We start from the raw sequence: 56,660 nt of genomic DNA, 5'->3' as shown, positions 1-56,660 counted from the left end.
CGGCACCGCAAAAAGTGCTGCAAGGAAGATCGAATTCATGTAGAGCGCCGTCGCCCGCGCCGTGCGCCCGCGGGCAAAGCCCTGCACGAAGGTGAGAGACGTGCCGGCGAAAAGGCCGTAATAGGAACCTTCCATGGCAGCCCCCACCAGCATGGCCGGCAGGGTCGTGACCGAAGCGATGATGTTGAAAGCAACGATCGCCGTCACCGCCGCGATGCTCAGAAGCAGCCGCGCGCTGATCCGGCGCATGATCCTCGGCGCGAGCAGGATAAGCAGGACTTCCATGGCGCATTTGACGCTGAGCGACAGGCCCGGCGCATAGTCCGGCAGGCCAACCTCACGCACCAGAAATACCGGCAGGGCCGAGGCGCAGAGAGCATGGGCGAAAGACATGCAGAAACTGGCCGTCGCCGCCATCAGCAGCGGCAGGTTGCGCCCCGCATCGGCTCCGCCCTCATCCCGCCGCTCCATCGGGCAGGTCTGCCCACGCGGCACGATGGCAAGCGCAAGCGCCCCCCAGATGGTCGCCATCAGCATCGCATTCACGAAGACGGCCTTTGCGCCGGCGAAATCGACGATCAGAAAGGCTGCGGCCGGCAGCAGCATCCAGGCCAGCGATACCATCATTCTGAGGAAGGCGTTATAAGCGGTGGTATCGAGCGCCTCCACCCGGCCGTGATACCGGCCATAACTGAAGACGAGGGTGGTGGCGGCGTTGGAAAGCCCCATGCCCGTCGCCGTTACCGCCACCAGCAGCGCCAGATGCCCGAAACTCGCGGCCGCCGCCGCCACGAAAGCACCTGCAATGGAGAGCATGAGCAGCGGCTTGATCCGCACGCCGGCATCCACCCGCTCGCCATAAAAACGGCTGGCGACGATCGAGGCCACCATCGCCGTCACGCTGTAGAGACCGAGCGTCGCCGGCGGATGGCCGAGCACCTGAATGATGTAAAAACCGATAAACGGCACGATGGCGGCATTGGTGCTGCCGGCGATGAAAACCAGCAACGCGATCAAATAGGCCTGACGGTCAAAAGCCCCCGGCGAAGTGCTTTTCTGTAGCATGGGAATCGACTGGAGACTGGCAAGCGGGAGTGGATTGGAACCCACCATCACACCAAAATGCTCTGCGGTTCAAGCCCGTTCGGAAAGCCGGATGCGGTTTCATTGCGGATGAAGACGAAACCGCTTCATTTACGCTGGGTGTGTCTATCGCCGTGGGGTGGACGCCCCCCAACCGCAAGCCCTTGTCGCTCAATTAAAAGTACCCGCCCGGGGAATGTTCTCGCCGCCGGGCAGGTTATGGATCGATATTGTGCCGGACTGTCGCCCCCGATGCGGCCGTCGCAAAGACGGGCGCTCCCTCTCCGGAAACGAAAATCCGTCGATCAGAACTTCACGCCGAGACCGACGCTGACGACATGTTCGCTGAGCTTTCCATCCGCGGAAATGCCCTGGACAGTGTAGGTTTCCTTGCCGAAATCGTTGTAACGATATTCGAGACGGCCGAATACGTTGTCAGTCAAGGCGTAGTCGATACCGGCGCCAATCGTCCAGCCATTCAGCATCTTGCTGGCATTGCCAAAGGGAGTCTTGATCTCGCTGTCCGTCGCGGTGTAACCACCGGCGGTGTAGATCAGGGCGCGGTCGACGGCATAGCCGGCACGCAGGCGCGCGGAACCGTTCAGGCCCGAGGACACCTTGCTGAGGTCGATCGTCTTGTTGCCCCATGCATAACCGAGATCACCCTCGACACCGAGAATGACGGATGGCGCGACTTCGGCATTGTAACCGGCAAAGCCCGCAAAACGAGCACCATAGAAACTATGCTTGTCGGTCTCACCGTCTTCAGTCGTTTTCAACCGGTTCCAGCCATAACCGCCCGAAACACCGGCGTAAAAACCGTCCCAGGAGAAGGCAGGCGCGGCATCGTCGACGACAGGCGCCGCCGGAACGTCGCTGACGGCATCTGCAGCAAAGGCTGCGCCGGAAAGAACGCCGAGCGCGGCGAGTGCGAGAAATGATTGTTTCAACATGAAATAGCTCCTTCAAAACTTCCTTACCCGCCAAAATGCGGGCCGCGAACATACCCGCCACCGAAATCACAATCACAAATGGCGAGCCGGGGGCACGTGTTAATTGAAGCACCCAAAAGTTAAAAGCAAGCAACAACGACAGAAAAAATGAAAGTACTGAAAATATAATCAGATTTTTACTTTATAAATTTATTTATTATCTAAATACAAATTAGAATTTATAAATATAACTATATTAGCATGCACCGATTTCCCCCAAAGTTGTCACGGATCGGCGAACACAACATGCTGATGGACCATCCTGAACAAAAAAAGAGGGCCGCAAGGCCCCCTTCCAGTCATGCGATGCGCCGTTTGTTCTTGCCGGAAATGCCATGCGTCAAACACACGCAACTCGAGGGTCATTGCCGGCTTATGCGCTGCGCATCGTCTGTGTCGAAAATCCCTGATGATTTTCGAGCTGTCCCGTTGGAGCGGGATGGAGAAAAGCCCGATGGTTTCGCCATCCCGTTCCAAATTTCAGTTAGTGCCGGCGCTTCTTGCCGCCGTCATTCTTGTTGTCGATGACATCGACTGACGTCTTGTTACCGTTCAGCAGGCCGTTCAGGATGCCGGTCTTGTTGCCGTTCAGAATCCCGTTATTGGACAGGATGCCGCTGACGCCGAGATCGATGCTCGGCGAGACGACGACAAGGGCGCCGCCCTTGTTGCTGTTGCCGGACAGGATGCCACCCAGAAGACCGCCCGCATTGGCCTGACCAACGGAAGCGACAGTAAGAATAGCGGCTACACAAGCGAACTTTGCAATCATTTCTCTCTCCTCTTTTGTTTGATCACGCCATCTGGCGTAACTGAACTGTATATTTAGAGGATTCTAATTCAAGCAAAGGCTAATATTACAATAAACAGTTAACTTTAATACTGGTGATTTTAATAGAATTTTACATATCTTCTTATGGAATCCGCTACCTCTATTCCGGTATTGGCGCACTGAATTTCGGTTACGAAAGTAAAACGGCGCGGGAGACTTTATTAACCATCCAAATATAAGATATTGCTTAATTAGCGACCGGAGATGCGAATGCGGCTGGGGGGATATATCGCGCTTGTTCTCGGCCTTGCCTGCCCCTGCGGCGCGTGGGCGGGTGAAAAAGCCGATGAGCACAATGTCACCTATAAGTCCGGCATTGCTTATGACACCAATTATTTCGCCGACACCAACAGGCTGAGCGCAATTTCGCTGCGTGCCGGCTTCGGGCTCAACGGCAAGGTCGTGCTTGATGATGCGGAGCTGCGTTATTCGCTCGAACACGAGGAGGTCCGCCTCCCCCGTTACCGCTTCGCCAATGAACACAACACCATCGCGGCGCTGGGACTGACGAAACGGTTTTCCGAAAAGCTGGAATGGGCCATCGAGCTGCGCGGCACCCGCAGCGATGCCGGCGACATCTTCCTGCATCTGCCCGAAGAAGACATTGGTTACCGGCAGCTCGATCACAAGCTGGAGGCCTCTTCCCAGCTCGGCATCCTTGCGCTCGGCGGCAAGAACACGCTGACGGCAAGCTTTGCCAGCCTGATGAAGGGCAAGGCGCGGTTCCGTCCGGCCTATTTCATGCCCACCCGGCTGGAGGCAAACGAGGCGCTTTTATCGCTGAAGGCCGAACATGCGCGGCCGCTGGCCGGCGGCGAGGCGGGCCTGACGCTTGCTTATGACCGTATCGTCGTTCCCGAGGGGCAGCAGGAGAAATATGAACGTTTCCCTGCCAATACGCTGCGCGGCTCGCTGGCCTATGGTTACAAGTTCTCCGATCGTTTCGCGGTTCTGGCCGAGGCGGGCTTCACATCCATTTCCGGTGATGAGATCAGCGACCAGGTAAAGCGTACCCGCCCCTATCTCCGGGCCGAAGCCGAGGTGAAGGCCACCGAGCGCATCGCCTTCGGCGTCGGCTATTCGCAGGACTATGCGCTTTTCGATCCGGATGATCCTATCGCCGAGTTTCACCGTCGCTGGCAACTCGTCGTGAAAAGCAGGCTCACCGAAAAGGTCGGGCTCGATCTTGCCCTGAACCGGGTCCACAAGGACTGGATCTATTATAATTACGATACCAGCGAGCGCAGGCTGGTCGCCACGCTGTCCTTCGATACCGGCAAGAACAGCAAGCTGGAGCTGGAGTTCAACCGCCTGCTACATGGCGAGCGCGAGACCGACCTCGCTTATAGCGGCTCCAGCATCACGTCGCGTTTCAGCGGCACCTTCTGAAATCCCTTGACGGCCCGCGCGAAGGATCAGACGCATCAGGTCGAAATTCGGTCCCAATTTCTGCTAGAGTCGGGTCTTCAAGATTCGAAGGCAGGACAGACCGGATAATGAACAGACGCTTTTTGCTCCTCGCGGCCGGCCTCGCCTGCGTTCCCGTCGCGGCGGCTGCGCATCCGCACATCTTTGCCGAAGCCCGCATGGAAATCGTCGAGGGGCCGAACGGCACCGTTCAGGAAGTGCGCAATATCTGGCGTTTCGACGAGATGTTTTCGGCAAGCGTGGTGATGGATTACGACAAGAACAGCGATCTGAAGCTGGACAAGGACGAGCTGGCCGAGATCGGCAATACGGTGCTGGAATCGCTCGCCGAATATTCCTATTACACCTTCATCACCGCCAATGGAAAACCGGTGGAGTTCTCCAAGCCCGACGCCATTCACGTGGACTACAAGGACCAGCAGATCCTGATGTTCTTCTCCGTGAAGCCGACCAAGCCGCTCGCCGTCAAGGGCAAGCTCAGCTTCGGCGCCTGGGATCCGACCATGTATACGGCGATCGATTTCGCCAAGGACAGCGATATCGCGACGCAGGGCAAGGATCTGAATGCCTGCAAGCATCATATCGTCCGCCCCGATCCCGACGAGGTAATCTCGCAGAACCAGGGTTCGCTGACCGACGCCTTTTTCAACGATCCGACCGGCACCGACATGACCAAGCTCTTCGCCACCCGGCTGGAGGTCTCATGCTGAGCCGCAGGGCACGCCTTGCCGCCGTCGCCATCGGCCTCATCGCCGTGGCCAGTGTCGCCCACGCGCAATCGCCGCTCGGCATCGGCTCGGCCGAGCCTTCCTTTTCCGTTGGTGGCCCCTTCGCACCGCTGATGCAATGGATCAACGTGCACCAGCAGATGTTTTACCGGGCGCTGACCGGTGCGCTGAAGGCCATGCGCGAGGATGGCTGGGCGCTCGGCTCGCTGATCGGCCTTTCCTTTGCCTATGGCGTTTTCCATGCCGCCGGTCCCGGCCACGGCAAGGCGGTCATTTCGTCCTACATGATCGCCAATGAAACGCAGCTGAAACGCGGCATTCTCATTTCCTTCGTCTCGGCCCTCATTCAGGGCTTGATGGCCATCGGCCTTGTTGGGGCGGCCTGGCTGGTGCTGCGCGGCACCTCCATCACCATGACCATGGCGACGCAGGCGATGGAGATCGCCAGCTTCGCCATGGTGGCGCTGTTCGGCGCCTGGCTCCTGGTGCGGAAGCTTTGGTCACTGCGCATCCGGCGGGAACCCGTCCCCGTCTTTGCCACGGCGGGTGAAGCCACGGCCGGCAGAACCACCGGCATGGGCACGGGGCTGCGCTTTCAGGGCAAGCCGGTTTTCGCGGATCATGAGCATAACGGCACCGGCGATCTCTGCAACGCCTGCGGAAAGTCCCATGCGCCGGACCCCATGCTGTTGAAGGGCAAGAACTTCAGCCTGCATGAAGCATGGTCGGCCATCATCGCGGTCGGCCTCAGGCCATGCTCGGGCGCGATCATCGTCATGAGCTTCGCGCTTCTGAACGGGCTTTATCTCGGCGGCGTGCTCTCCGTGCTCGCCATGTCGCTCGGCACCGCCATAACGGTGTCGGCCCTCGCCATCATGGCCGTCTCGGCCAAGGGGCTCGCCGTGCGTTTCGCCGGCCCCGGCAGCCGCAAGGCTGCCGGCATCAGCCACGCGATCGAAATCGCCGGCGCGCTTTTCGTGCTGATCATGGGACTGCTGCTGCTCGGCGCTTCGCTTCAGCTCTGATCATCGCGGCGGCGCTGGTAACGAGCGCGCAGCCAGAACAGCAGGAAGAAACACAGCACGGCAACCGAACCGAAGGCGGCGGCGAGCCACGGCGAATAATCACCCAGCCACAACATGATCTTCGGCATGACGAAGAACACGAGCCCGAAACCGACGATGATGAGGGCGGCGGCAATTGCCGGCGACCAGTCCTTTTTCCCCGATGTCGGTTTTTCAGGCATTGGCAAGCTCCGCGCGGATATCTTCAAGCTTGCGCTTCTGCGCCCCGTCGGCTGCAAAATTGTCAGGCGAAAGCCACGCTTCGAAGGCCTTGCCGATCAGCGGCCATTCGCCGTCGATCATCGAAAACCACGCCGTATCGCGGTTCTGGCCTTTCGAGATCATATGCTGACGGAAAACGCCCTCGAAGGTGAAGCCATAACGCTTCGCCGTGATCTTGGAGGGTTCGTTTTCATTGTGGCATTTCCACTCGTAACGGCGATACCCCAGATCCTCGAAAACATGTTTCGCCATCAGGTAATGCGCTTCAGTGGCAAGAGGCGAGCGCTTCATCTTCGCGCCATGGGCGACGGAGCCAACCTCGACCACGCCATTGGCCGGATCGGGCCGCATATAGCTCGCCATGCCGACGATATCGCCAGTGGCATTTTCCACGAAGACCAGCGTGACCCAGTTAAGCTTCTGCCCCGCGCCGATGAGCCAGTCGCCAAAGGCGTCGGCATCAGGGAAGGCGTTTTGCGGGAAATATTTGAGAAGCGCATTGGTGCCCTCGCCGCCAAGGGCTGACCAGAGCCTTGCGAGGTGTTTTTCGCGATCAAACGGCTCGGCCGTGACGTAACGGCCCTTCAGCACCACCGGCTGCGGCGGCGGACATCCCCTAAAATCACTCAGATCGCGCATTCTCTTCCCCATTTGCTGGGAGAAGGATTAGGGCAAGCGGGGCGGGATGACAACAGGGCATGTGGGGTGGGATGCGGTGGTCTCGGCGGGTGTGGCTCCCCCCCCCTCTGCCCTGCCGGGCATCTCCCCCACAAGGGGGGAGATCGACCTGCGGTAAAGCCTCGCCCATCTCAACGTTCGAGAAGGAAGTGGCGAAAGAGCGTCTTGCCGATCTCCCCACCTGTGGGGGAGATGCCCGGCAGGGCAGAGGGGGGTGAACCACACGCGCAAACCTTCGTGCCCAAGCCTAAAGCACTACCTCAAACCTTCGCAGCCACCACCGTCGCCTCGATATGGTCCACCAGCGCATCCGGCAACCCAAGCCGTCCGGCAAGAAGGTCGAGATACCCCCGCTCCGCCCGCGTATCGGCCTCGATGGCAAGGCGCGAGGCGGTGTAAAGCTCCACCTTCTGCTCCTCCGTGCGGGCGGCGGCCACCAGCGCGTCGATGTCGAGCGGATCGGCCAGTTCCTTTTCGAGGAACCGCTCCGCTTCGTCATCGATGCCGGAGACCTGCACCTTGTCCATGATATTGGCGCGCTCCTTCTCATCGATATGACCATCCGCCTTGGCGGCGGCGATCATCGCCTGGATGAGCTTCAGCGCAAAATCATTGGAAAGGGCCGGCGATTGCGGGTGGAAGGCGGAATCTGTGGGCGGGGCGAGAAGCTCCGGCTCGGGTTTCGGCGCAGCTTCCGGGGCCTGGCCAGACTTGTAATTCTTGTAGGCGAGATAGCCGAGGCCAGCGATGGCGGCGACACCGCCGATGGTGGCGACATTGCCGGCGAGCTTGCGGCCGGTCTTGGTGCCCAGAATTGCGGCGGCAAGGGCACCGGCCTTCAGGGGATTGTTCTTGGCGATATCGGCGGCCTGCCCGGCTCTGTCACGGACGCTTCCCGAAAGGCCCGGCACCTGAGAGCCGAGGAATTGTTCAAGAAGCTTCTTGGCGTCGAACATCAAAATCTCCTGTAAAGGTCAAATCTACAGGGGAGATAGGAAGTCGTGGGCCGAATACAAATGTCAAACCCGCTCACGCCTTCGTGAACGGGTTTGACGGGACGCAAATCAGGCGCGCAGTGCCGCGGCTTCGGCAGCAAGCTTGGTGATGCCCGCCCAGTCGCCGGTCGCCACCAGTTCGCGCGGGGCAACCCAGGAACCGCCGACGCAGACGACGTTCGGCAGGGAGAGATAATCATTGGCGTTCTTGAGCGACACGCTGCCGGTCGGGCAGAACATGGTGCCGGCGAGCGGTGAAGACAGCGCCTTGAGGTAAGGTGCGCCGCCAGCCTGTTCGGCCGGGAAGAACTTCAGCACTTTATAACCCTCGTCGCGCAGCGCCATGACTTCGCTGGCTGTGGCCGCACCCGGAAGCAGCGGCACCTTGGAACCGCGCGCGGCTTCCAGCACGCTTTTATTGATGCCGGGGCTGACGATGAAGGTGGAGCCGGCTTCGGCCGCCGCTTCGAAATCCCGGGCGTTGAGAATGGTGCCGGCGCCGACATGCGCGCCTTCCACTTCCGCCGCAACCGCGCGGATGGCGTCGAGCGCCGCCGGCGTGCGCATGGTGATCTCGATCGCCTTCAGGCCGCCTGCGACCAAAGCGCGCGCCAAATGCACGGCGGAAGCGGCGTCATCCACGATCAGCACCGGCACGACCGGCTGGAGCTTGAGGATGGAGAGCAGTTTTTCGGAGTCCTGGGCCAAGATGAGCCTCCTTGCGCGTTTGAAACGATTGAAATTCCGTCTACGGATTAGCCTGCCTCGGCTTTCATGTCGAGGCGCGCCAGCCGCATTTTTATCCAGATACTTCAATCAATTCGCTTCATCATAATGTCATAGTGCGATAATCTGCAGCACCAGTTCGCGGAGACAGCATGGCCAAGGAAATTGAACGGAAGTTTCTGGTTGCAGGCGGTGAATGGCGTAATGAGGTAACGCATAGCATGGCTTTCCGGCAGGCCTATGTCGCCTCGATGGAAAACCGTTCGGTTCGGGTGAGGATCGTCGACCAGCGTGACGCGACCCTGACCATCAAGATCGGCGCCAGCGCCCTTGTCCGCGACGAATATGAATATTCCATACCCCTCAAGGATGCCGAAGAGCTGATGGCAAGCGCGCCGGGCGTGGTGATCGAGAAAACCCGCCACACCGTCGATCACGGCGGTTTCACCTGGGAGGTGGATGTTTTCGAAGGGAAATATCACGGGCTGGTCGTGGCGGAAGTGGAAATGCATGACGAAAATGCCGATCCCGCTCTGCCGTCCTGGCTTGGCCGGGAAGTGACCGGAGACAAGCGCTTCTCCAACCAGTCGCTCGCCATGGACTGTCCGAACGGAGACCTGTCGGATGCCCTTCAGAATTGATCCGAAAAAGCCCTTCGACGACGAAATCCGTCGCGCCGGGCTGGAACTGATCGACGATACGATCACGATCCTGCGCGACCAGCAGTCGGGATCGCACGAGGCGGTACACGACGCCCGCAAGCGTTTCAAGCGGCTGCGCGCCCTCTACCGCCTGATCCGCGAGGCGGCGCCGGATTTCGGCCGCGAGGAAAATGCCCGTATTCGCGATATCGCCCGCTCCCTCGCCTTTGCGCGGGATGCGACGGCGCTGGTGGAGACGGCGGAATATCTCGAGACCTTCGCGCGCTCGGACGCGCAGGGCGAAGCGTTGCGATCGATCACCGCGATGCTGCGCAAGCGCCGCGACGACGCCATAGAACATGAGGCCGGCCTCGACGAGGCCATTGCCGCCGCCATCGCCGGCTGCGGGGAAGCGCGCAGGAAGCTCGAGGCCCTGTCGCTGCCGGATGAGTTGAAAGACACCGCCCGGCTGATAAGAACCGCCTGGGCGAAACAGCGAAAAAGGGCGCGCAAGGCGCTCACCGATTGCCACGAACAGGCCGACGTCGAACATTTCCACGAATTGCGCAAGGCCGGGCAGGCCTACTGGATGCATCTCGGCCTGATGCGCCGCCTCTGGCCTTCCGCCATGCGCGCCAAGCGGGCCGATACCAAGCGGCTGGTCGACATTCTTGGTCACGAGCACGATCTTTCGGTTCTCGCCGCCGTCGCCGACCGCGAGCCGGACCGTTTCGGCAATGGCGAGCGGCTGGCTCTGCTGCTCGACGCCATCATCCAGCGGCAGCAGGCGCTGCGCACGGAAGGGCTTGCGCTGGCAGGCGAGGTGTTTTCCGAATCCGCCCGCACCGAAAGCCGCATTATCGGCCTGCTGTGGCGGCGGGCGGCGAAGTAGCCCAAACTTCTCGTTCGGTGCTCACCACCTCCGTCATTCCGGCCTTGAGCCGGAATCCGGCCCGCCCAAGTCCTCGGGCTGAAAAGACTCTCTCCGCCGCGCAGACGCGCGTCGGCTGGAAGCCCCCAAACCCTCCCGATTTGACGATTTTCAAAATGACCGGACCCGTTGATAAATATTGCTTTGCGGCCGCCGTCGCTGTATTTCAGCGCCCATGACCGACACGACCATTCTCCCCCGCCCGGAAACCTCTGGTGATTTCCTTGTGGCCGCGCTTTATCATTTCGCCCGCCTGCCGCGGTTCGAGAGCCTGCGCGAGCCGTTGTTCGAGCTCTGCCAGAAGAACGGCGTCAAGGGCACGCTGCTGCTTGCCGCCGAAGGCATCAACGGCACCATTGCCGGGCCGGATGCGGGCATTCACGCCGTGCTCTCCTTCCTGCGCGCCCAGCCGGAATTTGCCGCGCTGGAGCACAAGGAAAGCCGTGCCTCGCACATGCCCTTCGTGCGGCTGAAGGTGAAGCTCAAGAAAGAGATCGTCACCATGGGCGTGCCTGATATCGATCCGAACCGCATCGTCGGCACCTATGTCGAGCCGCGCAACTGGAACGAGCTGATCTCCGACCCTGACACAATCGTCATCGACACCCGCAACGATTACGAGACCGCCATCGGCGTTTTCAAGGGCGCGGTCGATCCGAAGACCAAAACCTTCCGCGAGTTTCCCGACTGGGTGAAGAACAATCCCGGCCTGCACAACAAGCCGAAGATCGCCATGTATTGCACCGGCGGCATTCGCTGCGAAAAGGCCACCGCCTTCATGAAGGAGCAGGGTTTCGACGAGGTCTATCACCTCAAGGGCGGCATCCTGAAATATCTGGAAGAGGTGCCGGAAGAAGAAAGCCTGTGGGAAGGCGCCTGCTTCGTGTTCGACGAGCGTGTCTCCGTTGTCCACGGCCTTGCCGAAGGCGATCATGAGCTCTGCCACGCCTGCCGCAACCCGATCACGCCGGAAGTACGCCTGTCTCCGAAATTCGAGGAAGGCGTCTCCTGCCCGAGCTGCTACGACGACCGTAGCGAAGAAGACCGCCAGCGGTTCCGCGACCGGCAGCAGCAGATCGAACTGGCAAAGAAGCGCGGCGAACAGCATCTGGGACGGTAAACCGGGTCAGCATCAGAATGCACAGGAGCCGGGTTTCGATTGAGCGGGTGCCGCGTATTTCTTCTCCCCGCCGGGGAGAGTAAAATGGGCGGTACTCTCAGTTGATCAAGAATTGCTAAACGACATCGGTGCGCCTCTCACGCCCCCGCTCTCAGAGCAAATAACGGTGCATCCTGCCCATCCAGCATGTCGGTAATCTCCTCGGCTGCGACCGGCCTCGAAAACAGGTAACCCTGCAATTCATCACAGCCGCACAGATGCAGGATGGCCGCCTGCTCTTCCGTCTCCACGCCTTCGGCCGTGACCGGAATATCGAGCGACTTCGCCAGCGCCACGGTGGCCTGCAGCATTTCCAGCGACCGGCCGCCCTTATCGAGCGCCATGATCAATGAACGGTCGATCTTCATCCGGTCGAAACCGAAGCGGCGCAGATATCCGACACTGGCGAAGCCGGCGCCAAAATCGTCGAGCGCAATATGCAGGCCGAGCTGTTTCAGCTTGTCGATGGCCGCACTCGCCCGCTCCGGATGCTGGATGAAATAACCTTCTGTCATTTCCAGCCGCAGCCTTTCGGGCGGTGTCTGCGTCGCGTCAAGAATATCCGCTATATGGCCGGAGAAGGCCGGATTGCGGAACTGCACGGGAGAGATATTCACCGAGAGCTTGATGGACGGCCATTGCTGCGCCGTCTCGCAGGCCTTGTGCAGAACGAGCAGGCCGAGCCGGTCGATCAGCCCGCTGGTTTCGGCAGCGGCAATGAAGATATCCGGCGGCACGAAACCATATCCCGGCCTCTGCCAGCGGGCCAGCGCCTCCACCCCGGTAATGCAGCGCGTGGCGGCGCTGACGACCGGCTGATAAACCACCTGTATCTCGTCGTTCAGGATGGCGGAGCGAAGATCGGCTTCGAGCTGCAGCTTTTCCTCGCGCAGCGCATCCATCTTCAGTTCATAGGAAACGTAACGCCCGCGTCCGTTCTCCTTGGCCTGATACATGGCCATATCGGCACGCCGCAGCAATTCCTCGCCATTGATATCGCCGGCGCGGGAAACCGAGGTGCCGATGCTGCAGCCGATGCTCGCCACCCTTTCACCGATGCTGAAAGGCTCGGTAAAGAGTTCGAGAAGCGCCAGACACAGTTTTCGGCCTTCAGACCAGACGTCATTGCCCTGGATGGCAATGGCGAATTCGTCGCCGCCAAGCCGCGCCAGGACAGCGCCTTCCGGCACCAGCACCCTGAGCGCCGCCGCCACACCCTTGATCAGCCGGTCGCCGGCGGCATGGCCGTAGGAATCGTTGATTTCCTTGAAGCCATCGAGATCGAGATAGAGAAGCTTGATATCCGTCTTGTCGTGGCGGCCGTTGTCGACCATGCGGTTCAGTTTCGCAAAGAGACCCGCGCGGTTGCTGAGCCCGCTCAACCGGTCGCGCAGCGCCTCCTCCCGCGCTGCCGCCTCATCCGCTTTCAGCCGGTCCAGCGTGGCCGAACCGATGATGAGCAGCACGAGGAAAAACGTGCCGGCAATGCCAAGCGCGGTGAAGACCACCGGCCGCGCCTCATGAAAGCTGACATCCCCCGGAAGGTGCGAGCGCCAGACGAGCCGCGCCAGCACCTCGCCTAAGGGATTGACGATATCCACATGGTTGGCGGCAGGTCCGTCGCCATATTGCAGTTCCAGCCCCTCGATGACGTAGTTGCGGGCAAGCTTGTCCACCGTCGCCTGCTTAAGGTGACGGGCAAAAACCAGATAGCGCCGCTCCGCATCAACCGGCGGCAGCGCCCCGGATTTCAGCCGCACGAGCGCGACGCCGGCTGCAGCGATGCCATCGCCGGTTTTGACGAAACCCGTGACCTGCGAGGTGATACCGGGACGCATGGAACGCACGCGATCGATCATTTCCTTAAGGCCTTCGGCGAAATAGGCGTTTGGCCTCCATGTCGCCGGCTTGCCGTTCTGATAGGCCATGCGGACCCTGTCATCCTCGTCGATGATCACGGCCGTATCGAAAAGATCGTTATTGACCGTCATCTCGCCGTAATTGCTCGCCACCCAGTCAAAACGGTCGGGGGCATAGACATATTCGGCGGCATCATCCCAGGCGGCGTAATCATTCAGCGTTGCGCCGAGCTGTTCGCGAAAGGTGACGAGAGCACCCGCCGTCGTCTCGCGCGAACGGGCATTATCGAGCGAATTCGCCTTTTCACGCACCTGACTGAGGGCGGACAGGACCAGCGCGGTGACGATGAGAAGCACCAGCGCGAAGGTGGACAATACGACGCCCACGGCGGTTCTGCGCCCGACCGGCAAATAGTCCCCAATGTTGCGCGGCGCAATCCGCATAAAATCCCCTTCGAAAGCATCATCTTCCGAAGGAAACATTCAGAAGCCGTTAAACCGCATCGTGGCTCCGCCCCAAAAAAACACGGGTATAAAACGACAGTCCGGCAGCGACTCTGAAAAATTCTTCCCTGAAATGTCCCGGGCTTTTCATGGAACACGGATTTGCGCCCGCCCGGAAACAAAAAACCTCCCCCGCGAACGGGAGAGGTTGTCATTTTTTACAGTGCCGGAGCGGCTTACCAGGACGGGATGACCGTGCCGTTGTACTTTTCCAGAATGAAGGCCTTCACTTCCGGGCTCTGGTAGGATTCCACCAGCGTCTTCACCCAGGGCTTGTCCTTGTCCTGCGCACGAACGGCGATGACATTCGCGTAAGGGGACTTTTCGCTTTCGATGGCGATGGCGTCCTTCTTCGGGTTCAGGCCGGCTGCCGTCGCATAGTTGGTGTTGATGACCGAAGCGTCGGTGTCATCAAGCGAGCGCGGCAGCTGGGCGGCGTCAAGTTCGACGATCTGGATGTTCTTCGGGTTTTCGGTGATGTCGGCAGGCGTCACCTTCAGGCCGGCTTCTTCCTTCACCTTGAGGACGCCCTTGGAAGCGAGAACCAGCAGTGCGCGGCCGCCATTGGTCGGGTCGTTCGGAATGCCGACGGTTGCGCCGTCCTTCAGCTCGTCAAGGCTCTTCACCTTCTTCGAATAAACGCCCATCGGGGTGGTGATGGTGGTGCCGACGCTGACGAGATCGAACTTGCGGTCAGCGATCTGGTTGTCGAGGTAAGGCTGGTGCTGGAAGGAGTTGGCCTGCAGCTCGCCATCGGCCAGCGCCTGGTTCGGCACGACATAGTCGGAGAATTCGATGATATCGATGTCGAGGCCCTTGGCGGCCGCGATCTTCTTCACCTGCTCCATGATCTGCGCGTGCTCGGCGGGGGTGACGCCGATCTTGATGGTCTCGGCCAGCGCCTGACCGGCGGTGAAGAGAGCGGCGAGCGAAGCCGCGAGGATGAGTTTCTTCATGGGTGTCTCCTTGGGTTGTTATTATGAACGCAGTTAATTCTTGCGGGTCCGCTTGTCGAAGCTGCGCGCCAGCCTGTCGCCGGCGCTCTGCACCAGCTGCACCAGCACGATCAGCACCAGAACCACCGCCAGCATCACGTCGGGCATGAAGCGCTGGTAACCATAGCGGATGCCGAGGTCGCCCAGCCCGCCACCGCCGACCGCGCCAACCATGGCCGAATAACCGATGAGGCTGACCAGCGTGAGCGTGAGCGCCAGCGTGATGCCGGGCTTGGCCTCCGCCAGAAGCACCTTTGTGACGATCTGCAGCGGGGTGGCGCCCATGGCGCGGGCAGCCTCGATCAGACCCTTGTCCACCTCGCGGATCGCCGCTTCCACCAGCCTTGCGATGAAGGGCACGGTTGCGACCGTCAGCGGCACGATGGCGGCGCTGGTGCCGATCGACGTGCCGGCCACGAGGCGGGTGAAGGGAATGATCGCCACGACAAGAATGATGAAGGGTGTGGAGCGCGCCGCATTCACGATGAGGCCGAGGATGCGGTTGGTCATTGGCGCGGGAAACAGTTCGCCCTTGCCGCTGGTGGCAAGGAAAACACCCATGGGCACGCCGATCAGCGAGCCGACGATGCCGGCGACCGCGACCATGTGCAGCGTCTGCCACAGGCCCTTGAAGAGAAGGTTGAACAGCATATCAGGCGACATAACCGAGCACCTCCGTGTGAAGACCGGTCTCAGCATAAAAGCGGCTGGCGCGGGCGGTGACGTCAGCCGAGGCCGGATAGGAAACGACGAGCGAGCCGAAGGGCTGGCCGGAAATCTCCTCGATGGTGCCGGCGAGAATATTCACATCAGGACCGATTTCAGCGACGAGGCGCGCCGTCAGCGGCTGGAACGCCGTCTCGCCGAAGAACACCAGACGCACCAGCACACGATCGCCTTCCGCTGCCTGCGGCTTGAGACCCGAGGTGACCCAGTGCGGCAGCTTCACGCCAACCGAGGACGACAGCAGGCTGCGGGTCGTCTCGTGTTTAGGCGCGGTGAAGATATCGAAGGTCGTGCCTTCCTCGACGATCCGGCCCCTGTCGATGACAGCCACCTGCGAGGCGATGGTCTTCACCACCTCCATCTCATGGGTGATGAGCAGCACGGTGAGGCCCAGTTCGGCATTGATGCGCTTCAGGAGCTCAAGAATGGACTGGGTTGTTTCCGGATCAAGCGCCGATGTCGCCTCGTCGGAAAGGAGCAGCTTCGGCTGGGTGGCGAGCGCACGGGCAATACCGACACGCTGCTTCTGGCCGCCGGAGAGTTCCGCCGGATAACGATTGGCCTTGTCCGAAAGCCCGACGAGATCGAGCAGCGGCGCAACGCGGGTTTCGATCTCCCTTTTGCCCATGCCGGCGATTTCGAGCGGCAGCGCCACATTGTCGAAAGCGGTACGCGACGACAAAAGGTTGAAGTGCTGGAAGATCATGCCGACGGAACGGCGCAGCGTGCGCAGGCTCTTTTCATCGAGCGCCGCGACATCGACGCCGTCAACGACCACACGGCCGGTCGAGGGCTTCTCAAGGCCGTTGGCGAGGCGGATCAGCGTGGACTTGCCCGCACCCGAGCGGCCGATGATGCCGGTGATGGAGCCTTTCGGCACGATGTAATCGATACCGGCAAGGGCTGCGAAGCCGGGCTTGCCGTCGGCGCCGCCAAAGGTTTTGGTCACGCCTTCAAACGTGACCATCGGCTCCTTTGCCGCCCCTTCCGGGACCGCCTGTTCTGAACGCGCGGGCGATGCCGCACTGGATGGAAAACTCATTGTGAACTCTGGGAATGCGTGACGGATCGGGTCTCAAAAAATCCTGTTGCGGTGCTGAACCGCTCTCTTCATGCAGCCTTCGGGCACATTCGATTACAGCTGATTTTCCGGGTCATTTCGTCAGGCTTTCACTCAGAAATGCCGGGGATCGGCAATTCGATGGCGCATACTTGCCTGCACACGCCACCTTTTAACAGGGATGTTTTTTCAATTATCTGAAAAGAGAGAAAAAATCTACCGCAAAGCCGCCAAGGCGGCCCTGCGGCAGTCAAGCTTTTGCGAGCGGCGTAAAATCAGACGCGGCTGACGAATTCATCGGCCGGGCGGCGCACCTTCTTCAGGTTCACCAGCCAGTCGCCTTCCGGCTGGCGATAACCGAGCGGCAGGATGGTGACGGAGCGCAGGCCCTTTTCACGCAGGCCGAGGATTTCATCGAGCTTCGCCGGGTCGAAGCCTTCCATCGGGGTGGAATCCACACCCTCGAAAGCGGCCTGCGCCACGGCCATGCCGAAGCCGATATAGGCCTGACGGGCGGCGTGTTCGAAATTCACCTGCTGCTCGCGCTGCGGATAGGTGGAGAGCAGCATCTGGCGATAGGCTTCCCAGCCTTCATTCTTGATGCCGCGTTCTTCATTGACCAGATCGAACATGTGGTTGATCCGCTCTTCGGTGTAATTGTCCCATGCTGCAAAGACCAGCAGATGCGAACCATCGGTCACCTGCGCCTGGTTCCAGGCGATCTCGCGGATCTTTGCGCGCACTTCAGGATCGGTAACAACGATCACTTCGAAGGGCTGCAGACCACTGGAGGTGGGCGCAAGCCGCGCCGCTTCCACGATCCGTTCAACCTTGTCTTCAGACACGGCCTTGGAAGGATCCATTTTCTTTGTGGCATAACGCCAGTTGAGTTTTTCGATAAGCATGTTCGTTTTCCCTGGGAGGACCATCCCGCCCTGCCCCTTGACCGGCAGAACGGACGCTACGCCGTCGTAGCCCGCCTGACATAGAAGACGGGACGGCGCGTGCAAGCAGGCACCGCGCGGTAACCGGTAAAAAAGTTGGGAAAACTGATAATAAGGGAGCAGAACTTTATTGCAGAGAGCGGTGACGCATCGCCTGCTACCGGATACGGCGCGTAAAGTTCATGCACGCCCGCCCCCAACCCTCATTCCTGTGCTCGTCACAGGAATCCAGCCGACACGCGTCTGCGTGGCGAAAAGACTCCTCTCAGTCCAAGGACTTGGGCTGGCTGGATCCCTGTGACGAGCACAGGGATGGGGGGAAGCCTCACCCCTTCGTCACGCCATGGTTCCCCTTCGGAAAACCCGAGGCCAGTGCGCTGTACCACTTGCCGCTGTTCTTCAGCGTGCGCACCTGCGTGTCGTAATCCACATGCACAAGGCCGAAACGCATGCGATAGCCCTCGGCCCATTCGAAATTATCCATCAGGCTCCAGGCGAAATAACCGCGCATCGGGTAGCCGTCGCGGATGAGATCGGCGACGATGCCGAGATGTTCGGCGTAATAATCGAGACGCGGCTGGTCATTCACCTCGCCGTTTTCGACGTCCATATTGTAGCAGGCGCCGTTTTCGGTGATGTAGCATTCCGGCAGGTCGTAACGCTTGTAGAGCGTCTCCACCAGCGACTTGAGCGCCGGCGCGTAGACCTCCCAGCCGATATCGGTCTTCACATCGCTGACGGCGGGGGCCGCTGTAGTCGCGGGGAATTCCGCGCCCGGCGTCGCATCGTCGGCAACGCGCATCGGCGTGTAATAGTTCAGGCCCCACCAGTCGAGCTTCTGGCTGATGATGGCGAGGTCTTCCGCCTCCACGACAGGCATACGGTCACCAAGCGCTTCCATCATCTCGGCCGGATATTCGCCCTTGAAGACAGGGTCGAAAAACGCGCCGTTGTGGAACTGGAAGGCCCGTTCGGCCGCCTTGAGATCGGCGTCGCTATCGGAAGCCGGGACGACGGAATGGGCGTTGAGCACCAGCCCCACCGGCACCTTCGGCGCGACATGGCGGGATGCCTCCACGCCGAAACCGTGGGCGAGGTTGATGTGGTGCATGGCGGCAAGGGCCGCCTCCATGTTGCGTTCGCCCGGCGCATGGATACCGTAGAGATGGCTGAGCCACACAGCGCACCAGGGTTCGTTGAAGGTCGCCACCGCATCCAGCCGGTCGCCGAGGCGGGCCATGACGGTCTTGGCGTAACGCTGGAAGGCGTGCGCCGTGGAACGCGAGGCCCAGCCACCGTCGCCCATCAGCGTCAGCGGCAGGTCCCAATGATAAAGCGTCGCATAGGTCTTGATGCCGCGCGCCTTGCAGCCATCGACGAGGCGGTCGTAAAAATCCAGCCCCTTCTCGTTGATCGGACCGAAACCATCGGGAATGATGCGCGGCCAGGCGATCGAGAAACGATAGGCCTCGACACCCATGTCCTTGATGAGATCGAGATCCTGTTCCCAGCGATTGTAATGATCGCAGGCGACATCACCATTGTGACGCCCAAAGACATGGCCCGGCATGTTGCAGAAGGCATCCCAGATGGAGGGCTTGCGGCCATCCGCCCTGGTGGAGCCTTCGATCTGGAACGAGGCAGTCGCGACGCCGAACAGGAAGTCGCCGGGGAATCGGGCTGCTAGCGTTTTTGGATCGGTCATCGGAGAGGCCCTTGTCGTCCATCGGGTGTGAAAAGATCAGCAGCGGTTTAGACCATGCCGCCTGCGAGGTACAGCCGGGCCGCAAAGAATCTACAACGTTTCAGGCTGCGCAGTTAACAAGTCCAAAGCGCTTTGCATGCGCTAATACCGCCGCAGCGGTTAGCCGGCGGCGCAAGAGGCAGGCCCGGCGAATGCGGGTGGAATGGGAAGTGGGAGGTATTTGCATTCACCGGGCCGCATCATAGAGACCATAATCACGGCCTCTCGCTTACAGCCTTTTCACGGCATCTATCCGATCGGCCCTTCCCGCCTCTGGCCGTACGGGACGCCTCTCCGAAACACGGTCTGCCAGAACCATGCTTGTCGATGCCGGCAGCCGGTTCGCAAAAGGCGCCGCGCGCATCGCCCTTCCGTTCCGGTTGCGGGAGGAATGATGCGGCCAAAGGGGGTGATGGGGATGGGAGGGGAAGGATTTTTTCGGAAGTGACTGAAAACGAAGGAGGGGTGGATGCAAATTATGCGCATCGTTTGGAGCACAATGGAGAGCAGGCCCCCTCATCCGACCCTTCGGGCCACCTTCTCCCCGGCGGGGAGAAGAAATGTGCCGAGCCCGCTGTATTGTTTTCCGCAAACATTACTTTGGGCAAGAAGTAGCCCGCTTGTTCTTCTCCCCGCCGGGGAGAAGTGCCGGAGCGCAGCGAGGCGATGAGGGGGCAACGCTGCCGTTGCCCCCTATTGCCCGCATCAAACGTAACGATTGACCACGTTTTCGAGATATTCCTGACGTCCGGACTTCGGCTGCGGATTGATATCCTCGCGCTCCACCAGTGCCGCAATCTCGTCAAGCTTCAGCTCGCCACGCAGCATCTTCTGGGCTTCAGCCGAATCCCACTTGGCGTAACGCTCGGAAAGCGGCTTCGAAAGCGCGCCGTCCTCGATCATCTTCGCCGCCGCCTTCAGGCCGCGGGCGCAGCAATCCATGCCGCCGATATGGCCGATCAGCAGGTCCTGCGGATCGAGCGACTGACGGCGCAGCTTGGAATCGAAGTTGGTGCCGCCATTCTTGAAGCCGCCGCCGGCCAGAACATGGTAATAGGCAAGAGCCATTTCCGGCACGTTGTTCGGGAACTGGTCTGTATCCCAGCCGGACTGGTAATCGTTGCGGTTCATGTCGATGGAACCGAAAATGCCGAAGGCGTTGGCCATGGCCAGTTCGTGCTCGAAGGAGTGGCCGGCGAGGATGGCGTGGCCCTGCTCGATATTGACCTTCACTTCCTTTTCCAGACCGTTCTTCTGCAGGAAGGCATAAACGGTGGCGACGTCGTAGTCGTACTGGTGCTTGGTCGGCTCCTGCGGCTTCGGCTCGATCAGGATCGTGCCTTCAAAGCCGATCTTGTATTTGTACTCCACCACCAGATTGAGGAAGCGGCCGAGCTGGTCCAGCTCGCGGGAAAGATCGGTGTTGAGCAGGGTCTCGTAACCTTCGCGGCCGCCCCACAGAACGTAGTTCGCGCCGCCAAGCTTCTTGGTGGCGTCCATGCAGGTCTTCACGGTTGCGGCAGAGAAAGCGAAGACATCCGGGTCGGGATTGGTGGCGGCGCCGGACATGAAACGACGGTTGGAGAAGAGGTTCGCCGTGCCCCACAGAAGCTTCACGCCGGTATCGGCCTGCTTCTGCGCGAAATAGTCGACGATCTCGTTGAGGTTCTTGGTGTTCTCAGCGAAGTTCTTGCCTTCCGGGCGCACGTCGGCGTCGTGGAAGCAATAAAACGGCGAACCGAGCAGCGAGAAGAATTCGAAAGCCACATCTGCCTTCAGCTTGGCGGCCTGCATCGTATCTTCAAACCACGGGCGCTCAAATGTCTGGCCGCCGAAGGGGTCACCGCCCGGCCAGGTGAAGGTGTGCCAATAGGCGACCGCAAAACGCAGGTGATCTTCCATGCGCTTGCCGGCGACGATTTCGTCTGGGTTGTAATGGCGGAAGGCCAGCGGGTTGGTGCTGTCGGGGCCTTCATATTTGATCTTGGCGATATCGCCGAAGAAGCCTGTGGTCATTGGGTTGTTCCTCCATGGTGGGTTTGGGTGGTGTTCGAAAATTTCAGGGGCGGCGTTTGCCGCTCACCCCCCTCTGTCCTGCCGGACATCTCCCCCTCGAGGGGGGAGATTGACTCGTGGTTAGCTCTTCACCTCTCGCGAGGCTGAAGATGAAGCGAGGTGTCCACCGCTTGCCGATCTCCCCCCTTGAGGGGGAGATGCCCGGCAGGGCAGAGGGAGGTAAACCCCGCACTCAACGCCTCAATGCGAAAGCGGCCGAATAGCCGGATAAAGCGCGTGATACCGCCGGTAAGCCTCCTCATAGGCACCGGCCAGATCAGCCACCGGCTCGATCGTCCGCGCCGTCTCCGGCTGCGAGCAGACCGCCACCGGATCGGCCCCCGTCGCGGCGATGAGGCCGAGGCGAGCCGCACCGAAGGCGGCGCCGAAATCGCCCTCTGCCGGAATATCGACGGGCACGCCGAGCGAGGTGGCGATGGAGGCCAGCCAATAGGCCGAGCGCGAGCCGCCGCCGATGGCGGTGACGCGGGAAATCGAGGTGCCGGCAGATTTCAGCGCTTCGAGATTGTCCCTGATCGCGAAGGTGACGCCTTCCAGCACAGCCTGCGTCAGCGCCTTGCGGTCGCTTTCATGCGAAAGGCCGATGAAGGAACCGCGGATGGCGGCGTCGTTATGCGGTGTGCGCTCACCGGAAAGGTAGGGCGCGAAGGTGACGCCGGTCGGCGCAAGCAGCGTCTCGCCCAGCTCACCGGTCAGATCGGCGGCGGATTGCCCGGTGAGGCGCGAATACCAGTTCAGCGCATCCGTCGCGGAAAGGATAACGCCCATCTGGTGCCAGGTGTTGGGCAGCGCGTGGCAGAAGGCGTGCACGGCGCTTTCCGGCTTCGGCAGGTATGATGCATTGGCGGCGAAAAGCACGCCCGATGTGCCGAGCGATACGAAGGCGTGGCCTTCCTTCACCGTGCCCATGCCGCAGGCCGAAGCGGCATTATCACCTGCGCCGCCGGCAACGACGGCACGGCCGGAAATGCCCCATTCGGAAGCAAGCTCGGCGCGCAGCACGCCCGCCTCATCCGTGCCTTCCACCAGCGACGGCATGTGCTTTTCATCCAGCCCGGTGGCGGCGAGCAGTTCGGAAGACCATTTGCGCGCGCCGGTATCGAGCCAGGAGGTGCCGGCGGAGTCGGACATTTCAGAGATGTATTCGCCGGTCAGCCACAGACGCAGATAATCCTTCGGCAGCAGCACCTTGGCCACTTTCGCGAAGATATCGGGTTCGTTCTTCGCCACCCAGGCAAGCTTCGGCGCGGTGAAGCCGGGGAAAACGATGTTGCCGGTGATCTTGCGGAAACGCGGATCGGCATCCAGTGCGGCGGCCTCGGCATGGGAGCGCGTGTCGTTCCACAGGATGCAGGGGCGCAGCACCTTGCCATCGGCATCAACTAGCGTCGCACCATGCATCTGGCCGGAAAGGCCGATGCCCTTAACGGCGGCGAGTTCCCCAGGAAACTTCTGCTTCAGGCCGGCAACGGCGGTTTTCGTGGCAGCAATCCAGTCCGCCGGGTCCTGTTCGGACCAGCCATGATGCGGGCGCGAGACGTCCAGCGAGCCGTTGGCCGAGCCGATGATTTTCTGATCGCCGTCCATCAGCAGGGCTTTGACGCCTGAAGTGCCAAGATCGAGACCGAGATACATGTATTTCTCCATTCCGGCGCGCCATGCGCCGCTTTCAGCGTTTTTTAAAAGTCGCCGCATTTCCGGACGGAAAACCAGCGGCCACTTTTCCTGGAAATGCTCTCGTCAGGGCAGATTGTCCCTGAGGAATATGTCGATACGGATCCGTTCCTGCGCGGCGATGACGGGCAGGCCATCGGCGCGCGCCTTCAACACGCGGATGGCGCTGCGCACCTCGTGGCCGGCATCCTGGTTGAGCACGGCATCAAGCAGCCCTTCCCGCAGCGCATTGGCGGTGTTTTCCGTCAGTTCATGGGCGATGACCGAAAGCGCTCTTTCGTCATCTGCGGCCCCAAGCGCCCGGATGAGGCCGCGATTACCTGCACCGAGGCTATAGATGCCTGAAAGTGAGGCGTTGCCGAGCGCCTCGCGCACCAGCGTCTCGACGGTCAGCGGATCGTCCCTGCCCTCCAGCACCGGCAACAGCCGCAGCTGGGGAAATTCAGATTCGATCACGGCGCGAAATCCTTCCAGACGCTCACGGTGGTCGCGCACCAGCATGGAGCCGGCAACAACAGCGACATCGCCGCCGCGTCCGGAAAGGAAACGCCCCATCAGGCTCGCCGCCGTGCGCCCGGCCGCGACGTTGTCCACACCGGCATAATGATCGCGCCGCGAACCGGAGAGATCGGAGACCAGCGTCACAGTGGCGATGCCGTCTTCCGCCAGCCGGTCGGCGGCTTCGGCCACATCCTCGGAATCGGTGGCGACGAAGGCGACGCCGGAGGGTTTTTCCCGGCGCGCAACTTCCAGAGCTTCCGTCAACGCAGCGGCATTAAACGGCGGCAACTCGATGACACGGATGGCCGTGCGCTCCAGATGCGAGCGGCTGGCGGCAGCCCGCACCTCGGCGCGCAGCGTCGCCATGAAGGAATTGTCATTGCCGGGCAGGATGAAGATCATGGAGTAATTGCGGCCCTTGGCCAGGTTGGCGGCCGCGATATCGCGCACATAACCCAGCTCGGCAATGGCCGCTTCCACCCGCGCCCGCGTTGCCGCATGCACGCCCGGGCGCATGTTCAGCACCCGGTCGATGGTGGCGAGACTGACGCCCGCGCGCTCGGCGATATCGTGAACTGTGGGCTTCATGGCTCCTCCCTCCCCCTTGCATATCCAGCTTTGCCGCCGTCGTAAATCGAAAAATGATGTACGTACCTCACAATCCATCAAATGGCTGCGGAATATCAAGAGCGGCATGCGCTGCGGCTAATAAAGGGTCCGCCGGTAGTCCTGCTCCAGCTGCTCGTCCATCTTCTGCATCTCATCCCCGTTCGTCGGCGCACCTGTCGTCTCATCAAGAATGATCTTGATAAGCGAGGGCATTTCCGACCGGACCTGGAAATGTGCCGGATCCCACAGGCGGGAGCGCCTGAACGCCTTGGCGCAATGCATGAAAACCTCGTCCACCTTTACGACGATGGCGAGTTTTGGAGTGCGTTCCGCAATGCTCATGAGCTTCAGGAGTTCAGGGTCATTGCTCAGTGTCGCGCGCCCGTTCACCCGCAGGGTGTCGTCGAAACCGGGCACGATGAACAACAGCCCGATAACAGGATTGGCGATGATGTTGCTGAGGGTATCAAGGCGATTATTACCCGGCCGGTCAGGGATCGCCAGGGTGCGGCCGTCGAGAACCTTTACAAAGCCCGCCGGATCGCCCCGGGGGCTGACATCGGCCTTTCCTTCGAGATTCTGGGTGCCGATGCAGAGAAACGGCGAACGCCTTATGAATTCCTGCGCATGTTCGCCGAGGCTGTCCTGACACTTCTGTACCGCCAAGGCATGTGTCGGCTCGAACAGCCCGCGAAGCGACTGCTCATCCGTGATTGCAAAGTCTGGATTGAGTTCCAAGGCCGTCATGATCTCCCCCTCTGAACTGCCCCCGCCCAAGCGGCCGAAATCCGGGTCAGCCGTCCTCCCGGCCCCGTTTTCGCTCCCTCTCAAGCATATTTGAGGTACGTACCTCAATAATTGATATACATGGCTTGCCCGCTGCGATCAACAGGCGGAATCGGGATTTTCGGCAGGAGATAAAAAAGGGGCCGTCATTTCCGACGGCCCCAGCTCTGCGGTGGATGGGAGGGGATTGTTATCAGTGCGCCGCGTCTGGCGGCGGCGCTGCCTTGGGTTTCTGGATCAGCACGGTCATGAAGATCAGGCTGGAGAACAAAATCGTCAGTGCGAAGAACACATCGGCAAAGGCCAAGATCCAGGCCTGCTGCGAAACCATGCCGACCATTTTCTTGACGGCGACGGAGGCGCCATCAAGACCGTAGGAATCATAGTTGGCGCCGACATTGTTCAGCCATTCCAGCGCCTGCGGGTTGGAATAGCTGATATGTTCGGCCAGCCGCACATAATGGTCGTCGGTGCGCTGCGACAGCATGGTGTTGATAACGGCAAGACCGACAGCGCCGCCGAGGTTACGGGTTAGGTTGAACAGGCCCGACGCGTTGCGGATACGGGCCGGCGGCAAGGTGCCGAGCGCGATGTTGTTGATCGGCACCATGCACATCATCAGGCCGAAACCGCGCAGGATCTGCGGGATCAGCAGCTCGTAAAAGTCCCAGTCGGTCGTCACATGCGTCATGATCCAGGTGCCGCAGCCGAAGCTGATGAAGCCGATCGCCATCATCGCTCGCGGATCGAGCTTGGTCGAAACCTTGCCGGCAATCGGCGCGGTGAAGAACATCGCAAGACCCGACACGAACATGGTCTCGCCGATCATCAGCGCATCGTAACCCCTCACCCGGCCAAGATAGAGCGGGTAGAGATAGGTCAGGCCGTAAAGCCCGATGCCCATGACGAAGGAGAAAAGCGAGCCGATGGAGAAGTTGCGATCCGCAAAGGCGCGGATGTCAACCACGGGGAATTCCACCTTGAAGGCACGCCAGAAGAAGACCACCGCGCCGATGACCATGGCCACCGATCCAAGGACGATATGCTCGTCGTTGAACCAGTCCTTGTTGTTGCCCTCTTCCAGCACATATTCCAGCGAGCCGAGGAAGACCGCCATGGAGATCAGCCCCCACCAGTCGAACTTCTTCCAGAGCGAGTGCTCCGGCTTGTCGAAATCAATGAGGCTCCAGGTGAGGATGGTGACGATGATGCCGGGAATGATGTTGACGAGGAACAGCCAGTGCCAGGAAAAGGCATTGGAGAGATAACCGCCGACCGTCGGGCCAATGGTGGGTGCAAGCGTCGCGACCAGACCGATGATCGGCGAGACGACCGAACGCTTGGACGGCGGGAAGATCGTGAAGGCGGCCGCGAAGACGGACGGGATCATGCCGCCGCCGATAAAGCCCTGGATCGCGCGATAGACGATCATCTGGTCGATATTGGTGGCGGTGGCGCACAGAGCGCTCGAAATCGTGAAGCCCGCAGCACAGGTGGCGAAGAGCACACGCGTGGAGAGAATGCGCGCCAGCGTGCCCGAAAGCGGGATCATGATCACTTCGGCGATCAGATAGGAAGTCTGCACCCAGGCGATCTCGTCCGAGCCGGCGCCGAGGCCGGCCTGGATCTCCGCCAGCGAGGCGGAGACGATCTGAATGTCGAGAATGGACATGAACATGCCGAAGACCATCGCGAAGAACGCGATGAGCCTGCGCCTGTCCATCGGGGGATCGGCGGGGATGGACGCCCCGCCCGTTCCGACAACCGTAGCCGCCATGATCTTGCCCTCAACGGTGCGTCAAAGACGCGCCTTACTTGGCGTCCGGGTTGACTTGCGCCGTTCTGGTGGTTTCCGGCGCCGTGCGGGTATCGACATCAACAACGACGCTGAGGCCGGCGCGAAGATTGTGCTTTTCAAGGTCTTCCTTGGAGAAGACGATACGAACAGGCACACGCTGGATGACCTTGGTGAAATTACCCGTCGCATTTTCCGGCGGCAGCATGGAGAAGACCGAGCCCGAACCGGGCGAGATCGACTGCACTGTGCCTTCGATCGTCGCGTCGTCAAAGGCGTCGACATGCACGCGCACCTTCGAACCGGGCACGACGCGGGCAAGCTGCGTTTCCTTAAAATTGGCGTCGATATAAAGCTCGTTCATCGGCACCAACGAAGCCAGACGCTTGCCGACCGACACCAGATCACCGTTCTGCACACCGAGATTGCCGATGACGCCGTCATAAGGCGCCTTCAGAACCGTGAAGGCCAGATCGCGGGCAGCCTTGTCCTTGGAAAGCTGCAGCGAGCGGATGGTGCTTTCAGCTTCCTCGCGCTGGGCGCGCAGAAGCTCGACATTGGCCTTGGCCGACGCAATCGCCGCCTCGCCCGCCACGACATTCGCCCTGGCCTGATCGAGCGCTACCTGGGCGCTGTCGGAAGCGGCAACCGTGCCGACATCCTTCGCCTGCAGCTCGCTGGCGCGCTTCTGGGTGATTTCCGCGCCGCGAAGGGCGGCATCCAGCGCACCCTTCTGGGCAACGGCCTGTTCCTGCGCGGCTTCGCCGCCGATGATCTGCGCGTCGATACGCTTCAGCGACAGTTCCTCGGTGCGGATCTGGGCTTCGGCCTGTTCCAGAGCGATGCGATAATCGCCATCATCAAGCGTCACCAGCGGGTCACCCGCCTTGACTTCCTGGTTCTCGACCACGTTCACCTTGGCGACGTAACCCGAAACCTTCGGCGCTATGACGGCGATATCACCTTCGATATAGGCGTCATCCGTCGACACCATGAAACGGCCATCGACCCACCAGTTGTAACCATACCAGCCGGCGCCGGCGAGAATGGCAAGGGCGAAGACCGGCAGAAGCGGCGAACGCTTCTTGGCCTTCGGCGCTGCAACGGTCTGGGACGGCTGCTGCGGCGCGGCCTCGGCCGGCTTTGCGGGAGAGGTCTCGGCCTTGGCAGAGATATCCGCCTCTTCCGCATCGTTGACGGCGCGAACCGCGCTATTCTTCTGGGCCGACATGAGAATGTACCGTGATAAATTGAAGAAAGTTTTTCGAACTGAACCGTTCGGTTCGATTGACATAATCTCTTTCCTGACACATATCAAGTGTCATCGAACCGATTGGTTCGACGTTCGGTTAATTTTTTTTACGTCATTACGATGCTAAGAGGCGGCAGTGATGGCAGGTGAAGACAGGGATATGGAGACGGAAACGGGCTGTCCGGGCAATACCGCTGGGCGTTTTGCGGCGGGCGAAGACCCGGCCAAACGCGACCAGATTCTGGCCGGCGCCTGGCGCGTGTTCAAGCGCAAGGGCTTCGATGCGGCCAGCATGAACGACATCACCCGGGAAGCGGGCGTTTCCAAGGGCACGATCTATGTCTACTTCTCCAACAAGGAAGATTTGTTCGTTGCGCTCGTCGACCATCACCGCAACGAATTCGCTACCTCCATGCGCCATATTCTTGAGGGCACCGAGGAGGTACGCGAGGGGCTGGAACAGTTCGGCAAGGCTTTTGCCAACAAGATGATCTGTTCCGACATGATCCCCGCCATGCGCTCGGTGATCGGTGTCATCGATCGTATGCCGAAGCTGGCGCAGCGTTTTTTCCTCTCTGCGCCGAACAATGTGCGCACGGTGCTCCTGGATTTCATCGAACATCAGGTCAAGATCGGCCATCTGAAGGTGGATGACCCCGAGTTGGCCGCCCGGCAATATATCGAGCTTTCCACCGGCACCTTCTTCAAACTGCGCCTGTTCGGGGAACTCGAAGGTCCAGTTCCCGAAGAGGAACTGGACCGGATAATCGGCAGCGCCGTCAATGTGTTTATGGCGGCTTACGGAACCGACAAGGCCTGAAATCATTCAGCAACGGGCGACCGGACCGGCAACGGGACAGTGCCCGATGCGCGGTTTGCGCGAAATTTCGATGAAATCTTGCCCATCACAGGGGCGGTCTCCTTGTTTCTCGCGTATTGCGCTATAAATTCCACCCACCGAATGTTTCGGGTGACCTTGTTGCTGAAAGGAAAAATTCCCTGATGGAGTCCGTTCTCCCTCTTCTGTCCGACCCCGCCGCCTGGGTGGCGCTCGTCACCCTGATCGTCATGGAGGTCGTGCTTGGTATCGACAACCTGATCTTCATCTCGATCCTCACCAACAAGCTGCCGCCTGAACAGCGCGAAAAAGCCCGCAAGATCGGCATCGGTCTTGCGCTCGTCATGCGGCTTGGCCTGCTCGGCACCGTCGCGTGGATCGTGCAGCTCACCACGCCGGTCTTCGAGCTCTTCGGCCACGCCTTCTCATGGAAGGACATGATCCTCATCGCCGGCGGTCTTTTCCTGATGTGGAAGGCCACCAAGGAAATCCACCACAATGTCGACCCGGAAGACCACAAGGAAGACATGGTCGGCGGCCCTGTAGGCATGAATTTCGGCGCCGCCATCGGCCAGATCCTGCTGCTCGACCTCGTCTTCTCGGTGGACAGCATCATCACCGCCGTTGGCATGACGCCGCATCTGCCGATCATGATCGTCGCTGTCATCGTCGCCGTCACCGTCATGCTTTTGGCCGCAACGCCGCTTGCCAACTTCATCGAGCGCAACCCCACCATCGTCATGCTGGCCCTCGCCTTCCTGATGATGATCGGCACGACGCTGATTGCCGAAGGCATGGGCTTCCACGTTCCCAAGGGCTACGTTTATGCCGCCATGGCGTTTTCGGCGCTGGTGGAACTGCTCAACATGCTGGCCCGCAACGCGCGGCGTCGAAAGAAGGCGGAGGCCGCCGGCGACGTGCATTGATGTTGCCGTGACGTTTCCCTGATTTTCCGAGGCCCGTTTGCAGACGGGTCTCGGATTGAGGAAGGACCGCTCCTCATACTCCACGTCATCCTCGGCTCAAGGCCGAGGATGACGAAAGCTTTAGGCCGATAGGCGGCCATCCAAAGCCTTATGCGCGAAGCAGGCTTCCACCAATCGGACTCTTTATTTCCGTCCGGAACCTCAAAGCCGCGGCTTGCGTTTCAATGCATCCTCGCCTTACGCCCGGCGACGGCGCGTTTTTCTCCTTCGAAAGCAAACAGGCAGCATGACAACCGACCAGATCCTCGCCTTCACCGTGATCGCCGGCATGATGGTCGCGTTCATCTGGGACAGGTTACGTTACGATGTCGTCGCCTGCAGCGCATTGCTGGTGGCGGTGGCGGTGGGGGTTGTGCCTTTCGAGAAGGCTTTCTCCGGTTTTTCGGATGACATCGTCATCATCGTCGGCAGCGCGCTGATCGTCAGTTCGGCCGTGGCGCGCTCCGGCATCGTCGATATGACGATCAAGAAATATTTTCCCGAAATGCACTCCAAGAGCCTGCAGCTTGCCTTCCTGATGATCGTCGTCGCCGTCATGTCGGCCTTCATCAAGAATATCGGCGCGCTCGCCATCATGATGCCGGTCGCTTTCCAGTTTGCCCGCAAATCCGGCAGCCCCGTTTCCTATTATCTGATGCCCATGGCCTTTGCCGCACTTCTGGGCGGGCTGATGACGCAGATCGGCACCTCGCCCAACATCGTCGTCTCGCGGCTGCGCGAGGAGATGACCGGGCAGAGCTTTTCGATGTTCGACTTCACCCCCGTCGGCGCGGGACTGACAGTCATCGGCATCATCTTCCTGACTTTCGGTTATCGCCTTCTGCCGGTGCGCAACCGCCAGCAGGCATCGGTGGAGGATATTCTCGACCAGTCGGCCTATACCGCCGAAGCGACGCTGCCCGCCGACAGCACCTATGCGGACAAGCCGCTGCGCGAATTGCTCAAACAGGCCGATGGCGACGTCATCGCCAGCACCATCCTGCGCGGGCCGAGACGCATCTCCCCCTTCCCCGATGTGAAGCTCAAGGCCGGGGACACCGTGCTTCTCGAAGGCAGCCCCGAAGGGCTTGACCGCATCGTCTCGCAAGCAAAGCTGCTGCTGTCAGGCAAGCCGCTGATGGAGAACGGCCAGAAGACCGTCGATCTCATTTCCATGGAAGCGGTCATCAGCAATGAATCGGTGCTGAGCGGCATTTCGGCGCGCGAGCTTTCGCTCTCCTATACGCGCGGCGTCAATCTGATCGCCGTCAACCGCCGCGGCCAGCGCGTCAGCCAGCGGCTCTCCGAGCTGACTTTGCAGGCGGGGGACGTCATTCTCTTGCAGGGCAGCCGCAAGAACCTGCCGCAGGTCCTGCAGGAATTTTCGCTCTTGCCACTGGCGCAGCGGGAAATCCTGCTTGGAGTGCAGCGCCGCGCGCTGCTACCCGTCATCGTGCTCGCCGCCGCCATGATCGCCGCCGGCAGCGGACTGGTGCCGGTCTCGGTCGCATTCTTCGCCGCCGCCTTCCTGATGATCCTCGTCGGCGCGATCCCGCTCACAGAGGTCTATAAATCCATCGACGGGCCGATCCTCGTCATGCTCGCCGCCCTCATTCCCGTCAGCGACAGTCTGCGCACCAGCGGGGCGAGCGAACTGATCGCCGCCTGGCTCGGCCATGCCGCACAGGGATTGCCGCCCTTTGCGGCGCTCGGCATGATCCTGCTCACCGCCATGGCGGTCACGCCCTTTCTCAACAATGCCGCAACCGTGCTGGTCATGGCCCCCATCGCCGCCGGTTTCGCCACTACACTCGGCTTCAGGCCGGAAGCCTTCCTGATGGCGGTGGCGATCGGCGCGGGCTGCGATTTTCTCACCCCCATCGGCCACCAGTGCAACACGCTGGTGATGGGCCCCGGCGGTTACCGCTTCAGCGACTACCCGCGCCTCGGCCTGCCGCTGTCGATCATGATCGTCATCGCCAGCATTCCGATGCTGCTTTACGTCTGGCCGGTTTCCTGAAACTTTTCGAGGAAAAGCGCGGCATCCTTGCATCGCAGCAATGCGTTGAGGCAAGACGGTAAATATCCTTATTTCCTTGACGCCTGCGGCATAATATGGCCTAAGCCGATGCCGAACGGGAATGTGCAAAAGCGCGCGTGACACGCGCCTTTCCGCATGATTTCCTGCCGCATTCAAACGAAAACTCCGTGATATAAGGGCGACTTCGCCCCCATGTCACTGCCACGTCACGACGAGTGAATTTCATGACCACTTCCGGCGTTCGCGTCCGTATTGCACCTTCCCCCACCGGCGAGCCCCATGTCGGCACCGCCTATATCGCGCTGTTCAACTATCTCTTCGCCAAGAAACACGGTGGCGAGTTCATCCTGCGCATCGAGGATACCGACGCCACCCGCTCAACGCTGGAATATGAGCAGAAGGTGCTCGAGGCGCTGCGCTGGACCGGCCTCACCTGGTCGGAAGGGCCGGATGTCGGCGGCCCCTATGGTCCCTATCGCCAGTCCGAGCGCAAAGCCATGTACTGGCCCCATGCCGAAGAGCTGCTCAAAAAGGGCCATGCCTTCCGCTGTTTCTGCACGCCCGAGCGGCTTGAGCAGATGCGCGAGGCGCAGCGCGCGGCCGGCAAGCCGCCGAAATATGACGGCCTTTGCCTCCACCTGAAGGCCGAGGAAGTGACCGCCCGCGTCGCCGCCGGCGAAGCCAACGTCGTGCGCATGAAGATCCCGACCGAAGGTTCGTGCGATTTCCATGACGGCGTTTACGGCGATGTCTCGATTCCGTGGGACTCGGTTGACATGCAGGTACTGGTCAAGGCCGACGGCATGCCGACCTATCATATGGCGAACGTCATCGACGACCATCTGATGAAGATCACCCATGTGGCGCGCGGCGAGGAGTGGTTGGCTTCCGTGCCCAAGCACATTCTGCTTTATCGTTATTTCGGCTGGGAGCAGCCGGTGTTCATGCATCTTTCGCTGATGCGCAACGCCGACAAGTCCAAGCTTTCAAAGCGCAAGAACCCGACCTCGATCTCCTATTACTCCGCTCTCGGTTACCTGCCGGAAGCGCTGATGAACTTCCTCGGCCTGTTCTTCATCCAGATCGCCGAAGGCGAAGAGCTGCTGACCATGGAAGAGCTGGCGGCGAAGTTCGACCCGGAAGCGCTTTCCAAGGCCGGCGCCATCTTCGATATCCAGAAGCTGGACTGGCTGAACGGCCGCTGGCTGCGCGAAAAGCTTTCGCCGGAAGAGTTCATCTCCCGCACGCTGGAATGGGCGATGGAGAATGCACGCCTGACCGAAGGCCTGAAGCTTGCGCAGAGCCGCATTTCCAAGCTCGGCGAATTGCCCAACCTTGCAGGCTTCCTGTTGGCAAGCGATGCCGGCCTGACGCCGGCCTCCTTTGCGGGCCTGAAGAGCAAGCCGGAGGAAATCCACGAAATCCTCACCACCGTTGCCGTTGATCTGGAAAAAATGCCGGACTGGAATGTAGAAGCGATCGAGGCCGAACTGCGCGATGTCGCCGAACGCACCGGCAAGAAGCTGCGCGTCGTGACGCCGCCGCTTTTTGTCGCCATGTCCGGTTCTTCGCGTTCGCTGCCGCTGTTTGACAGTATGGCGCTGCTCGGCCGCTCCGTGGTGCGCCAGCGGCTGAAGGCGGCGATTGCCGTTGTGGCCACGATGGTTGGCAGCGGAACGTAAGACAAAGCGGCGAGGCTTTTGATTGTCGGCCCCGCTCATCAACGGTCGTCATCCTCGGGTTTGACCCGAGGATCCACGCCGGTTTCGATGAGCTCCGACAGGACGACGTACCGCCTGGAGAATGGATCCTCGGGTCAAGCCCGAGGATGACGGATGTGGAAAGTGTGGGCGCATTTGGCGACCGCAGCAGCAAACAGAACAATGTGCCCATAAAGGCGAATACGATGAACGACAAGACAACCGAAACCACCGCCCTTTCCTCCGACGCGACAGAAGTGCGCCGCCAGAAACTTGCGCTGCTGCGCGAGCAGATCGGCGACGTTTACCCGGCGCATTTCCACCGCACGCTGACCAATGCGGAGCTGGCGGAAAAATATGCCGATATCGAAGCCGACGTCGAAACCGGCGACACGGTGACGGTGGCGGGCCGCGTTTATTCCTCGCGCAATTCCGGCATGTTCATGGACATCCATGATGCCTCGGGCAAGGTGCAGATCTTCAGCCACAAGGATACGACGCCGGAAACGGCGCGCAATCTTCTGCCGATGATCGACATCGGCGACATCATCGGCGTGACCGGTAAGGTGCGTCGCACCAAGCGCGGCGAGCTGACGATCAACGCCGAAGAAATCACCATGCTGACCAAGTCGCTGCTGCCGATGCCGGAGAAGTGGCATGGCGTCTCGGACATCGAGCTGCGGTACCGCAAGCGCCATCTCGATATTCTCGCCAACGAAGAATCCAAGCTGCGCTTCCTGCAGCGCTCGAAGATCCTGTCGGGCATCCGCCGTTTCATGGAAGCCGAAGGCTTCCTCGAAGTGGAAACGCCGATGCTGCAGACCGTCTATGGCGGCGCGACGGCCGATCCGTTCAAGACCTTCCACAACACGCTGAAGATGGACATGTATCTGCGCATCGCGCCGGAACTGTTCCTGAAGCGCACGCTGGTATCGGGCCTCTCCGACAAGGTCTTCGAAATCAACCGCAACTTCCGCAACGAAGGCGTTTCCACAAGGCACAATCCTGAATTCACCATGATGGAGTGCTATTGGGCCTATGCCGACTACGAAGACATCATGGGTCTCGTGGAGCGGCTGTTCGAGACGCTGGCGATTGCCCTGCACGGCACGACCGAGGTTGAATTCCAGGGCCAGACGATTTCCTTCAAGGGTCCGTTCAAGCGCGTGCCTATGCCTGGCGCGGTAAAGGAAGCGACCGGTATCGACTTCCTCGCCATCAAGACCGATGAAGAAGCCCGCACTGCTGCCAAGGCCGCCGGTTTTGCCGTCGAGAAGGACTGGACCTGGGGCGAATGCCTTGCCTTCATCTTCGAAGAGAAGGTGGAAGGCACGCTGATCCAGCCGAGCCACGTCACGCATTTCCCGAAGGACATTTCGCCCTTTGCCAAGGAAGTACCGGGCGAACCGCGCCTCGTCGAGCGTTTCGAAAGCTATTGCAACGCCTGGGAAGTGGGCAACGCCTTCTCCGAACTCAACGATCCGGAAGAACAGCGCCGCCGCATGGTGGAGCAGCTGGAGCAGGCCCATGCCCGCGGCGAAAAGGACAAGCAGCTCGACGACGAATTCCTCGACGCCATCGACCAGGGCATGCCGCCCGCCGGCGGCCTCGGCATCGGCGTCGACCGTCTGATCATGCTTCTGACCAACGCGCCCTCGATCCGCGACGTCATCCTCTTCCCGGCCCGCCGCAACAAGGCGGACTGATCGGACGAAACCCGGGGGCGGCCTCGCGGCCACCTGCCGCTCCCCGATTGTCTCGCTGGTGGCGAAGGGGACGTATTTTTTCAGCGTCATCCTCGGGCCTGTGCCGAGGACCTAATCACGTCCAATAAAGTCAATCCGTTGCAGATCCTCGGGACAGGCCCGAGGATGACGCCGGAGTGTGTGGCGAGATTTCGCTCCGTTTGCCTGTCGGTTTTCCTCTCCATACATAGACACGGCAAGTAACTATCCGGCCATCTGTGAGCGGATCGAATAAATTCATATAACTTTTAGTAGAATATACTGGCGACATCGCCTCAACTTGTGATACCCATTCCGCATCATTCGCATTGTGTTTGACGGCTTTCGATCAAGGGCCGCCGGGGGAGATACGCATGCCCGAGAATGAGCTTCCCAGATACCAGCCCGATATGTTCGCAACACCTGAAAAGGAATGCGACGTGGTGATGAAGGGCGGCATCACCTCCGGTGTCGTTTATCCCTATGCGGTTCTGGAACTGGCGCGCCGATACCGTTTCCGCTCGATTGGCGGCACATCGGCCGGGGCGATTGCCGCCGCTTTCGCGGCTGCGGCGGAATATTCCCGCACAGTCAGGAAAGATCCTGACGGGTTCACCCGCCTGCAGGCCCATTGCGACACGATACCCACTATTCTGGACAGGCTTTTCCAGCCGGAGCGCCGTTTTCGCCCCCTGATGCGTTATCTGCTGTGGGCGCAGGCCGGTGGCTGGCCGGGCAAGGTTTTGGGCTTGCCCATGGCTTTTCCGCTGGCAGCCATAGCAGGCATTGTCATCGGCGCCGGCATCTTGTGGGCTCTGGGTGGCGGTTGCGCCGGGTCCATTCTCGGCGGGCTGGTGGGCATGCTGGCCGGCATCCTTGGCCAGATGCTGTGGCTGGTTTTTCACCGGTTGCCGAAGGACGGCTTCGGCTTCTGTTCAGGACTGACGGTTTCCGATCGGGAGGTTCCGGGCCTGACGGAATGGCTGCATGCCTCGATCCAGGACATCGCTTTCGGCAGCGACGCCGCAACGGCGCCGCCGCTGACCTTCGGCGATCTCATTGGTGCGGAGCCGGAGAAGCCGGTCATAAACCTGAAGATGGTCACGACGAACCTGTCGATGCGGCGGCCGCACACGCTTCCGACCACGAATCTCATGGTGGCTTACGACCCGAAGGAATGGAGCCAGTTGTTTCCCGCTGGCGTGATGGACTGGCTGAAGCAGATCGCGACACCGGGCGGCCCCTTTCCTGAACTCAAGGCTTTTCCGGAGCCCGCCCAGCTGCCCGTCATCATCGCAACACGCATGAGCCTGAGTTTCCCGGTCCTGTTCAAGGCCATTCCGGCCTATACCAATGATCGCGGCACACTGGATATCGTGCGACGTATCAGCGGCGACGCACGGCCTGTCATGAAGGCGAAAATCTGGTTCTCCGATGGCGGCATCAGCAGCAACTTTCCCATTCATCTTTTCGACGCCCTGCTTCCGTCACGTCCGACCTTCGCCCTCAGCCTTGATGAATTGCCGAAATCCATCGCCGGCAGCATGAAGCGCGTCACTATCCCGCAGGCGGCCGGCGAAGGGATAGGCGTGCCCGTTCACAAGATGGAAAAAATGAGCGGCTTCCTGGGCAGCATCCTCAGTTCGGCGAAAGACTGGCAGGACCAATCCCTTGCCACCATGCCCGGCCAAAGGGAGCGCATCGCCCGCGTTTTCCTCAATGAGGAGGAAGGCGGGCTAAACCTCACCATGCCGCCGGAACGCTCGGCAAAACTGATGAGCTACGGCCTCGAGGTCGGATCGCTTTTTGCAAATGGCGCGCTGGATTTCGACGAGCATCGCTGGCGACGGACGCTTGTTGCCTATGATCGGCTGGAAGACGCGGTGTTTGCGACTGAGCGTCTGTGGAGCGAAGGCAAATATGAAGAATGGCTGACGGGTTACATTGACGAGATCAAAAGCTACGAAGCCGTGACAAAGGGTGAGCGGGAAAAGCTGATCGCCCGAATTGCCGCCTTTGCCGCCCTGTCGCAGAGTTTCTCTCCGGCAATCGTCAACAAGCGCAAGAAATTTCCAAATCCGGCTGGCCGTCTGCGGATCGGACCCGATATCTGACGCGACCGGGGCAAGGTCGCCGGAAGGTTTCTCCGAGAACCGCCCTCGCCCGCTTAGTGGCTTGCGGCCTTTTTCTCCGCACCCGGTTCTTCCGCGGGCGCATTTTCGGTCGCCGGCTTCTCTTCCGCCGCCTGTGCGGTCGTCGAGCCTTTTCCGAAGATCAGCGATTTCAGGTAGGACAGGCTGAAGATGCTGCCGCCATCGGCTTCCGGTGTCGAGGTCAGAAGTTCATCGGCGGTGGGTTCGCCATGCGCTTCGGGAGACGGGGTTTCGCCATGGGCTTCCGCACCGGCGCCGCCTTCCTTGGTTTCCGCCGGCGCGCCGCCGTGGCCGCCTGCGCCATCATCCTTGGTTTCGCCGTGGCCCGTCGCGCTCTTTGCGGGTTTTGCGTCGTGGCCTTCAGAGCCGGCATCCAGAGCCGGGGTCGCACAATCTGCTGAATCGCTGAGGCTTGCCGCCAGCGCTTCGGTATCTTCCAGCGGCAAATCGATGCGCAGCCCGTAAAATTGCCCGGCGCCGTTTGCCACGCCATCGTAATAAAAAGCCGAATAACGCCGCGCCTCCGCACCCTCAGGGATTTTGGCGAGGTCCGGAATGAAAACCACCTGTGCGGCAATGGCGCGGCCGCGCATTTCCGAGCGCAGCTGCGGACCGTTCTTGTCGAGCACGGAGACCTGAACCAGATCGGGTTTCTGCTTGTCGTAAACCGCCTGGGCGACGCGCAGTGCGGTCTTCAGCCGCTCTGTGCCATCACCGCCCTGGGTACGAATGAATTTACGGACCCATAAAGAACCGTTCTTGCGAATGTTGACTGTCTGGACCGCGTCGCAGGAGAGCCCGTTGGTGGAAGCGTAGGATGGACCAAGCAGCCGATCGCTGCCGATGAATACGGCAGCAGAACCGGTCGCACCCGCCAAAAGCAGGATCCCGCCTCCAATCATAACGAGCTTGCGCGAAAACCGCATTCGTCCGAATACAGCTTTCACCCGCAACATCCTGACATCAAGTACCCCGTCTTACGCCCTCATCCCAAAACGTGGCTCGATGGATGAGGAACACACGCGGGACAAGCTACGGACCACGCTGTCCGAGCCCTGCGATAGTGCCGCTTTCTCATTGAAAAAAGTTTAATCCCACTGGCGCGTCGCCGGCAAAAACGCACCATTTTCAGACATTCTTGAAATCCACTAATTTGCGAATGATTTGCAATAGCGTTGACAAGGGTGATTTTATAACAGATGGTATTGCGAATTAATCGCAACAAAATCTGGTGAGCCCCGTGAACTTTCAAAAAATCCGGCATGCAGTTTTCGCCCTCTCGCTTTTTCTCCCCGGTGCGGCCCTTGCCCAGGAAAAACCTGTTGTCGTGACCACCTTCACCATCATCGCGGATATGGCGCGCAACGTGGCGGGCGATGCGGCCGAGGTGGAAAGCATCACCAAGCCGGGTGCGGAAATTCACAATTACCAGCCGACGCCGCGCGATATTCTCAAAGCCCGCAAGGCCGATCTGGTGCTTCGCAACGGCCTCAATCTGGAATTGTGGTTCGAGAAGTTCCTGGCCAACCTTTCCGGCGTGCCGAGCGTGACGGTGAGCGAGGGCGTGAAACCCATGGCCATCAGCGGCGGGGCATACCAGGGAAAGCCCAATCCGCACGCCTGGATGTCGCCCGATAACGCCTTGATCTACGTGGAGAATATCCGCAAGGGCCTGACGGATATCGACCCCGCCCATGCCGATGTCTATGCCGCCAATGCCAAGGCCTATTCGGACAAGATCAAGGCCACCGTGCAGCCGATCCGCGACACGCTTTCCGTCCTGCCTGAAAACAAGCGCTGGTTGGTAACGAGCGAAGGCGCTTTTTCTTATCTCGCCCGTGATTTCGGCCTGAAGGAACTGTTCCTGTGGCCGGTCAATGCCGACAGCCAGGGCACACCGCAGCAGGTTCGCGGCGTGATCGACGCCATGCGCGAGCACAATATCAACGTCATCTTCAGCGAAAGCACGGTTTCCGCCGATCCCGCCCAGCAGGTGGCCAAGGAAACCGGTGCGGCCTATGGCGGCATTCTTTATGTGGATTCGCTGAGCGAAGCCAATGGTCCGGTTCCGACCTATCTCGACCTCCTGCGCGTGACGAGCGAAACCATCGCCAAGGGGCTGTCTTCATGAGAATGGGCAGTAAAAAATCAGGCGGCGGCCTGACGGTTCAAAATGCGACAGTGACCTATCGAAACGGCCACACCGCATTAAGAAATGCCAGCTTTTCCATCCCCCGCGGAACGATCACTGCACTTGTCGGCGTCAATGGCGCCGGCAAGTCCACGATTTTCAAGGCGATCATGGGTTTCGTGCCTTTGGCCGCCGGTTCCGTCTCGATCTTCGACCTGCCGGTGAAGGAAGCGCTCAGGAAAAACCTCGTCGCCTACGTACCGCAGGCCGAGGAGGTGGACTGGAGTTTTCCGGTGCTGGTGGAGGATGTGGTGATGATGGGCCGTTATGGCCATATGAATTTCCTGCGCATCCCCTCGAAACGCGACCACCAGATGGTGGAAGAGGCGCTGAAACGCGTCAACATGCTCGATTATCGCAAGCGCCAGATCGGTGAGCTCTCGGGCGGGCAGAAGAAGCGGGTGTTTCTGGCCCGCGCGCTGGCGCAGGAGGGTCAGGTGATCCTGCTGGACGAGCCTTTCACCGGTGTCGATGTGACAACGGAAGAGCAGATCGTCACGCTTCTGAAGGCGCTGCGAGACGAGGGCCGGGTCATGCTGGTCTCCACCCATAATCTCGGCAGTGTGCCGGAATTCTGTGACCGCGCCGTCTTCGTCAAGGGCACGGTTCTGGCATCGGGCAAGACGGCGGATACCTTCAACGAGGAGAACCTGCAAAAGGCCTTTGGCGGCAGCCTTCGCCACTTCGTGCTTGGCGGGGCCGACCTGCATAACGACGCCGATCCGCGGCGGGTGAAGGTCATTACCGATGATGAGCGGCCCTTTGTGATCTACGGCAAGAACGGCCAGAACGGGCACGATCCTGAGGCTCCGAAAGAAAAAGTCGATGATAAACAGCCTTCTTGAGCCCTTCACCTATGGTTATATGCTGAACGCCATCTGGGTCAGCGCGCTGGTAGGCGGCGTCTGCGGTTTCCTCTCGGCCTATCTGATGCTGAAGGGCTGGTCGCTGATCGGCGATGCTCTTTCCCATGCCATCGTTCCCGGCGTTGCGGGCGCCTATATGCTGGGCCTGCCCTTTTCGCTCGGTGCGTTCCTTTCCGGCGGGCTTGCGGCCGGCTCCATGCTGTTCCTGAACCAGAAGACGCGGCTGAAGGAAGACGCGATCATCGGGCTGATCTTTACCTCGTTTTTCGGGCTCGGGCTGTTCATGGTGTCGCTCTCGCCCACCTCGGTGAATATCCAGACCATCGTGCTCGGCAATATTCTCGCGATCACCACCGAAGACACGATCCAGCTGGCGCTGATCGGCGGTATCAGCCTCATCGTGCTGGCGCTGAAATGGCGTGACTTCATGGTGGTGTTCTTCGATGAGAACCACGCCCGCACCGTGGGGCTGAAACCGGAAGTGCTGAAGGTGATCTTCTTCACCCTGCTGGCCGCCTCCACGGTTGCCGCCCTTCAGACGGTCGGGGCCTTCCTCGTCGTTGCCATGGTGGTGACGCCGGGCGCCACCGCCTATCTCCTGACCGACCGTTTCGAGCGACTGATCCTGATGAGCCTGATCATCGGCGCGGCCACCAGCTTCGTCGGTGCTTACCTCAGCTATTTCCTCGATGGTGCGACCGGCGGCGTCATCGTCGTGCTGCAGACGGCAATCTTCCTTGCCGCCTTCGTTTTTGCGCCCAAACACGGGCTTCTCGCTTCCAGGGCCAAGGCCCGCAAGGCGCTGGAGGAAACGCCATGAGCGACTATCTCGAACTCGCCATCCTGCCGTTTCAATTGCCCTTCATGCAATATGCCTTCGTGATCACGCTGATGATCGCGGTGCCGATGGCGATGCTCTCCTGTTTTCTGGTGCTGAAGGGCTGGTCGCTGATGGGCGATGCGGTTTCCCACGCCGTGCTGCCCGGCGTGGTGGTGGCCTATATTGTCGGCATCCCGCTTTCCATCGGCGCGTTCATCGCCGGCATGATCTGTGCGCTCGGCACCGGTTTCATCAAGGAAAACAGCCGCATCAAGGAAGACACGGTGCTCGGCATCGTCTTTTCCGGCATGTTCGGGCTGGGGCTGGTGCTTTATGTGAAGGTGCAGAGCGACGTGCATCTCGATCACATCCTCTTCGGCGACATGCTCGGCATTGCGCCCTCAGACATGCTGGAGACGGGCCTGATCGCGCTTTTCGCCACGCTGTTTCTCGGTATCCTGCGCAAGGACCTGCTGGTCAACGCCTTCGATGCGCAGCACGCCAAAGCCATCGGCCTGCCGGTGCGTATCCTGCATTACGGCCTGCTGATGGTTCTGTCGCTGACCGTGGTTGGCGCGCTGAAGGCGGTGGGCATCATCCTCTCGGTCGCGATGCTTGTCGCGCCGGGCGCAATCGCCTTCCTGCTGACCCGGCGTTTTTCCGCCATGCTGCTGGTGGCCATGGCGGTGGCGGTCGCCTCATCGCTTTCGGGCATATGGCTGAGCTTCCTGATCGACAGTGCGCCGGCCCCCACCATCGTCATGTTCATGAGCCTTGCTTTCGTTGCCACCTTCATCCGCACCACCTGGAAGGCCCGGCGGATCGACGCGGCGGGGGAAACAGGCTTCTAAAACAACGATTTTTGCGGGCGTGTGGAACATTTTCCCCTTTTGCGCGTCATTTTACTGAGCCAGTCGCGGGGCGGCGGGCTCGGGAAAATTATGCAAAAGGGGAAGCACCATGCTGAAGTGGGCTCTTATTTTCTTTGTCATTTCTTTGATCGCAGGCGTGTTCGGCTTTACCGGCATTTCGGCAGCCGCGGCGGGCGTGGCCCGTATCCTGTTCTTCATCGCCGTGGTGATCTTCCTGGTCTTCCTCGTGCTTGCACTGATGGCCGGAAGCGCCGTCGTCTGAATGAAAAAAGGCGACCGGGTTTTACGCCGGTCGCCTCTCCTCTCTCCCGTAACGGAATTCAGCCAGTCCAGCCGCCATCGATCACATGGATCTGGCCGGTGGTGAAGCCTGCCTCATCAGAAGCAAGATAGGTGACGAGCGCCGCGATTTCTTCCGGTGTGGCGATACGGCCCATCGGCTGGCGGGCGATGAAATCGGCCAGAGCCTGTTCGTAATTGCCGGTGGCGCGCAGGCGGTCATGCAAGGACGGGCTGTCGACCGTGCCGGGGCAGATGGCGTTGCAACGAATGCCCTTGGTGACGAAATCGGCGGCAATCGCCTTTGTCAGGCCCACCACGGCCGCTTTCGAAGCGGTATAGGCGAAACGGTTCGGCACGCCCTTCACGCTTGATGCAACCGAGGACATGTTGACGATCGCGCCCTTGCCCTTTTCCAGCATGCCGGGCAGGAAGGCGCGGCAGGTACGATACATGGCCTTGGCGTTGAGATCGAAGGAGAAGTCCCAGTCCTTCTCTTCGCAGTCCAGAATGGTGCCGGAATGAACGAAGCCGGCGCAGTTGAACAGCACATCCGCATGGCCGATATCGGCGGCGAAATCCTTGACGCCATCGCCATCAAGCACGTTCAGAACTCGGGTTTCCGCGCCCTTGAGGGTGGAAAGCGCCTGCTCGTTGATATCAGTGGCGATGACGCGCGCGCCGAGCGAGATGAACCGCTCCGCCGTCGCCCGGCCGATACCCTGACCGGCGGCGGTGATCACCACTGTCCGGCCGTTAAAATCCTGCACCATGAATAGCCTCCCGCTAAGGCGCGCCCGCCCTTCGGGGATCGGACCGCTGAATTTCGATGATCTCAAATATGGATCGACAATTCATATGTAAACGCGGTATTCATATGGCGTCAAGCAAACTTGCGCGGATGTCGGGTATCGGGCAACCATATTTTATGGCGCCTCCACCGGGCACTCATAGAAAACACATCGAGGCCAGATGACCGACGACGACAGCGAAAGATATCGCGCTCCCGCCCTCGACAAGGGTCTCGACATTCTCGAGCTTCTGGCCCGCACCGATGGCGGGCTGACGCAGATTGAGATCGCCAAGTCTATCGGTAAAAGCCCGAACGAGCTTTATCGCATGCTGGACCGGCTGGTGCGCCGCGGCTACGTGCAGCGACTTGACGGCGACCGGTTTTCGCTGACGCTGAAGATGTTCGGGCTGGCGCATTTCCATGCACCGATACGCCGGCTGGTCTCTTTTGCCGCACCTGTCATGCGCGATTTTTCGGCCAGCGCTGAGCAGGCCTGTCATCTGGCCGTTTATGACCGCGGCAGCGTCGTCGTCATCGCCCAGCAGGAATCCGCCACCTATTGGGCCATGTCCATGCGGGTCGGCGCGCAGATGAGTCTGTTCCACACCGGCTCCGGCCATGTGCTCTTGGCCTTCCAGACCGAGGCGCAACGTGAGATCATGATAACCGAGCAGGTGCGCGGCAGCGGCGAAACCGTGCCGCCCTCCCTCGCCGAGCGGCTGGCGGAGGTGCGCAAAAACGGTTTCGAATCCATGGACAGCCTTCAGACCGCCGGCGTGCGCAATATTTCCGCGCCGGTGCTGACGCTCGATGGCACGGCGCTCGCCGTCATCACCTGCCCCTATATCACACCGCTTGGCGGCAAGGCGCCGACACGTGAGGCCTGCGAAGCACTGATCCGCGAGGCGGCAAAGCGGATTTCCGAAGTGGCGACCGGAAACGGAAATTCCTGAAACGCACAAAAAAACGCGACCGGCAGGGACCCGATCGCGTTTTGAGTGACTGGAGATTATATCTCTTAAACGTCGGGGGAACGTGGATGGTTCCCCCTTTTTTGTATCAGGCCGCAGCCAGCGTCAGCTCCTTGCGGACCATCTCGCGCAGCGTCACCAGATCCTTGGCGAACAAACGGATGCCTTCCGAGAGCTTTTCCGTGGCCATCGCGTCTTCGTTGAGCGCCCAGCGGAATGCCTTCTCGTCGAGCGACTGCAGCGGCTCTGCCTTGACGTTGTCAGCCGAAAGCTTGCGCTCCAGCTTGCCGCTGTCCTTGTCCAGCTCTTCCAGCAGCGCCGGGCTGATCGTCAGGCGGTCGCAACCGGCCAGCGCTTCGATTTCGCCGACATTGCGGAAGGACGCACCCATGACGACGGTGCTGATGCCATTGGCCTTGTAATAGTTGTAGATGCTGCGCACCGAGACGACACCCGGATCGGTCTCGGCGGTGTAGTTCTCGCCGGTCGACTTCTTGTACCAGTCAAGGATACGGCCAACGAAGGGCGAGATGAGGAACACCTTGGCTTCGGCGCAGGCAATCGCCTGGGCCTGCGAGAACAGGAGCGTCAGATTGCAGTCAATGCCTTCGGACTGCAGCACTTCGGCAGCCTTGATGCCTTCCCAGGTGGAGGCAAGCTTGATGAGGATGCGTTCACGCTCGATGCCGCGCTCCTTGTAGGCCGCGATGATGTGGCGCGCCTTGGTGATGGAGGCTTCCGTATCGAAGGAAAGGTCGGCATCGACTTCGGTCGAAACGCGGCCCGGAACGAGGCCGGCAAGCGCCGCACCGACAGAAATGGCCAGACGATCGGCAACGGCGGCAACAACGGCGTCGGACTGGCCGCCCTGCTTCTTGCCCCATGCGACGGCTTCCTTCACCGCATCCGCAAAGGCAGGCGTGCCGAGTGCTTTCAGAACGATGGTGGGATTGGTGGTGCAATCCACCGGCTTCAGGCGCGCAACCGCCTCGATATCGCCGGTGTCGGCAACAACCGTGGTGATGGCGCGAAGTTGTTCGAGTTTGGACGTCATATCGAATGATCCTTCATGATCTCTTGAAAACTTGCTCACCCGTCTTTTCGTTCCCGCACCATGGGTGCGCCCAAGGCCGAAATCGCGGTTTGTCCGGCTCCGACTATCGCAAGCGGCACGGCCCAAAGTCAAGACATTTGCGCATCGCAATTGACATAAGTTTCACGCCTGCGATACTCCGCCGACATAAAGAATGGCGGAAACCGTGGCGAAACTGAGAAGAGAAACCCATACGGCCTATTCGGAAGCGGCTTCGCTGAGGCTGCGCGCCGCATGGCTTTATTATAATCAGGGCATGACGCAGAAAGACGTCGCCGAGAAGCTCGGCATTAGCCGCTCCACCGTCATCCGCCTTCTGGACGAGGCGATGAAGCGCTCCGAGGTGCAGATCTGGATCAACGAGGGCATCGAGGATTTCGTTGAACTGGCCGGCCGGCTGGAGGCGGCTTACGGGCTGGATGAGGCCGTCATCATTCCCTCCCCCGATAAAGCAAGCGTCGAGGGCACGGCCAAGGCCGTGGGTCTGGCGCTCGGGCAATTTCTCTCCGAAGCGGTGCCGAACGGCGCCACCATCGGCGTCGGCTGGGGCCGCACCATGACCGCTTCGCTTTCCAGCTTCCGCCCGCCGCGCCGGGAAAACTGCAAGGTCGTCTCGCTGCTCGGCGGTATCGTCGCCGTGCACCAGACCAACCCGCTCGATTACACCTGGCGGCTGGCAAGCGCGCTCGGGGCGGAATGTTACATGTTCCTCGCGCCGCTTTTGGTGGATTCCGTCGAGACCAAACGGGCGCTGATCGAAAAATGCGGGCTGGCGACGCTTTATGATCTGGCCGAAACGCTCGACCTCGCCATCGTCTCCTGCGGCGATATCGGCCCGCATTCGACCTCGCTGTCGGAGGGTTTCATTTCCAAGGCGACGCTGCAGGAACTCATCGACGCCGGCTGCGTCTGCGACACCATGTTCAACTTCATCGATGCGGAAGGCCGCTCCGTCGATCACCCGATCAATCAGCGCGCCATGGCCATCGATCTCGATACGCTGCGCAAGGCCAAACACATCGTGCTGGCCTCCGGCGGCGCCCACCGCGCCATCGCCATCCGCGCCACGATCAAGCGCATCGGGTGCAATACGCTGATAACGGACGAGGCAGCGGCCCGGGCGTTGATGGAATTGGTTTAAGCCTCGTCGGGCCATTCTCGGGCAGTCATCCAACCTCCACCGTCATCCTCGGGCTTGTCCCGAGGATCTGCAACCGATTGATTTTATTCTACGTGATTAGATCCTCGGCACAGGGCCGAGGATGACGATACGCGAGAACTCCGGGCATTTCATGCCTTGGCATATTTGCTCAAAACAACGCCGATCTCTTCTGCAGTAACGAACTCTCCGGCAACGCATCTTCTTTAGTGCGTTTTGTTGCGGGGCTCGAACGGTCGACCAAACTCACACCTTCCCCGTTTCCCAGCCGAGCATCGCCCGCTTGCGGGTCAGGCCCCAGTGATAACCCGTCAGCGCCCCGCTTTTGCCGACGGCACGGCGGCAGGGAACGACGAAGGACACCGGATTGGCGCCGACTGCTGCACCCACGGCGCGGGAAGCCGTGGGCTGACCGATATCGCAGGCGATGTGCGAATAGGTGACGGCGCGGCCCATCGGGATTTTGAGAAGACTTTCCCAGACCCGCACCTGAAAATCCGTGCCGAGCAGCACGACGCGCAGCGGCCTGTCCGCCGACCACATGGACGGATCGAAGATGCGGGCAGCATAGGGCGCGGTCGCTTCGCGATCCTCGACATAGTCAGCATTCGGCCAACGGCCGGCCATATCTTCGAAACAGGCTCTTTCCTCGCCCGGATCGGCAAAGGCGCAGCCGGCAAGGCCACGATCAGTCACCATGACCAGCGCAAGGCCGAAGGGCGAGGCGTGAAACCCGTAACGGATCGTCAGCCCGCCGCCCTTGGCCTTCCATTCGCCGGGTGACATGGCTTCATGGGTCACGAACAGATCGTGCAGGCGTCCCGGCCCCGACATGCCGACCTCAATCGAGGTTTCCAGCAGCGGCAGATCCTCTTCGCGCAACAGCCGCTTGGCATGATCGAGCGTCACGGCCTGCAAAAAGGCCTTGGGCGACAGACCGGCCCAACGGGTGAAGGTCTTCTGCAATTGCGTCGGCGACTGGCCGAGCTCTGCGGCAATGGCTTCGAGGGAAGGCTGCTCGCGATAATCCAGCGTCAAAAGCTCGATGACCCCGCGCACCGTGTCGTAGTCCGATCCGATGGGGGTAATGTCTTCGTTCAGCGTAATATTGGCGTTCATCGCAAATCTCCTAACGGGTAAGAGAAAACCATTAAAGCGACTTCGTCTCCACCCGTTTCTTGCGCGGCATCACGATACGCAAGGAATGTTCGTTAGCCCGAACACGCACTCACCCTCATTCCTGTGCCCGTCACAGGAATCCAGCATACACGCGTCCGCGTGGCAGGAGGAGTTCTTTCAGCCCAGGGACTTGGGCTGGCTGGATCCCTGTGACAAGCACGGGGATGAGGGCGGCAGAGCATCCCCTCACATCCGCCGCCTGACGGTCGCCAACGCACCGCCGAAAGCCTTGGCGAAGCTTTCACGGTCATCGGGATTGAGAAACGACCCGATATCGGTCGCCCGGCCTTCGCCCGTCACATGCATGGAGACGATGCCGATCTCGTCATGCCGCCTGACCCTGAAGCGCGCCCAGAAGGGGTTGAAGCGATGCTCCACCATACGCCTGGCCGGAGAAAATTTGCGGATCGACAGGCTGGTGTGCGAAACGCTGACCTCTTCCCGCGCCTTCGCGGCCCGGTAATTAGCGCGGAAGGCGACATAAAGCAGCAGAAAATCCAGCCCGAAGAAGAGGCCGACGGGCCATGCCCCGGTGGCGAGGAAAAAGCCGCCATAGACAAGGCAGGCCAGACCGGAGACAAGCAGGAGCAGCCGGAAACCCCTTCTGCCAAGCGAACGGTGCGGAACGAGTTCCGCCGCGAAAATCGGCTGGTCGTTGAGCGTATCCACGTTGCTTTCCTTTGGGCGGGCTGGCTATAGATAGACCATGACAATCGCCAAAAAACGATCCAGCACCCAAACATTGAAAAAGTCAAATCCGGCATCCGCCCGCAAGCCGGCGCGGGTGAAAACAGCCTATTCGAAGGATGAGCTGACCGAAATCTTTCGCCGCTTTTCCATTCAGCGGCCGGAGCCGAAAGGCGAGCTGGAACATACCAATCCCTTCACCCTGCTGGTGGCCGTGGCGCTTTCCGCACAGGCGACCGATGTGGGCGTGAACCGCGCCACGCGCGCGCTGTTCAAGGTGGCCGATACGCCGGAAAAAATGCTGGCGCTCGGCGAGGAACAGCTGATCGGCTATATCAAGACCATCGGACTTTACCGCAACAAGGCCAAAAACGTCATTGCCCTGTCGCAGATCCTGATCGACAATTTCGGCGGCGAGGTGCCGAAAACCCGCGAGGAACTGGTGACCCTGCCTGGTGTCGGCCGCAAGACGGCCAATGTGGTGATGTCCATGGCCTTCGGCGTGCCCACCCTTGCAGTGGATACCCACGTCTTCCGCATTGCCAACCGGCTCTGTCTTGCGCCGGGCAAAACCCCTGACGAGGTTGAAGACCGGCTGATCCGCATCATTCCCGAACAATATCTGTTCCACGCCCATCACTGGCTGATCCTGCACGGGCGTTATTGCTGCAAGGCGCGCAAGCCGGAATGCGAGCGCTGCGTGATTGCCGATATCTGCAAGTCGCCGGAAAAGACCTTCGATATTCCGGCGCCGCTGGTGGAACTACCCGCGCAGCTGTTCGGTGCGGCCGGCGGCGAGTGAGGGATCGCGCCGGCTGACGGCCTTGTGCAGATGCACCATCATCGAGGCGGCAAAAAGCGGCGTCAACAGATTGAGGAACGGCACCGCCAGAAAGGCCGCGATCACCAGCCCGGCCATGAAGACGGTGGCGCGGTGTTTTGAGCGGAACTGCCTAGCTTCCAGGGGTGTTCGGAAACGCATCGCCGCAAATTCGAAGAATTCCCGGCCGAGCAGATAACCGTTCACCAGGAAAAACGCGATGAGGTTGACGCCCGGCACCAGAAGCAGCAACAGCGCGACGAGGTTGCCGGCAATGACGACACCAAAAAACTTGATGGACGACAGCACGGCCTCGCCGATCGGCATCGCCTCGCCGGGCGGATCGTTCGGATAGCTCTTTTTTTCAACCACTTCGGCGACATCATCGAGAAACAGGCCGGCAATGACGGCGGTGACCGGCGAGATGAGCAGCGCAAGCGCCAGTGCAAGGCCTATTCCGGCGAAAATGGCGAAAACGAAGCTCAGCCAGCCCGCCCAGTCAGGCACGCCGGGTATCAGCGTATCCACCCACGGCAGGGCGAAATAAATGAAGATCGAGCGAATAGCGAACCAGAGCGCCGCCAGCACGAGAAGCGTGAGCCCCAGAACCTTCCAGAACACTGACCGGGTTTCGGCGGCAAAGAGATTGTGAAAGGCAAGCCTCGCCGCATCAAAAATCATTCGGAACTCCTCGACGCCTTTAGCATTGAAACACTCTTATCAGGCGAGAGATAAGCGCTGCCCGCCCGCTCTGCAAGACGGACGGAAAGGCGCCAGATGTCTGGATTTAAACCGCAGATGGAATTTCTCTTGAATAAAAGGTATCTCTAAAATATAATAATCTATCTATTATAATTCGCATACCGGTCCGGTGGAGGACAAGGCCGGAGAAGCTATCCCCCACCGTCAAATTGCGGTTCGCACGCTCGTTTGCGCGCGCGCATGCATCATCGTTCAATAAAGATAAAAGAATGAGGCGTTGGTGGAAAAGCTGCTGTTGAACCTTACACGCGCCATGAAGGCAGGGACGCCTTCCGAGCGCAAGATCGCTAAATATCTGATCGAACATCTGGACGAATTGCCGTTCGAGACGGCGCAGACACTGGCCGCCAAGCTCAGTCTCAGCCCGATGACGGTCGGACGTTTCCTGCGTTCGCTGGGATACCGGCAATTCAGCGATATCCGCGCCGATCTGCGCCATGCCGAAGAAACCGCCGGTGTGGACCAGCCAGCAACGGCAGAAGGCGGCGAACGCCAGTCCAACCCGTTTTCGCAGCTTCTGTCCCAGCAGATCCAGGCCATCCAGACCGCCTTCGACATGACGACCCAGTCGATCTGGCGGCTTGCCATGAACGAGATCGCCACGGCGGGCGATGTCTTTCTGGCAACCTCCCCGGAAGGTCTCGACGCCGGGCGTCATTTTTACGGGCGGCTTCTGGAGAGCCGAGGCCACATCCATTATCTCGGCAGCGACAGCGCGGCCTATGTCGCCCTGTGGGATTTCGACCCCGCTCACACCCTGCTCGTCATCATGGATTGCGGCGGCAGCCTGTCGCCGCTGCAGCGCCTGTCGGCAATGGCGCGCAAGAGCGGCTACAGGACATTGCTGATCACCACACGCTTTTATGAATGGGGCCCCGAAAGCACCGATCTCTGTCTTGCCATGCCGCAGGCGCAGAATGGCGGCCAGGGCCTGCTTCAACTGGTTTCCCTGCTGGAATTCACCCTCTGTGCGCTTGGCGCCAACGCTGATGATAGCGGCAGGGCAAGGGCAAAGAACCTAACCGCCCTGAAACGCTCGCTGCGTGGTTGATTGCGGCTAACAGCAGCGGCAGCATATGGATCGAGCGGTTGCCGCTCGTTTCTTCTCCCCGCCGGGGAGAAGTCCGCGGCAGCGGGATGAGGGGGCTAGAGTGCGTTCATCGCTCGCGTTCCCCCTCATCCGGCCCTTCGGGCCACCTTCTCCCCGGCGGGGAGAAGAAACGCGCGGCACCCACTCGGCCTTGTATTTTCCTTCAGAAAATCAAAGGCTCTCCAGTTCCTGCCGATGCCGGTACATGGCGAGGAAACGACGATAATCCCGCTCATAACGGGGGGCGAGCGCCCGGTTGCCTGATATTTCCGCATTGCCCGGATACATGGCGGCCCCGGCGGCCGCAAGGCTCGCATGCACCCCGCCAGCCGTCGCCGCCGTCATTGCCGTTCCGAGAAGCACCGCGTCGGCGGTTGCGGGAACCACGATGCGCTTGCCCGTCACATCGGCATAAAGCTCCATCAGCAGCGGGTTCTTCACATGTCCGCCGGTGACATGCAGGCTTTCCACCGCATAACCGAAACGCTCCATCGCATCGAGCACATGGCGGGCGCCAAGCGCAATGGCCACGGCGGTGCGCCAGTAAAGACGGCAGAGACTGTCGAAAGACGTATCCAAAGTCAGCCCGCTGATAACGCCGACGGCATGTGGATCGGCAAGCGGCGAGCGGTTGCCGTGGAAATCCGGCAGCACATGCAGCCGCTCGGCGAAGGCCTCACCCTCAAGCGCGCGCAACTCCGTTACCCGCGCAACGATGCGCGCATGCAGCGCCGTATCCGGCTCACCGCCTGCCGCATGCATGCGCACGATATGGTCGAGCAGCGCACCGGTGGCTGATTGCCCGCCTTCCACCAGCCAGTGCCCGGGCAGGATCGCCTGCCAATAGGGCCCCCAGAGGCTGTGGCCGGGCATCTGCCGCTCCGACATGGCGACAAGGCAGCTCGAAGTCCCGGCGATCAGGGCCACATGCCGGCCGACATCTGCAGACAGGCAGCCGCCAAGCGCGCCAAGCGCGCCGGCATAGGCGTCGATCATGCCCGCCGCCACCTCACAGCCGGTATCGAGACCGAGCTCGGCGGCAGCTTCGGGCGAAAGCGGGCCGATGCTTTCCCCCGGCATCACGGTGGTTTCGGGAAGGCCTGCCCGCTCCTTCAGGTCGGCAAGGCCCGCCAGTTCAAGATAATCCGCCTGCCAGCCGGGATTTTCCTGTGCCAGGAAATTCCACTTCGCCGTCTGCGTGCAATTTGAACGCTGCGCTGAGCCGGTCGCCTTCCATGTCAGGAAATCCGCCAGATCGAAGGCGAAGGACATGCGCGACCAGCTGGCCGGCATATGCTGTTTCAGCCACATCAGCTTCGGTATCTGCATTTCCGGCGAGACGCTGTTGCCGGCGAAATCCAGCACCCGGTGGCCGGATGCCGTCAGCCGGTCGGCCTCACGTATCGCCCGGTGATCGAGCCAGACGATGGTGTCGAACCGGTCTTCACCGGCAACGGAAACCGAAACGGGCTCACCCCGCCCATCACGGATAACGAGCGAGCAGGTGGCGTCAAAACCGATGGCGGCGATGCTTTGCGGCGAAACACCTGCCTCGGCAAGCGCTGCCTTCACCACGATGCAGACGGCGTTCCATATATCGGTGGAATCGTGTTCGGCGTGGTTTTCCTGCGGCCTTTGCATCAGGATGGGATGGGTGGAGCGGGCAAGCAGCCGGCCGGCCGGATCGAAAATGCCGGCCCGGGCGCTGGCGGTGCCGACATCGACAGCGACGAGATTTTGACGCATCAAGACTGCAATTCCATCCCTTGCGCAACGACCTCCGGACGGCAGCAGGCAGAGTCCCGCTCAGCCTGCATCGCGTTCCGCCCGCCTGTCAAAACCGCCCTTCCCCACATAATTGCCGACAAGTTGGACCAAATCCGGCATCGCGTCAAACACGGCATCCGCCCCAAGCCCGGCGATCTTTTCGCGGAATGCGGGAAAGCGGGCATGCGAACCGCCGGTAAAAGCAAAAACGCCCATGCCGGCGGCCTTTGCGGCAGCAATGCCCGCCGGGCTGTCCTCGATCACGATGCAGTGACGCGGATCAGCGCCCATTTCGCGCGCCGCATGCAGGAAAAGATCAGGCGCCGGCTTGCCGTTCTTCACCATGGTGGCGCTGAAGACATGCGGTTCGAATTTGTCGATCAGGCCGGACAGTCCCAGCGAATAACGGATGCGCTCCGGCTGGCTTGAGGAAGCGACGCAACGCCGAAGCGGCAACAGCCTGTCCAGTGTTTCGCCAATACCATCAATCGGCCGAAGCTCAGTGCGGAAACGTTCGAACAGCGTCGCGCGCATATGATCAAGAAAATCGATGTCCGTCTCGACGCCGTAGTCCTCAAACAGCGTCGCCGTCATGCTGGCGACGCTGCGGCCGAGAAAGCGCTCATAGGCCTCTTCCTCTCCCATCGTCACGCCGAGATGGGAGAGCATGTCGAGAAGGACGGAGATGGAGACCGGCTCGCTGTCGACGAGAACGCCGTCGCAATCGAAAATCAAAAGGGGCGCGGTCTCGTCTTCCATCTCGTGGTCACTTTTCAGCCAGCTTGTCATCCAGATAAAGCTGCAAGGTCTTCGCCGTGCCTTCGCGCCACAACGTCTTCAATGCATGGGCAAAGCGTTTACGGAAAAGCTCCGATTCGGCAACCTCCCCGAAAATATCGTCGAGTGCGAGGAAGGCCATCGGATCATCCTTGGCCTTGATGGCCGCCGCCTGCAGACGCTCGGCGCTGGCATCGTTGAAGGTGATTTGCTTGCCGCTGTCGGTGGTGCCGTAGAAATAACGGCACCACAGAGCCGAAACCAGCGAAAGGCCTATGATATCCTCGCTGCGCGCCAGACGGTCGGCGGTGGATGGCAGGATGAATTTCGGCTGACGGTTGGATCCGTCCTGCGCCAGACGCGGAATGGTGTCGCCGATCTTCGGGTTGAGGAAACGCCGCTCGATCAGGCCGAAATAGTCGGCGAGATTCGTGTCGGGAACCGGCGGAATGACCGGGATGATCTCTTCCTTTTCCAGCTTTGCCAGAAATGCCCGGATCAGCGGATGCTCCATCGCCTCATGCACGAAATGAATGTCGAGCAGCGCGGCCGGATAAGCGATTGCCGCATGGCCGCCGTTGAGGATGCGGATTTTCATGTGCTCGTAAGGCGCGACATCCTTGACGAACTGCACGCCAGCCTTTTCGAGCGCCGGGCGACCGGCAGGGAAATTATCCTCCATCACCCATTGCTTGAACTCCTCGCAGAAGACCGGCCAGTTGTCGTCGATGCCGAAATCGTCACGGGCAATATTGCGTTCGCGTTCGCCGGTGGCGGGCGTGATGCGGTCGACCATGGAATTGGGGAAAGCGACGTTTTCGCCGATCCAGTTGGCGAAAGCAGGATCGGAGAGAGCCGCGAGCCCGACCACCGCGTTTTTGGTGACCTTGCCATTATGGGGAATGTTGTCGCAGGACATGACGGTAAAGGGTTGAAGCCCCCTGTCGCGCCGCGCCTTCAGCCCGGCGACGATGAAGCCGAACACGGTTTTCGGCGTCGCCGGGTTGTGCCCGTCTTCGGCAATTGCCGGGTGCTGCGGATTGAAGGAACCGGAAGCGTCGATGAAATAACCGCCTTCGGTAATCGTCATCGAAACGATGCGGATTTTCGGATCGGCGAGCGTATCGATGATGCGCTGCGTATCGCCAACTTGCAGAATGTCGATCATCGGCCCGGTAACACGCGCACCGGTGCGGTTATTGTCCTGCTCCACAACAGTGGTCAGGAAATCCTGCGCGGCAAGTTTCTCACGCATCACCGCATCGGAGGGCAAAACACCCGCACCGATGATGGCGAAGTCATGGTCCGCACCCGTGTTGAAGAGGTCATCCAGATAAACCGCCTGATGCGCGCGGTGGAAATTGCCAACGCCGAAATGCACGATGCCGGCTGAAAGATCGGTCCGGGAATAGGCCGGAACCGCCGCCGTTTTTCTGGCTTCGTCAAGCGTTGCGAGGGAGAGTTTGCATGTCATGTCACGATCCTCGAAGGGGAAACGTTGTTCGTGCCAAGGCCGGGCGGCAAGCGCCCGATACTCAGCTCATCCAGTTGCCGCCATCGACATTATAGGTCTGGGCGACGATGTATTCGGCCTCATCGGAGGCAAGGAAGATCGCCATGCCGGTCAGGTCTTCGGCACGGCCCATGCGGCCGAAGGGCACGGCCTCTCCGACCAGCCGCTTCTTTTCACCGGCCGGGCGGTTTTCATATTTCGCAAACAGCGCATCCACGCCGTCCCAGTGCTCGCCATCGACCACGCCGGGCGCGATCGCATTGACGTTGATGCCGTGCTTGATGAGATCGAGCCCGGCCGATTGGGTGAGGCTGATGACGGCGGCTTTGGTGGCGCAATAGATCGCCACCAGTCCCTCGCCACGCCGGCCCGCCTGGCTTGCCATATTGATGATCCTGCCGCCTTTTCCCCGAGCAATCATTGTTTTTGCGGCGGCCTGCATCATGAACAGCGTGCCTGATACGTTGATTGAAAACAGTCTTTCGTAGCTATCGCGTTTGATCTCGACAATCGGTGCGAGATCGAAGAGCGCGGCATTGTTGATGAGGATATCGAGGCCACCGGTCTGGCCCTCCACCGTGCGGATGGCCGTGTCGATGGAGTGCTGCTTGGTCACGTCGAGTTCGACGGCATAGGCGTTCTCGCCGATTTCACGGGCGGTCTTGCTGGCGCGTTCGAAATCGATATCGGCAATAGCGACGGTTGCGCCCTCGCGTATGTAGGCCTCCGCAAAGGCGCGGCCAATGCCACGCGCCGAACCTGTTATCAGCGCGGATTTGCCTTCCAGTCTTCCCGTCATATCGCGATGCCCTTTTCATCGAACCTGTGGATCTTTGTGTCATCCGGCGTGATGAAGACGGTATCGCCGTGTTTGCATTCGAATTCACCGTCGGTTCTGGCGGTGATGGGGCCGATGCCGGGGACGTCGAGGTGGAGGAAGGTGTCGGAGCCGAGATGCTCGGCAACCGTGACCTTGCCCTGCCACAGCCCGGTTTCTTTCGACAGCGTCAGGTGCTCGGGTCGCACGCCGGCGGTGGTCGCACCCTTTTGCCGGGCGTAATCGCCGGTCACCAGGTTCATGCGCGGCGAGCCGATGAAGCCGGCGACGAAGAGGTTGGCGGGCGAGCGGTAAAGCTCCATGGGCGAGCCGACCTGCTCGATATTGCCGCGGTTGAGGACAACGATCTTGTCGGCCATGGTCATGGCTTCCACCTGGTCGTGGGTGACGTAGATCATCGTCGTCTTCAACGTGTTGTGCAGCTCGGAGATTTCCAGCCGCATGGTGCCGCGCAGCGCCGCATCGAGGTTGGAGAGCGGTTCGTCAAACAGGAACGCCTTCGGTTCGCGCACGATGGCGCGGCCGATGGCGACGCGCTGGCGCTGGCCGCCGGACAATTGCGAGGGCCGGCGTTCGAGATAATCGGTGAGGTTGAGGATACGGGCGGCATCGTCGACCTTCTTGTCGATGACAGCCTTGTCGAGCTTGGCCATCTTCAGCGGGAAGGCGATGTTGTTCCTGACGCTCATATGCGGATAAAGCGCATAGGACTGGAACACCATGGCAAGGCCGCGCTCGGCCGGGGCCTTTTCGGTGGC

The 56,660-nt window shown here is 60.5% G+C and carries 51 protein-coding genes (1 of these 51 running past the window's edge); 21 read left to right on the top strand and 30 right to left on the bottom strand.

Annotation, left to right across the window (positions count from 1 at the left end; all coding sequences use genetic code 11):
* The 3 genes from V6R85_RS23285 to V6R85_RS23275 all read right to left on the bottom strand — a co-directional run.
* Positions 1-1,065, bottom strand: partial view of an MFS transporter gene (locus V6R85_RS23285; protein WP_162692489.1) — the 5' portion only. The gene continues 117 nt to the left of window position 1, outside the view; only the first 1,065 of its 1,182 coding nucleotides appear in the window; its start codon is at positions 1,063-1,065; the stop codon falls past the left edge of the window.
* A gap of 323 nt (positions 1,066-1,388) precedes the next feature.
* The gene (locus tag V6R85_RS23280) at positions 1,389-2,036 is read right to left on the bottom strand and encodes an outer membrane protein (protein ID WP_112207829.1); all 648 of its coding nucleotides are present in this window, start codon (positions 2,034-2,036) and stop codon (positions 1,389-1,391) included.
* A 523-nt stretch (positions 2,037-2,559) separates the two neighbouring features.
* Entirely contained in the window at positions 2,560-2,847 is a 288-nt protein-coding gene (locus V6R85_RS23275) for a hypothetical protein (RefSeq protein WP_003505460.1), read from the bottom strand.
* Positions 2,848-3,117: 270 nt separating this feature from the next.
* Here V6R85_RS23275 and V6R85_RS23270 point away from each other — a divergent pair, with 270 nt between their 5' ends.
* The 3 genes from V6R85_RS23270 (at position 3,118) to V6R85_RS23260 (ending at position 6,088) form a co-directional block, all read left to right on the top strand.
* Positions 3,118-4,296, top strand: a complete 1,179-nt coding sequence (locus tag V6R85_RS23270; RefSeq protein WP_112951239.1) for a hypothetical protein — start codon at positions 3,118-3,120, stop codon at positions 4,294-4,296.
* A 107-nt stretch (positions 4,297-4,403) separates the two neighbouring features.
* On the top strand, positions 4,404-5,045 hold the full coding sequence (locus V6R85_RS23265) for a DUF1007 family protein (protein ID WP_003505458.1): 642 nt from the start codon (positions 4,404-4,406) through the stop codon (positions 5,043-5,045).
* Positions 5,039-6,088 carry a nickel/cobalt transporter gene (locus V6R85_RS23260; RefSeq protein WP_003505457.1) on the top strand — a complete coding sequence of 350 codons (1,050 nt, stop codon included), beginning with the start codon at positions 5,039-5,041 and terminating at the stop codon, positions 6,086-6,088. The genes V6R85_RS23265 and V6R85_RS23260 overlap by 7 nt, the downstream gene beginning before the upstream one ends.
* Here the strand turns inward: V6R85_RS23260 and V6R85_RS23255 are convergent.
* The 4 genes from V6R85_RS23255 to V6R85_RS23240 form a co-directional block, all read right to left on the bottom strand.
* The gene (locus tag V6R85_RS23255; RefSeq protein WP_003505456.1) at positions 6,079-6,309 is read right to left on the bottom strand and encodes a hypothetical protein; all 231 of its coding nucleotides are present in this window, start codon (positions 6,307-6,309) and stop codon (positions 6,079-6,081) included. The two genes, V6R85_RS23260 and V6R85_RS23255, sit on opposite strands and share 10 nt — an antisense overlap.
* On the bottom strand, positions 6,302-6,988 hold the full coding sequence (locus tag V6R85_RS23250; RefSeq protein ID WP_003505455.1) for a GNAT family N-acetyltransferase: 687 nt from the start codon (positions 6,986-6,988) through the stop codon (positions 6,302-6,304). Before V6R85_RS23250 ends, V6R85_RS23255 begins: the two co-directional genes overlap by 8 nt.
* 299 nt (positions 6,989-7,287) lie before the next feature.
* Positions 7,288-7,983, bottom strand: a complete 696-nt coding sequence (locus V6R85_RS23245) for a tellurite resistance TerB family protein (protein WP_020812108.1) — start codon at positions 7,981-7,983, stop codon at positions 7,288-7,290.
* A gap of 108 nt (positions 7,984-8,091) precedes the next feature.
* Positions 8,092-8,730: a 2-dehydro-3-deoxy-phosphogluconate aldolase gene (locus V6R85_RS23240; RefSeq protein WP_020812107.1), complete on the bottom strand. Its 639-nt coding sequence runs from the start codon at positions 8,728-8,730 to the stop codon at positions 8,092-8,094.
* A 170-nt stretch (positions 8,731-8,900) separates the two neighbouring features.
* Between V6R85_RS23240 and V6R85_RS23235 the strand changes: the two genes are divergently transcribed.
* From V6R85_RS23235 to trhO, 3 genes are all read left to right on the top strand, one after another.
* Entirely contained in the window at positions 8,901-9,389 is a 489-nt protein-coding gene (locus tag V6R85_RS23235) for a CYTH domain-containing protein (protein WP_020812106.1), read from the top strand.
* Positions 9,373-10,281: a CHAD domain-containing protein gene (locus tag V6R85_RS23230; protein ID WP_336377226.1), complete on the top strand. Its 909-nt coding sequence runs from the start codon at positions 9,373-9,375 to the stop codon at positions 10,279-10,281. Before V6R85_RS23235 ends, V6R85_RS23230 begins: the two co-directional genes overlap by 17 nt.
* 214 nt (positions 10,282-10,495) lie before the next feature.
* Complete coding sequence (gene trhO, locus V6R85_RS23225; RefSeq protein WP_065695063.1) at positions 10,496-11,440, top strand: oxygen-dependent tRNA uridine(34) hydroxylase TrhO; 945 nt, start codon at positions 10,496-10,498, stop codon at positions 11,438-11,440.
* A gap of 137 nt (positions 11,441-11,577) precedes the next feature.
* Here the strand turns inward: trhO and V6R85_RS23220 are convergent, their stop codons facing one another.
* The 12 genes from V6R85_RS23220 to V6R85_RS23165 all read right to left on the bottom strand — a co-directional run bounded on the left by V6R85_RS23220 (position 11,578) and on the right by V6R85_RS23165 (position 27,983).
* On the bottom strand, positions 11,578-13,821 hold the full coding sequence (locus V6R85_RS23220) for a bifunctional diguanylate cyclase/phosphodiesterase (protein WP_003505447.1): 2,244 nt from the start codon (positions 13,819-13,821) through the stop codon (positions 11,578-11,580).
* 197 nt (positions 13,822-14,018) lie between these two features.
* Positions 14,019-14,798, bottom strand: a complete 780-nt coding sequence (locus tag V6R85_RS23215; protein WP_003505446.1) for a MetQ/NlpA family ABC transporter substrate-binding protein — start codon at positions 14,796-14,798, stop codon at positions 14,019-14,021.
* A 33-nt stretch (positions 14,799-14,831) separates the two neighbouring features.
* Positions 14,832-15,500 (bottom strand): methionine ABC transporter permease, encoded by a 669-nt coding sequence (locus V6R85_RS23210; protein ID WP_003505445.1) that lies wholly within the window; start codon positions 15,498-15,500, stop codon positions 14,832-14,834.
* A complete protein-coding gene (locus tag V6R85_RS23205) occupies positions 15,490-16,530 on the bottom strand; it encodes a methionine ABC transporter ATP-binding protein (protein WP_087746763.1) in 1,041 nt (346 codons plus the stop codon). The genes V6R85_RS23210 and V6R85_RS23205 overlap by 11 nt, the downstream gene beginning before the upstream one ends.
* 368 nt (positions 16,531-16,898) lie before the next feature.
* Entirely contained in the window at positions 16,899-17,528 is a 630-nt protein-coding gene (locus V6R85_RS23200) for an NAD(P)H-dependent oxidoreductase (RefSeq protein WP_004433398.1), read from the bottom strand.
* Between the two features lie 364 nt (positions 17,529-17,892).
* Complete coding sequence (locus V6R85_RS23195; protein ID WP_111834898.1) at positions 17,893-19,272, bottom strand: GH1 family beta-glucosidase; 1,380 nt, start codon at positions 19,270-19,272, stop codon at positions 17,893-17,895.
* Positions 19,273-20,016: 744 nt separating this feature from the next.
* Entirely contained in the window at positions 20,017-21,327 is a 1,311-nt protein-coding gene (gene xylA, locus V6R85_RS23190; RefSeq protein WP_111792706.1) for a xylose isomerase, read from the bottom strand.
* Between the two features lie 240 nt (positions 21,328-21,567).
* Entirely contained in the window at positions 21,568-23,022 is a 1,455-nt protein-coding gene (gene xylB / locus V6R85_RS23185) for a xylulokinase (protein WP_111792705.1), read from the bottom strand.
* Positions 23,023-23,127: 105 nt separating this feature from the next.
* On the bottom strand, positions 23,128-24,150 hold the full coding sequence (locus V6R85_RS23180; RefSeq protein WP_336377225.1) for a LacI family DNA-binding transcriptional regulator: 1,023 nt from the start codon (positions 24,148-24,150) through the stop codon (positions 23,128-23,130).
* Between the two features lie 117 nt (positions 24,151-24,267).
* A complete protein-coding gene (locus V6R85_RS23175) occupies positions 24,268-24,918 on the bottom strand; it encodes a pyridoxamine 5'-phosphate oxidase family protein (protein ID WP_111834946.1) in 651 nt (216 codons plus the stop codon).
* A 232-nt stretch (positions 24,919-25,150) separates the two neighbouring features.
* The gene (locus tag V6R85_RS23170) at positions 25,151-26,734 is read right to left on the bottom strand and encodes a DHA2 family efflux MFS transporter permease subunit (RefSeq protein WP_003505432.1); all 1,584 of its coding nucleotides are present in this window, start codon (positions 26,732-26,734) and stop codon (positions 25,151-25,153) included.
* Between the two features lie 34 nt (positions 26,735-26,768).
* Positions 26,769-27,983: an HlyD family secretion protein gene (locus V6R85_RS23165; protein WP_336377224.1), complete on the bottom strand. Its 1,215-nt coding sequence runs from the start codon at positions 27,981-27,983 to the stop codon at positions 26,769-26,771.
* A 160-nt stretch (positions 27,984-28,143) separates the two neighbouring features.
* Here V6R85_RS23165 and V6R85_RS23160 point away from each other — a divergent pair, with 160 nt between their 5' ends.
* The 6 genes from V6R85_RS23160 to V6R85_RS23135 all read left to right on the top strand — a co-directional run bounded on the left by V6R85_RS23160 (position 28,144) and on the right by V6R85_RS23135 (position 37,386).
* Positions 28,144-28,824 carry a TetR/AcrR family transcriptional regulator gene (locus tag V6R85_RS23160; RefSeq protein WP_111834945.1) on the top strand — a complete coding sequence of 227 codons (681 nt, stop codon included), beginning with the start codon at positions 28,144-28,146 and terminating at the stop codon, positions 28,822-28,824.
* Positions 28,825-29,006: 182 nt separating this feature from the next.
* The gene (locus tag V6R85_RS23155) at positions 29,007-29,768 is read left to right on the top strand and encodes a TerC family protein (protein WP_020812092.1); all 762 of its coding nucleotides are present in this window, start codon (positions 29,007-29,009) and stop codon (positions 29,766-29,768) included.
* A 286-nt stretch (positions 29,769-30,054) separates the two neighbouring features.
* Positions 30,055-31,827, top strand: coding sequence for an SLC13 family permease (locus V6R85_RS23150; protein ID WP_020812091.1), 1,773 nt, complete (start codon positions 30,055-30,057; stop codon positions 31,825-31,827).
* A gap of 245 nt (positions 31,828-32,072) precedes the next feature.
* On the top strand, positions 32,073-33,530 hold the full coding sequence (gene gltX / locus V6R85_RS23145; protein WP_111834949.1) for a glutamate--tRNA ligase: 1,458 nt from the start codon (positions 32,073-32,075) through the stop codon (positions 33,528-33,530).
* Positions 33,531-33,754: 224 nt separating this feature from the next.
* Positions 33,755-35,254, top strand: coding sequence for a lysine--tRNA ligase (gene lysS / locus V6R85_RS23140; RefSeq protein WP_336377223.1), 1,500 nt, complete (start codon positions 33,755-33,757; stop codon positions 35,252-35,254).
* Positions 35,255-35,682: 428 nt separating this feature from the next.
* The gene (locus V6R85_RS23135) at positions 35,683-37,386 is read left to right on the top strand and encodes a patatin-like phospholipase family protein (protein WP_411955849.1); all 1,704 of its coding nucleotides are present in this window, start codon (positions 35,683-35,685) and stop codon (positions 37,384-37,386) included.
* A gap of 53 nt (positions 37,387-37,439) precedes the next feature.
* On the opposite strand, the gene V6R85_RS23130 is transcribed toward V6R85_RS23135, so the two are convergent.
* A complete protein-coding gene (locus tag V6R85_RS23130) occupies positions 37,440-38,351 on the bottom strand; it encodes a hypothetical protein (RefSeq protein WP_162691908.1) in 912 nt (303 codons plus the stop codon).
* A gap of 314 nt (positions 38,352-38,665) precedes the next feature.
* Here V6R85_RS23130 and V6R85_RS23125 point away from each other — a divergent pair, with 314 nt between their 5' ends.
* The 5 genes from V6R85_RS23125 (at position 38,666) to V6R85_RS23105 (ending at position 42,436) form a co-directional block, all read left to right on the top strand.
* The gene (locus V6R85_RS23125; protein ID WP_162697247.1) at positions 38,666-39,556 is read left to right on the top strand and encodes a metal ABC transporter substrate-binding protein; all 891 of its coding nucleotides are present in this window, start codon (positions 38,666-38,668) and stop codon (positions 39,554-39,556) included.
* The gene (locus tag V6R85_RS23120) at positions 39,553-40,461 is read left to right on the top strand and encodes a manganese/iron ABC transporter ATP-binding protein (RefSeq protein WP_060727311.1); all 909 of its coding nucleotides are present in this window, start codon (positions 39,553-39,555) and stop codon (positions 40,459-40,461) included. The genes V6R85_RS23125 and V6R85_RS23120 overlap by 4 nt, the downstream gene beginning before the upstream one ends.
* Positions 40,442-41,302: a metal ABC transporter permease gene (locus V6R85_RS23115; protein WP_003505419.1), complete on the top strand. Its 861-nt coding sequence runs from the start codon at positions 40,442-40,444 to the stop codon at positions 41,300-41,302. Before V6R85_RS23120 ends, V6R85_RS23115 begins: the two co-directional genes overlap by 20 nt.
* A complete protein-coding gene (locus V6R85_RS23110) occupies positions 41,299-42,153 on the top strand; it encodes a metal ABC transporter permease (RefSeq protein ID WP_003505418.1) in 855 nt (284 codons plus the stop codon). Before V6R85_RS23115 ends, V6R85_RS23110 begins: the two co-directional genes overlap by 4 nt.
* Before the next feature lie 109 nt (positions 42,154-42,262).
* On the top strand, positions 42,263-42,436 hold the full coding sequence (locus tag V6R85_RS23105) for a DUF1328 domain-containing protein (RefSeq protein WP_003499086.1): 174 nt from the start codon (positions 42,263-42,265) through the stop codon (positions 42,434-42,436).
* A 58-nt stretch (positions 42,437-42,494) separates the two neighbouring features.
* Here the strand turns inward: V6R85_RS23105 and V6R85_RS23100 are convergent, their stop codons facing one another.
* Positions 42,495-43,226 carry an SDR family oxidoreductase gene (locus tag V6R85_RS23100; RefSeq protein ID WP_003499083.1) on the bottom strand — a complete coding sequence of 244 codons (732 nt, stop codon included), beginning with the start codon at positions 43,224-43,226 and terminating at the stop codon, positions 42,495-42,497.
* Positions 43,227-43,425: 199 nt separating this feature from the next.
* Here V6R85_RS23100 and V6R85_RS23095 point away from each other — a divergent pair, with 199 nt between their 5' ends.
* Positions 43,426-44,199 (top strand): IclR family transcriptional regulator, encoded by a 774-nt coding sequence (locus V6R85_RS23095; RefSeq protein WP_087746748.1) that lies wholly within the window; start codon positions 43,426-43,428, stop codon positions 44,197-44,199.
* A gap of 106 nt (positions 44,200-44,305) precedes the next feature.
* Here V6R85_RS23095 and tal read toward each other — a convergent pair whose 3' ends face one another.
* Positions 44,306-45,271 (bottom strand): transaldolase, encoded by a 966-nt coding sequence (tal, locus tag V6R85_RS23090; RefSeq protein ID WP_003505415.1) that lies wholly within the window; start codon positions 45,269-45,271, stop codon positions 44,306-44,308.
* Between the two features lie 205 nt (positions 45,272-45,476).
* On the opposite strand from tal, the gene V6R85_RS23085 reads away from it, so the two are divergent.
* Positions 45,477-46,451 carry a sugar-binding transcriptional regulator gene (locus V6R85_RS23085; protein WP_003505414.1) on the top strand — a complete coding sequence of 325 codons (975 nt, stop codon included), beginning with the start codon at positions 45,477-45,479 and terminating at the stop codon, positions 46,449-46,451.
* Positions 46,452-46,715: 264 nt separating this feature from the next.
* Here the strand turns inward: V6R85_RS23085 and V6R85_RS23080 are convergent, their stop codons facing one another.
* A complete protein-coding gene (locus V6R85_RS23080; protein WP_336377222.1) occupies positions 46,716-47,588 on the bottom strand; it encodes a bifunctional helix-turn-helix domain-containing protein/methylated-DNA--[protein]-cysteine S-methyltransferase in 873 nt (290 codons plus the stop codon).
* A 246-nt stretch (positions 47,589-47,834) separates the two neighbouring features.
* Positions 47,835-48,317 (bottom strand): DUF2244 domain-containing protein, encoded by a 483-nt coding sequence (locus tag V6R85_RS23075; RefSeq protein WP_336377221.1) that lies wholly within the window; start codon positions 48,315-48,317, stop codon positions 47,835-47,837.
* Positions 48,318-48,354: 37 nt separating this feature from the next.
* Here V6R85_RS23075 and nth point away from each other — a divergent pair, with 37 nt between their 5' ends.
* Positions 48,355-49,137 (top strand): endonuclease III, encoded by a 783-nt coding sequence (nth, locus tag V6R85_RS23070; RefSeq protein WP_111791379.1) that lies wholly within the window; start codon positions 48,355-48,357, stop codon positions 49,135-49,137.
* Here the strand turns inward: nth and V6R85_RS23065 are convergent.
* A complete protein-coding gene (locus V6R85_RS23065) occupies positions 49,099-49,836 on the bottom strand; it encodes a sulfate transporter family protein (RefSeq protein ID WP_111791378.1) in 738 nt (245 codons plus the stop codon). The genes nth and V6R85_RS23065 overlap by 39 nt on opposite strands.
* 298 nt (positions 49,837-50,134) lie before the next feature.
* Here V6R85_RS23065 and V6R85_RS23060 point away from each other — a divergent pair, with 298 nt between their 5' ends.
* Positions 50,135-50,968, top strand: a complete 834-nt coding sequence (locus V6R85_RS23060; protein ID WP_111834944.1) for a MurR/RpiR family transcriptional regulator — start codon at positions 50,135-50,137, stop codon at positions 50,966-50,968.
* 210 nt (positions 50,969-51,178) lie between these two features.
* Here the strand turns inward: V6R85_RS23060 and V6R85_RS23055 are convergent, their stop codons facing one another.
* From V6R85_RS23055 to V6R85_RS23035, 5 genes are all read right to left on the bottom strand, one after another.
* Entirely contained in the window at positions 51,179-52,753 is a 1,575-nt protein-coding gene (locus V6R85_RS23055; RefSeq protein WP_336377220.1) for an FGGY-family carbohydrate kinase, read from the bottom strand.
* Positions 52,754-52,813: 60 nt separating this feature from the next.
* Positions 52,814-53,533, bottom strand: coding sequence for an HAD family hydrolase (locus tag V6R85_RS23050; protein WP_111834942.1), 720 nt, complete (start codon positions 53,531-53,533; stop codon positions 52,814-52,816).
* Positions 53,534-53,540: 7 nt separating this feature from the next.
* Positions 53,541-55,025, bottom strand: coding sequence for a mannitol dehydrogenase family protein (locus V6R85_RS23045; RefSeq protein WP_107676908.1), 1,485 nt, complete (start codon positions 55,023-55,025; stop codon positions 53,541-53,543).
* A 61-nt stretch (positions 55,026-55,086) separates the two neighbouring features.
* Entirely contained in the window at positions 55,087-55,863 is a 777-nt protein-coding gene (locus V6R85_RS23040; protein ID WP_060724570.1) for an L-iditol 2-dehydrogenase, read from the bottom strand.
* A partial coding sequence (locus tag V6R85_RS23035) for an ABC transporter ATP-binding protein (RefSeq protein WP_336377219.1) occupies positions 55,860-56,660 on the bottom strand: 801 nt, incomplete at its 5' end. The genes V6R85_RS23040 and V6R85_RS23035, both read right to left, overlap by 4 nt.

The sequence above is a fragment of the Agrobacterium sp. CCNWLW32 genome (assembly GCF_037083425.1).
Taxonomy (GTDB): Bacteria; Pseudomonadota; Alphaproteobacteria; order Rhizobiales; family Rhizobiaceae; genus Agrobacterium; species Agrobacterium radiobacter.
Note: the sequence above shows the minus strand (reverse complement) of the source record. Positions and strands in the feature narration are given on the sequence as shown.

What these genes read in the sequence shown, in the direction of transcription:
- V6R85_RS23120 (WP_060727311.1), top strand. Translation starts at nt 39,553, where the DNA reads ATGAGAATGGGCAGTAAAAAATCAGGCGGCGGCCTGACGGTTCAAAAT.
- V6R85_RS23180 (WP_336377225.1), bottom strand. Translation starts at nt 24,150, where the DNA reads ATGAAGCCCACAGTTCACGATATCGCCGAGCGCGCGGGCGTCAGTCTC.
- V6R85_RS23175 (WP_111834946.1), bottom strand. Translation starts at nt 24,918, where the DNA reads ATGACGGCCTTGGAACTCAATCCAGACTTTGCAATCACGGATGAGCAG.
- V6R85_RS23205 (WP_087746763.1), bottom strand. Translation starts at nt 16,530, where the DNA reads ATGGTCACGTTTGAAGGCGTGACCAAAACCTTTGGCGGCGCCGACGGC.
- gltX (WP_111834949.1), top strand. Translation starts at nt 32,073, where the DNA reads ATGACCACTTCCGGCGTTCGCGTCCGTATTGCACCTTCCCCCACCGGC.
- V6R85_RS23245 (WP_020812108.1), bottom strand. Translation starts at nt 7,983, where the DNA reads ATGTTCGACGCCAAGAAGCTTCTTGAACAATTCCTCGGCTCTCAGGTG.
- V6R85_RS23260 (WP_003505457.1), top strand. Translation starts at nt 5,039, where the DNA reads ATGCTGAGCCGCAGGGCACGCCTTGCCGCCGTCGCCATCGGCCTCATC.
- nth (WP_111791379.1), top strand. Translation starts at nt 48,355, where the DNA reads ATGACAATCGCCAAAAAACGATCCAGCACCCAAACATTGAAAAAGTCA.
- V6R85_RS23080 (WP_336377222.1), bottom strand. Translation starts at nt 47,588, where the DNA reads ATGAACGCCAATATTACGCTGAACGAAGACATTACCCCCATCGGATCG.
- V6R85_RS23155 (WP_020812092.1), top strand. Translation starts at nt 29,007, where the DNA reads ATGGAGTCCGTTCTCCCTCTTCTGTCCGACCCCGCCGCCTGGGTGGCG.
- V6R85_RS23055 (WP_336377220.1), bottom strand. Translation starts at nt 52,753, where the DNA reads ATGCGTCAAAATCTCGTCGCTGTCGATGTCGGCACCGCCAGCGCCCGG.
- V6R85_RS23215 (WP_003505446.1), bottom strand. Translation starts at nt 14,798, where the DNA reads ATGAAGAAACTCATCCTCGCGGCTTCGCTCGCCGCTCTCTTCACCGCC.
- V6R85_RS23165 (WP_336377224.1), bottom strand. Translation starts at nt 27,983, where the DNA reads ATGTCGGCCCAGAAGAATAGCGCGGTTCGCGCCGTCAACGATGCGGAA.
- V6R85_RS23255 (WP_003505456.1), bottom strand. Translation starts at nt 6,309, where the DNA reads ATGCCTGAAAAACCGACATCGGGGAAAAAGGACTGGTCGCCGGCAATT.
- V6R85_RS23050 (WP_111834942.1), bottom strand. Translation starts at nt 53,533, where the DNA reads ATGGAAGACGAGACCGCGCCCCTTTTGATTTTCGATTGCGACGGCGTT.
- V6R85_RS23210 (WP_003505445.1), bottom strand. Translation starts at nt 15,500, where the DNA reads ATGTCGCCTGATATGCTGTTCAACCTTCTCTTCAAGGGCCTGTGGCAG.
- V6R85_RS23275 (WP_003505460.1), bottom strand. Translation starts at nt 2,847, where the DNA reads ATGATTGCAAAGTTCGCTTGTGTAGCCGCTATTCTTACTGTCGCTTCC.
- V6R85_RS23105 (WP_003499086.1), top strand. Translation starts at nt 42,263, where the DNA reads ATGCTGAAGTGGGCTCTTATTTTCTTTGTCATTTCTTTGATCGCAGGC.
- V6R85_RS23100 (WP_003499083.1), bottom strand. Translation starts at nt 43,226, where the DNA reads ATGGTGCAGGATTTTAACGGCCGGACAGTGGTGATCACCGCCGCCGGT.
- V6R85_RS23195 (WP_111834898.1), bottom strand. Translation starts at nt 19,272, where the DNA reads ATGACCGATCCAAAAACGCTAGCAGCCCGATTCCCCGGCGACTTCCTG.
- V6R85_RS23235 (WP_020812106.1), top strand. Translation starts at nt 8,901, where the DNA reads ATGGCCAAGGAAATTGAACGGAAGTTTCTGGTTGCAGGCGGTGAATGG.
- trhO (WP_065695063.1), top strand. Translation starts at nt 10,496, where the DNA reads ATGACCGACACGACCATTCTCCCCCGCCCGGAAACCTCTGGTGATTTC.
- V6R85_RS23160 (WP_111834945.1), top strand. Translation starts at nt 28,144, where the DNA reads ATGGCAGGTGAAGACAGGGATATGGAGACGGAAACGGGCTGTCCGGGC.
- V6R85_RS23045 (WP_107676908.1), bottom strand. Translation starts at nt 55,025, where the DNA reads ATGACATGCAAACTCTCCCTCGCAACGCTTGACGAAGCCAGAAAAACG.
- V6R85_RS23130 (WP_162691908.1), bottom strand. Translation starts at nt 38,351, where the DNA reads ATGCGGTTTTCGCGCAAGCTCGTTATGATTGGAGGCGGGATCCTGCTT.
- V6R85_RS23200 (WP_004433398.1), bottom strand. Translation starts at nt 17,528, where the DNA reads ATGCTTATCGAAAAACTCAACTGGCGTTATGCCACAAAGAAAATGGAT.
- xylB (WP_111792705.1), bottom strand. Translation starts at nt 23,022, where the DNA reads ATGTATCTCGGTCTCGATCTTGGCACTTCAGGCGTCAAAGCCCTGCTG.
- V6R85_RS23095 (WP_087746748.1), top strand. Translation starts at nt 43,426, where the DNA reads ATGACCGACGACGACAGCGAAAGATATCGCGCTCCCGCCCTCGACAAG.
- V6R85_RS23270 (WP_112951239.1), top strand. Translation starts at nt 3,118, where the DNA reads ATGCGGCTGGGGGGATATATCGCGCTTGTTCTCGGCCTTGCCTGCCCC.
- V6R85_RS23170 (WP_003505432.1), bottom strand. Translation starts at nt 26,734, where the DNA reads ATGGCGGCTACGGTTGTCGGAACGGGCGGGGCGTCCATCCCCGCCGAT.
- V6R85_RS23135 (WP_411955849.1), top strand. Translation starts at nt 35,683, where the DNA reads ATGTTCGCAACACCTGAAAAGGAATGCGACGTGGTGATGAAGGGCGGC.
- V6R85_RS23150 (WP_020812091.1), top strand. Translation starts at nt 30,055, where the DNA reads ATGACAACCGACCAGATCCTCGCCTTCACCGTGATCGCCGGCATGATG.
- V6R85_RS23230 (WP_336377226.1), top strand. Translation starts at nt 9,373, where the DNA reads ATGCCCTTCAGAATTGATCCGAAAAAGCCCTTCGACGACGAAATCCGT.
- V6R85_RS23280 (WP_112207829.1), bottom strand. Translation starts at nt 2,036, where the DNA reads ATGTTGAAACAATCATTTCTCGCACTCGCCGCGCTCGGCGTTCTTTCC.
- lysS (WP_336377223.1), top strand. Translation starts at nt 33,755, where the DNA reads ATGAACGACAAGACAACCGAAACCACCGCCCTTTCCTCCGACGCGACA.
- V6R85_RS23115 (WP_003505419.1), top strand. Translation starts at nt 40,442, where the DNA reads ATGATAAACAGCCTTCTTGAGCCCTTCACCTATGGTTATATGCTGAAC.
- V6R85_RS23265 (WP_003505458.1), top strand. Translation starts at nt 4,404, where the DNA reads ATGAACAGACGCTTTTTGCTCCTCGCGGCCGGCCTCGCCTGCGTTCCC.
- tal (WP_003505415.1), bottom strand. Translation starts at nt 45,271, where the DNA reads ATGACGTCCAAACTCGAACAACTTCGCGCCATCACCACGGTTGTTGCC.
- V6R85_RS23220 (WP_003505447.1), bottom strand. Translation starts at nt 13,821, where the DNA reads ATGTTTCCTTCGGAAGATGATGCTTTCGAAGGGGATTTTATGCGGATT.
- V6R85_RS23065 (WP_111791378.1), bottom strand. Translation starts at nt 49,836, where the DNA reads ATGATTTTTGATGCGGCGAGGCTTGCCTTTCACAATCTCTTTGCCGCC.
- xylA (WP_111792706.1), bottom strand. Translation starts at nt 21,327, where the DNA reads ATGACCACAGGCTTCTTCGGCGATATCGCCAAGATCAAATATGAAGGC.
- V6R85_RS23040 (WP_060724570.1), bottom strand. Translation starts at nt 55,863, where the DNA reads ATGACGGGAAGACTGGAAGGCAAATCCGCGCTGATAACAGGTTCGGCG.
- V6R85_RS23250 (WP_003505455.1), bottom strand. Translation starts at nt 6,988, where the DNA reads ATGCGCGATCTGAGTGATTTTAGGGGATGTCCGCCGCCGCAGCCGGTG.
- V6R85_RS23110 (WP_003505418.1), top strand. Translation starts at nt 41,299, where the DNA reads ATGAGCGACTATCTCGAACTCGCCATCCTGCCGTTTCAATTGCCCTTC.